This is a genomic window from Curvibacter sp. GW821-FHT09D12 (genome assembly GCF_059416245.1).
Genome location: NZ_JBWKOU010000021.1, coordinates 1 through 55821, shown reverse-complemented (window position 1 = coordinate 55821; position 55821 = coordinate 1). Strand labels below are relative to the sequence as shown.

Annotated in this window: 53 protein-coding genes (1 of these 53 only partly in view); 32 read left to right on the top strand and 21 right to left on the bottom strand. The window is 65.7% G+C overall.

Features of this window, described 5'->3' with window-relative positions:
• Both AC07PT_RS24525 and AC07PT_RS24520 read left to right on the top strand, forming a co-directional pair.
• Positions 1–214, top strand: the 3' end of a protein-coding gene (locus AC07PT_RS24525) for a hypothetical protein (protein WP_494658446.1). The gene continues 455 nt to the left of window position 1, outside the view; only the last 214 of its 669 coding nucleotides appear in the window; its start codon lies beyond the left edge, outside the window; its stop codon occupies positions 212–214.
• Positions 211–420: a hypothetical protein gene (locus tag AC07PT_RS24520; protein ID WP_494658445.1), complete on the top strand. Its 210-nt coding sequence runs from the start codon at positions 211–213 to the stop codon at positions 418–420. Before AC07PT_RS24525 ends, AC07PT_RS24520 begins: the two co-directional genes overlap by 4 nt.
• Before the next feature lie 68 nt (positions 421–488).
• Here the strand turns inward: AC07PT_RS24520 and AC07PT_RS24515 are convergent, their stop codons facing one another.
• The 4 genes from AC07PT_RS24515 to AC07PT_RS24500 all read right to left on the bottom strand — a co-directional run bounded on the left by AC07PT_RS24515 (position 489) and on the right by AC07PT_RS24500 (position 7555).
• On the bottom strand, positions 489–2231 hold the full coding sequence (locus AC07PT_RS24515; protein WP_494658444.1) for a methyl-accepting chemotaxis protein: 1743 nt from the start codon (positions 2229–2231) through the stop codon (positions 489–491).
• Positions 2232–2386: 155 nt separating this feature from the next.
• Positions 2387–4729 (bottom strand): DNA topoisomerase IV subunit A, encoded by a 2343-nt coding sequence (gene parC / locus AC07PT_RS24510; RefSeq protein ID WP_492348693.1) that lies wholly within the window; start codon positions 4727–4729, stop codon positions 2387–2389.
• Positions 4726–5598, bottom strand: coding sequence for a lytic transglycosylase domain-containing protein (locus tag AC07PT_RS24505; protein ID WP_494658443.1), 873 nt, complete (start codon positions 5596–5598; stop codon positions 4726–4728). Before AC07PT_RS24505 ends, parC begins: the two co-directional genes overlap by 4 nt.
• On the bottom strand, positions 5576–7555 hold the full coding sequence (locus AC07PT_RS24500) for a DNA topoisomerase IV subunit B (RefSeq protein WP_494658442.1): 1980 nt from the start codon (positions 7553–7555) through the stop codon (positions 5576–5578). Before AC07PT_RS24500 ends, AC07PT_RS24505 begins: the two co-directional genes overlap by 23 nt.
• Before the next feature lie 121 nt (positions 7556–7676).
• Between AC07PT_RS24500 and AC07PT_RS24495 the strand changes: the two genes are divergently transcribed.
• The 7 genes from AC07PT_RS24495 (at position 7677) to AC07PT_RS24465 (ending at position 13533) form a co-directional block, all read left to right on the top strand.
• Entirely contained in the window at positions 7677–8897 is a 1221-nt protein-coding gene (locus AC07PT_RS24495; protein ID WP_492348690.1) for an MFS transporter, read from the top strand.
• A 10-nt stretch (positions 8898–8907) separates the two neighbouring features.
• On the top strand, positions 8908–9075 hold the full coding sequence (locus AC07PT_RS24490; protein ID WP_494658441.1) for a hypothetical protein: 168 nt from the start codon (positions 8908–8910) through the stop codon (positions 9073–9075).
• Between the two features lie 55 nt (positions 9076–9130).
• Complete coding sequence (locus AC07PT_RS24485; protein WP_492348688.1) at positions 9131–9946, top strand: SDR family oxidoreductase; 816 nt, start codon at positions 9131–9133, stop codon at positions 9944–9946.
• A gap of 3 nt (positions 9947–9949) precedes the next feature.
• A complete protein-coding gene (locus tag AC07PT_RS24480; protein WP_494658440.1) occupies positions 9950–10549 on the top strand; it encodes a class I SAM-dependent methyltransferase in 600 nt (199 codons plus the stop codon).
• Positions 10550–10583: 34 nt separating this feature from the next.
• Positions 10584–11480, top strand: a complete 897-nt coding sequence (gene dapA / locus AC07PT_RS24475) for a 4-hydroxy-tetrahydrodipicolinate synthase (protein WP_492348686.1) — start codon at positions 10584–10586, stop codon at positions 11478–11480.
• A 44-nt stretch (positions 11481–11524) separates the two neighbouring features.
• Positions 11525–12643, top strand: coding sequence for an NlpB/DapX family lipoprotein (gene bamC / locus AC07PT_RS24470; RefSeq protein WP_492348685.1), 1119 nt, complete (start codon positions 11525–11527; stop codon positions 12641–12643).
• 116 nt (positions 12644–12759) lie between these two features.
• Positions 12760–13533 carry an MBL fold metallo-hydrolase gene (locus AC07PT_RS24465; protein WP_494658439.1) on the top strand — a complete coding sequence of 258 codons (774 nt, stop codon included), beginning with the start codon at positions 12760–12762 and terminating at the stop codon, positions 13531–13533.
• An 88-nt stretch (positions 13534–13621) separates the two neighbouring features.
• Here AC07PT_RS24465 and AC07PT_RS24460 read toward each other — a convergent pair whose 3' ends face one another.
• From AC07PT_RS24460 to AC07PT_RS24445, 4 genes are all read right to left on the bottom strand, one after another.
• The gene (locus AC07PT_RS24460; RefSeq protein WP_494658438.1) at positions 13622–13873 is read right to left on the bottom strand and encodes a hypothetical protein; all 252 of its coding nucleotides are present in this window, start codon (positions 13871–13873) and stop codon (positions 13622–13624) included.
• 256 nt (positions 13874–14129) lie between these two features.
• Positions 14130–14642 carry a hypothetical protein gene (locus AC07PT_RS24455; RefSeq protein WP_494658437.1) on the bottom strand — a complete coding sequence of 171 codons (513 nt, stop codon included), beginning with the start codon at positions 14640–14642 and terminating at the stop codon, positions 14130–14132.
• Between the two features lie 5 nt (positions 14643–14647).
• A complete protein-coding gene (locus AC07PT_RS24450; protein ID WP_492348681.1) occupies positions 14648–15781 on the bottom strand; it encodes a JmjC domain-containing protein in 1134 nt (377 codons plus the stop codon).
• A gap of 108 nt (positions 15782–15889) precedes the next feature.
• Entirely contained in the window at positions 15890–17569 is a 1680-nt protein-coding gene (locus AC07PT_RS24445; RefSeq protein WP_494658436.1) for a diguanylate cyclase domain-containing protein, read from the bottom strand.
• A 367-nt stretch (positions 17570–17936) separates the two neighbouring features.
• Between AC07PT_RS24445 and AC07PT_RS24440 the strand changes: the two genes are divergently transcribed.
• The gene (locus AC07PT_RS24440) at positions 17937–18461 is read left to right on the top strand and encodes an FKBP-type peptidyl-prolyl cis-trans isomerase (protein ID WP_492348679.1); all 525 of its coding nucleotides are present in this window, start codon (positions 17937–17939) and stop codon (positions 18459–18461) included.
• Positions 18462–18535: 74 nt separating this feature from the next.
• Here AC07PT_RS24440 and dut read toward each other — a convergent pair whose 3' ends face one another.
• The 3 genes from dut to AC07PT_RS24425 all read right to left on the bottom strand — a co-directional run bounded on the left by dut (position 18536) and on the right by AC07PT_RS24425 (position 21919).
• Positions 18536–18982, bottom strand: coding sequence for a dUTP diphosphatase (dut, locus tag AC07PT_RS24435; RefSeq protein WP_492348678.1), 447 nt, complete (start codon positions 18980–18982; stop codon positions 18536–18538).
• Between the two features lie 29 nt (positions 18983–19011).
• The gene (gene coaBC / locus AC07PT_RS24430; protein ID WP_494658435.1) at positions 19012–20223 is read right to left on the bottom strand and encodes a bifunctional phosphopantothenoylcysteine decarboxylase/phosphopantothenate--cysteine ligase CoaBC; all 1212 of its coding nucleotides are present in this window, start codon (positions 20221–20223) and stop codon (positions 19012–19014) included.
• Positions 20224–20395: 172 nt separating this feature from the next.
• Complete coding sequence (locus AC07PT_RS24425) at positions 20396–21919, bottom strand: CoA-acylating methylmalonate-semialdehyde dehydrogenase (RefSeq protein WP_494658434.1); 1524 nt, start codon at positions 21917–21919, stop codon at positions 20396–20398.
• A 111-nt stretch (positions 21920–22030) separates the two neighbouring features.
• On the opposite strand from AC07PT_RS24425, the gene AC07PT_RS24420 reads away from it, so the two are divergent.
• The 8 genes from AC07PT_RS24420 to AC07PT_RS24385 are packed head-to-tail and all read left to right on the top strand — an operon-like array spanning position 22031 to position 28879.
• Entirely contained in the window at positions 22031–23038 is a 1008-nt protein-coding gene (locus AC07PT_RS24420; RefSeq protein WP_494658433.1) for a LysR family transcriptional regulator, read from the top strand.
• Between the two features lie 45 nt (positions 23039–23083).
• On the top strand, positions 23084–24730 hold the full coding sequence (pyrG, locus tag AC07PT_RS24415; protein ID WP_492348674.1) for a CTP synthase: 1647 nt from the start codon (positions 23084–23086) through the stop codon (positions 24728–24730).
• A gap of 17 nt (positions 24731–24747) precedes the next feature.
• The gene (kdsA, locus tag AC07PT_RS24410; protein ID WP_492348673.1) at positions 24748–25602 is read left to right on the top strand and encodes a 3-deoxy-8-phosphooctulonate synthase; all 855 of its coding nucleotides are present in this window, start codon (positions 24748–24750) and stop codon (positions 25600–25602) included.
• Positions 25599–25886: a DUF1330 domain-containing protein gene (locus tag AC07PT_RS24405; RefSeq protein ID WP_494658432.1), complete on the top strand. Its 288-nt coding sequence runs from the start codon at positions 25599–25601 to the stop codon at positions 25884–25886. Before kdsA ends, AC07PT_RS24405 begins: the two co-directional genes overlap by 4 nt.
• 47 nt (positions 25887–25933) lie before the next feature.
• Complete coding sequence (eno, locus tag AC07PT_RS24400) at positions 25934–27217, top strand: phosphopyruvate hydratase (RefSeq protein ID WP_492348671.1); 1284 nt, start codon at positions 25934–25936, stop codon at positions 27215–27217.
• Positions 27218–27248: 31 nt separating this feature from the next.
• A complete protein-coding gene (gene ftsB / locus AC07PT_RS24395; RefSeq protein ID WP_492348670.1) occupies positions 27249–27524 on the top strand; it encodes a cell division protein FtsB in 276 nt (91 codons plus the stop codon).
• A gap of 34 nt (positions 27525–27558) precedes the next feature.
• Positions 27559–28206, top strand: a complete 648-nt coding sequence (gene pnuC, locus AC07PT_RS24390) for a nicotinamide riboside transporter PnuC (RefSeq protein ID WP_494658431.1) — start codon at positions 27559–27561, stop codon at positions 28204–28206.
• On the top strand, positions 28199–28879 hold the full coding sequence (locus AC07PT_RS24385; RefSeq protein ID WP_494658430.1) for an AAA family ATPase: 681 nt from the start codon (positions 28199–28201) through the stop codon (positions 28877–28879). The genes pnuC and AC07PT_RS24385 overlap by 8 nt, the downstream gene beginning before the upstream one ends.
• 62 nt (positions 28880–28941) lie before the next feature.
• Here the strand turns inward: AC07PT_RS24385 and hslO are convergent, their stop codons facing one another.
• Both hslO and AC07PT_RS24375 read right to left on the bottom strand, forming a co-directional pair.
• Positions 28942–29934 carry an Hsp33 family molecular chaperone HslO gene (hslO, locus tag AC07PT_RS24380; protein WP_492348667.1) on the bottom strand — a complete coding sequence of 331 codons (993 nt, stop codon included), beginning with the start codon at positions 29932–29934 and terminating at the stop codon, positions 28942–28944.
• A 44-nt stretch (positions 29935–29978) separates the two neighbouring features.
• On the bottom strand, positions 29979–30503 hold the full coding sequence (locus AC07PT_RS24375) for a gamma carbonic anhydrase family protein (protein WP_492348666.1): 525 nt from the start codon (positions 30501–30503) through the stop codon (positions 29979–29981).
• Between the two features lie 87 nt (positions 30504–30590).
• Here AC07PT_RS24375 and AC07PT_RS24370 point away from each other — a divergent pair, with 87 nt between their 5' ends.
• The 3 genes from AC07PT_RS24370 (at position 30591) to AC07PT_RS24360 (ending at position 34130) form a co-directional block, all read left to right on the top strand.
• Positions 30591–31409, top strand: a complete 819-nt coding sequence (locus AC07PT_RS24370; protein WP_494658429.1) for a ferritin-like domain-containing protein — start codon at positions 30591–30593, stop codon at positions 31407–31409.
• A gap of 129 nt (positions 31410–31538) precedes the next feature.
• On the top strand, positions 31539–32771 hold the full coding sequence (locus AC07PT_RS24365; protein WP_494658428.1) for an EAL and HDOD domain-containing protein: 1233 nt from the start codon (positions 31539–31541) through the stop codon (positions 32769–32771).
• A 60-nt stretch (positions 32772–32831) separates the two neighbouring features.
• Positions 32832–34130: an EAL and HDOD domain-containing protein gene (locus AC07PT_RS24360; RefSeq protein WP_492348663.1), complete on the top strand. Its 1299-nt coding sequence runs from the start codon at positions 32832–32834 to the stop codon at positions 34128–34130.
• Positions 34131–34182: 52 nt separating this feature from the next.
• Here AC07PT_RS24360 and AC07PT_RS24355 read toward each other — a convergent pair whose 3' ends face one another.
• The 3 genes from AC07PT_RS24355 to AC07PT_RS24345 form a co-directional block, all read right to left on the bottom strand.
• Positions 34183–35175, bottom strand: a complete 993-nt coding sequence (locus AC07PT_RS24355; RefSeq protein WP_494658427.1) for a Bug family tripartite tricarboxylate transporter substrate binding protein — start codon at positions 35173–35175, stop codon at positions 34183–34185.
• 64 nt (positions 35176–35239) lie between these two features.
• On the bottom strand, positions 35240–36169 hold the full coding sequence (gene xerD / locus AC07PT_RS24350; RefSeq protein WP_494658426.1) for a site-specific tyrosine recombinase XerD: 930 nt from the start codon (positions 36167–36169) through the stop codon (positions 35240–35242).
• 128 nt (positions 36170–36297) lie between these two features.
• Positions 36298–37263 (bottom strand): tripartite tricarboxylate transporter substrate binding protein BugE, encoded by a 966-nt coding sequence (locus AC07PT_RS24345; protein WP_494658425.1) that lies wholly within the window; start codon positions 37261–37263, stop codon positions 36298–36300.
• A 124-nt stretch (positions 37264–37387) separates the two neighbouring features.
• Here AC07PT_RS24345 and AC07PT_RS24340 point away from each other — a divergent pair, with 124 nt between their 5' ends.
• On the top strand, positions 37388–38293 hold the full coding sequence (locus AC07PT_RS24340) for an AEC family transporter (RefSeq protein WP_494658424.1): 906 nt from the start codon (positions 37388–37390) through the stop codon (positions 38291–38293).
• Here the strand turns inward: AC07PT_RS24340 and queG are convergent.
• Positions 38232–39362 (bottom strand): tRNA epoxyqueuosine(34) reductase QueG, encoded by a 1131-nt coding sequence (queG, locus tag AC07PT_RS24335; RefSeq protein WP_494658423.1) that lies wholly within the window; start codon positions 39360–39362, stop codon positions 38232–38234. The two genes, AC07PT_RS24340 and queG, sit on opposite strands and share 62 nt — an antisense overlap.
• A 36-nt stretch (positions 39363–39398) precedes the next feature.
• On the opposite strand from queG, the gene tsaE reads away from it, so the two are divergent.
• The 3 genes from tsaE (at position 39399) to AC07PT_RS24320 (ending at position 41957) form a co-directional block, all read left to right on the top strand.
• Positions 39399–39938: a tRNA (adenosine(37)-N6)-threonylcarbamoyltransferase complex ATPase subunit type 1 TsaE gene (tsaE, locus tag AC07PT_RS24330; RefSeq protein WP_494658458.1), complete on the top strand. Its 540-nt coding sequence runs from the start codon at positions 39399–39401 to the stop codon at positions 39936–39938.
• Positions 39935–41482: an N-acetylmuramoyl-L-alanine amidase gene (locus AC07PT_RS24325; RefSeq protein WP_494658422.1), complete on the top strand. Its 1548-nt coding sequence runs from the start codon at positions 39935–39937 to the stop codon at positions 41480–41482. Before tsaE ends, AC07PT_RS24325 begins: the two co-directional genes overlap by 4 nt.
• A 214-nt stretch (positions 41483–41696) precedes the next feature.
• Entirely contained in the window at positions 41697–41957 is a 261-nt protein-coding gene (locus AC07PT_RS24320) for a YMGG-like glycine zipper-containing protein (RefSeq protein ID WP_494658421.1), read from the top strand.
• A gap of 73 nt (positions 41958–42030) precedes the next feature.
• On the opposite strand, the gene AC07PT_RS24315 is transcribed toward AC07PT_RS24320, so the two are convergent.
• The gene (locus AC07PT_RS24315; RefSeq protein ID WP_492348654.1) at positions 42031–42684 is read right to left on the bottom strand and encodes a DedA family protein; all 654 of its coding nucleotides are present in this window, start codon (positions 42682–42684) and stop codon (positions 42031–42033) included.
• A gap of 98 nt (positions 42685–42782) precedes the next feature.
• Here AC07PT_RS24315 and mutL point away from each other — a divergent pair, with 98 nt between their 5' ends.
• Both mutL and gdhA read left to right on the top strand, forming a co-directional pair.
• Positions 42783–44795, top strand: coding sequence for a DNA mismatch repair endonuclease MutL (mutL, locus tag AC07PT_RS24310; RefSeq protein WP_494658420.1), 2013 nt, complete (start codon positions 42783–42785; stop codon positions 44793–44795).
• A gap of 130 nt (positions 44796–44925) precedes the next feature.
• Complete coding sequence (gene gdhA, locus AC07PT_RS24305) at positions 44926–46269, top strand: NADP-specific glutamate dehydrogenase (protein ID WP_492348652.1); 1344 nt, start codon at positions 44926–44928, stop codon at positions 46267–46269.
• A gap of 31 nt (positions 46270–46300) precedes the next feature.
• Here gdhA and fdxA read toward each other — a convergent pair whose 3' ends face one another.
• Both fdxA and AC07PT_RS24295 read right to left on the bottom strand, forming a co-directional pair.
• A complete protein-coding gene (gene fdxA, locus AC07PT_RS24300; protein ID WP_494658419.1) occupies positions 46301–46630 on the bottom strand; it encodes a ferredoxin FdxA in 330 nt (109 codons plus the stop codon).
• A gap of 211 nt (positions 46631–46841) precedes the next feature.
• Positions 46842–48161 (bottom strand): serine hydrolase domain-containing protein, encoded by a 1320-nt coding sequence (locus AC07PT_RS24295; RefSeq protein ID WP_492348650.1) that lies wholly within the window; start codon positions 48159–48161, stop codon positions 46842–46844.
• A gap of 254 nt (positions 48162–48415) precedes the next feature.
• Here AC07PT_RS24295 and AC07PT_RS24290 point away from each other — a divergent pair, with 254 nt between their 5' ends.
• From AC07PT_RS24290 to AC07PT_RS24280, 3 genes are read left to right on the top strand one after another with little or no spacing between them, the layout of a single operon-like run.
• A complete protein-coding gene (locus AC07PT_RS24290) occupies positions 48416–49606 on the top strand; it encodes a multidrug effflux MFS transporter (protein WP_492348649.1) in 1191 nt (396 codons plus the stop codon).
• Positions 49607–49616: 10 nt separating this feature from the next.
• A complete protein-coding gene (gene miaA, locus AC07PT_RS24285; RefSeq protein ID WP_492348648.1) occupies positions 49617–50588 on the top strand; it encodes a tRNA (adenosine(37)-N6)-dimethylallyltransferase MiaA in 972 nt (323 codons plus the stop codon).
• Between the two features lie 13 nt (positions 50589–50601).
• Positions 50602–51288 (top strand): ABC transporter ATP-binding protein, encoded by a 687-nt coding sequence (locus tag AC07PT_RS24280; protein WP_492348647.1) that lies wholly within the window; start codon positions 50602–50604, stop codon positions 51286–51288.
• Positions 51289–51311: 23 nt separating this feature from the next.
• Here the strand turns inward: AC07PT_RS24280 and AC07PT_RS24275 are convergent, their stop codons facing one another.
• A complete protein-coding gene (locus AC07PT_RS24275) occupies positions 51312–51743 on the bottom strand; it encodes an Hsp20/alpha crystallin family protein (protein WP_492348646.1) in 432 nt (143 codons plus the stop codon).
• Positions 51744–51939: 196 nt separating this feature from the next.
• Here AC07PT_RS24275 and AC07PT_RS24270 point away from each other — a divergent pair, with 196 nt between their 5' ends.
• Positions 51940–54525, top strand: a complete 2586-nt coding sequence (locus AC07PT_RS24270) for an FtsX-like permease family protein (protein ID WP_494658418.1) — start codon at positions 51940–51942, stop codon at positions 54523–54525.
• A 12-nt stretch (positions 54526–54537) separates the two neighbouring features.
• A complete protein-coding gene (locus tag AC07PT_RS24265) occupies positions 54538–55662 on the top strand; it encodes a lipocalin-like domain-containing protein (RefSeq protein WP_494658417.1) in 1125 nt (374 codons plus the stop codon).
• The last annotated feature ends 159 nt before the right edge of the window (positions 55663–55821 follow it).

The window sequence follows — 55821 nt, the reverse complement described above, 5'->3', positions numbered from 1 at the left end:
GCTCGGTTTTGATGGCCCCATCCCGGCCCACAAGCTGCAGGCGCTGTATCCCCATCAACGGGTCTCAGAGGTGCTGACAACACCCGGAGGTGCCCAGGCCTGGGCAAGCCATGGGGATTACTGCCAGTTGCAGTTCGACCTGACCGAAGGCGCCAAGTCCTGGATTGTCCTGAACCGGTACCTGCAAGATAATCGCATCGAGGTGACACCATGAACTTTGACGCCGTCCGGGCCTGTTTCCAACCCATGAGCAACAGCCAGTTGGATGCGCTTGAACGCATGGCCCATCAGGCCCAAGCCCCCCTGGCTGTAGGCCTTGATGAAGTTGGCATGACAAGACTGGCTCAGCAGGTTTCAACCGATGCATGTGGGGTTCAGGAAATCCCGCCGAGGTGGCCCGGCCTCACGCAGCAGGACTGATCTCACGCAGCCCCACGCAACAGGCGGCTTCGGCCGCCTTTTTTGCATCGACTGCGCCCCCAGGCAACTCAAAAGCTTTCCCAATCATCCTGAGCACCGGCGGCCGGAGCCGAGGCAATGCGGGGCGCCGCGGGCGCCGGGGCCTTTGCGGTCTTGACCGCCGACAAGGCCGGCGCCGGGGTCGATCGGGCCACGGGCTTGGCGGGCTGAGGCAGGGGCGCCCTGGCTGGCGCGCTTCGCATCGGCGCCAGGCTGGCACCACCGTGTCCAGCCATCTTGAAGGTGCCCACCACCTGGGCCAGTTGCTCGGCCTGCTCACGCAGGCTTTGCGCGGCGGCCGCACTTTGCTCCACCAGGGCGGCATTCTGCTGGGTCATCTGGTCCAGGCTGGCCACCGCCTGGTTCACATGGGCGATGCCGCCGCTTTGCTCGTTGGCCGCGGCCGTGATCTCACCGATCATGTCGGTGACGCGTCGCACCGAGCTCACGATGTCGCCCATGGTCTGGCCCGCATCGGTGACCAACCGGGTACCGTTCTCGACCCGTTCGACCGAGGCACTGATCAGGGTTTTGATCTCACGTGCAGCTTCGGCACTGCGCTGGGCCAGGCTGCGCACCTCGCCAGCCACCACGGCAAAGCCACGGCCCTGCTCCCCGGCACGGGCCGCCTCAACAGCCGCGTTGAGGGCCAGGATATTGGTCTGGAAGGCAATCCCGTCAATCACACCGATGATGTCGGCGATGCGTTTGCTGCTGGTCTGGATCTCATCCATGGTGGAGACCACCTGCTGCACCACGGCACCGCCTTTTTCGGCCACCAGCGAAGCGCTGGCCGCCAGGCTGCTGGCCTGCTGTGCCGATTGGGCGCTGTGCTGCACGGTGTTGGTCAGGTTGTCGAGTGCCGACGCACTTTGCTGCAGATTGCTCGAGGTCTGTTCGGTGCGCACCGACAGATCGTTGTTGCCGGCGGCAATCTCGCTGCTGGCCAGGGCAATGCTGTCGGTGCTCTGGCGCACCCTCGCCACGGTCTGGGCCAGCGATTGGCTCATGGCCACCAGCGAACGCAACAGTTCGCCAAACTCGTCCTGCCGATCGGACTCCAGCGTGGTGCTCAAGTCGCCTTCGGCAATGCGTGCAGCGAGGCGGTTGGCCTGGCTCAAGGGCTTCACGATGCTTCGGATCAAGCCGTAGGCGCCCCACAGAATGGCGATCACGATGAGGGCAATGCACACCGCAGCCACCTTCACGGTCAGCAGGCGGGACTCGGCGATCTTCTGCTGGCTTTCCTGGGCGTGCTGGTGCTGTAGCGTGACAAAACCGTTGAGGTCTTCGAGGTAGGTGGCCAGGGCCGCCTTGAAGCGTCCGTTGGCCAGCTCCGCCACCTCATTGGCCTGCCCTGCAGCCCGCAGCTGCCGCCCCTGCTCACGCAAGCCAAGCATCACCTGGCGACTGGCCGCGATCTTGGCCAGTTGCGCGTTGTCCGAAGGCTCGTCGGCCACGGCTTCAATGGCCTTTTGCAACTCGCCGATCTGGGCCGTCGTGCTGGCAATGGCCTCTTTCAAAGCCACGGCCAGCGCCGGGTCCGAACTCAACAGCACCGAATAGGTGCGCGCCGAGTTGGCCTGGGTCAGGCCGGCCCAGCGCGTGGCCTTGTCGATGCGCGCCGCATAGGCGGCTGACTGGCGATCGCTTTCAGCCTGGACTGCCGCTGAGCGGTACGCCGCAAAGCCGATCACGCCCAACAAGGCAGCAATGATCAAGGCCACCGCGAGCCACAACTTGGTAGCCATCTTCAAATTGGCAATTTTCATGTTCTGCTCCTCAGAGTCCGACGCGCCGACCTCCTGGTGAGCATAGACCCAAGCAACAAACGGATGGCCATGCCAAGGTGCAGATCGGGGTTTACACCTTGTTAACAGCAGTCATTGTAATCATATTTATCGAAATTTATTGATAAATAACAATTTCATTCGATTCTGGTGATCACTTCCGGCTTGAAACCCAGGTCGGCCGCTTTGCCTTTTCGACCTCGCAAGGCCCGCGCGTTGTTGAGCGAGCGGATCTCCAGGGTTTCCTCCCGGGCCTTGCCGCCGCGGCCCGTGCCAGCGATGCGGATGCTGCGGGTGTAGGCCGCGGCACCGGCCAGGGTGTCCTTGGGTTCCAGATCGATCAGCATCAAGCCACGGCCCCCCTTTTCCATGTTCTTGAGTTCGGCCATCTCGAAGCTCAGGATGCGCCCCCCGGTCGACGCGCACACCACATGGGTGGCGGGGGCCAGCGGCTGGGCGCCGCTGCTGTGGGCCACATGGGAGGGCTTGCACACCGTCTCACCCTCGCCCAGCGTGACAAAGGCCTTGCCACTCTTGTTGCGCGAGACCAGGTTCTCCAGCGTGGCCAGGAAGCCATAGCCACCCGAGCTGCTGAGCAGCACCGTGGCCTGGGCCGGCCCGGCGAAATAATGGGCCGGCTGGGTTCCGGCTTCGAGTTCGATCAGGGTGGTGACGGGCTGGCCATCGCCCCGCGCGCCCGGCAAGGTGGACACCGGGACCGAGTACACACGCCCATTGCTGCCCAAGACCACCAACAGATCGACCGTGCGGCACTCGAAGGTGCCGTACAAGCCGTCACCGGCCTTGAAGGCAAAGCTGCCAGGCTCATGCCCGTGGCCATTGCGGGCCCGCACCCAGCCCTTTTCAGACACCACCACGGTGACCGGCTCGTCGATCACCTTGACTTCGGCCACGGCACGCTTTTCGGCCTGGATCAGGGTGCGACGCGGGTCGGCAAACTGCTTGGCATCGGCCTCGATCTCCTTGATCATCAAGCGCTTGAGCGAGCCGGGGTTGGCCAGGATGTCTTCCAGTTTTTGCTGCTCGCCGCGCAACTCCGACAGCTCCTGCTCAATCTTGATGCCCTCCAGTCGAGCCAGTTGGCGCAAGCGGATTTCAAGAATGTCTTCGGCCTGTCGGTCGGACAGATTGAAGCGGGCGATCAACGCGGCCTTGGGCTCGTCGCTGTGCCGGATGATGGCAATGACCTCATCGATGTTGAGCAGCACGATCTGCCGCCCCTCCAGGATGTGGATGCGGTCCAGCACCTTGTCGAGGCGATGCTGCGAACGACGCTTGATGGTGCCCTGGCGGAACTCGATCCACTCCTCGAACATCTGGCGCAGCGATTTCTGCACCGGACGGCCATCAAGGCCGATCATGGTCAGGTTGATCGGTGCAGTGGTCTCCAGGCTGGTGTGGGCCAGCAGGCTGGTGATCAGTTCGGGCTGGCTGATCTTGCTGGTCTTGGGCTCGAACACCAGGCGCACCGGCGCGTCCTTGCTGGATTCGTCGCGCACCGCGTCCAGCACGGCCAGCACCGTGGCCTTGAGCTGGGTCTGCTCCTGGGTGAGGGCCTTCTTGCCAGCCTTGACCTTGGGGTTGGTCAGCTCTTCGATTTCTTCGAGCACGCGCTGGCTGCTGACACCGGGGGGCAGCTCGTTCACCACCAGTTGCCATTGGCCGCGGGCCAGCTCTTCGATCTTCCAGCGCGCGCGCACCTTGAGCGAACCGCGCCCGCCGCGGTAGGCGTCGGCAATGTCCGTGCTGCTGCTGATGATCTGGCCGCCGCCCGGGTAGTCGGGGCCTGGCACCAGGGTGAACAGCTCGGCTTCGCTCAGCTGGGGGTTGCGGATCAGGGCCACGCAGGCGTCGGCCACTTCGCGCAGGTTGTGGCTGGGGATCTCGGTGGCCAGGCCGACGGCAATGCCGCTGGCACCATTGAGCAGAGCAAACGGCAGACGCGCCGGCAGGTGGGTGGGCTCCTGGGTCGACCCATCGTAGTTGGGGACGAAATCCACCGTGCCTTCGTCGATCTCATCGAGCAGCAGGCTGGTGATCTTGGACAGGCGCGCCTCGGTGTAACGCATGGCGGCGGCACCATCGCCGTCGCGGCTGCCGAAGTTGCCCTGCCCGTCGATCAAGGGGTAGCGCTGGTTGAAATCCTGCGCCATGCGCACCAGGGCGTCGTAGGCGGCCTGGTCGCCGTGGGGGTGGAAGCGGCCCAGCACATCGCCGACCACGCGAGCGCACTTGACCGGCTTGGCCGCCGTGTTGCCGCTGAAGCCCAGGCCCATGCGGTCCATGGAATACAGAATGCGGCGCTGCACGGGCTTTTGCCCATCGCACACATCGGGCAGGGCGCGGCCTTTGACCACACTGAGGGCGTACTCCAGGTAGGCGCGCTGGGCGTAGTTGGCCAAGCTCAGGCCGTCATCGCTTTCGCCGGTGGATAAATCTAGGGTCGGTTGATCACTCATGGGGTCTCGATGGCAGACGGTTGCGAGGGCGCGAACGACAACTCGTTCAGGCCCGGGGAAAGGCGGGGTTCGATCATGTTGGCGCGGCCGATGGCGCCGCCGGGCACCGGCAGCCACTCCAGGCGAGGCCGGGCCTGGCTGCGGCGTTGCTCTGCCACCTGAGGCGGCGGCTTGAGCAGCGCATACAACTGGGTCACGGTGCGCACGTAGTTCTGGGTTTCACGGATGTTGGGCACCTGCTGGCCGGCGCGCTGCACCGCGCTGACGCCTGCGTTGTAGGCGGCCAGGGCCAGGTCGAGCCGGTTGTCGAACAGGTCCAGCAGATGACGCAGGTAGCGGGTGCCGGCCTGCAGGTTGATGCGTGGGTCGGTCAGTCGCTTCTCGATCGGTTGGCGAGGGTCACCCACCACACCGTATTGCTCGGCGGTCGGAGGCATCACCTGCATCAGGCCCACAGCCCCGCGCGGCGACACCACATTGGCGTCAAAGCCCGACTCGGTGGCGATCAAGGCCTGCAGCAACTCGAAATCGACCCGGTGCAACTGGGCCGCCTCGCGCATTTGCAGCTTGACGCGCTTGTAGCCCGGCGACACCTCGAAAAAAGCCAGCAGGCGGGGCTGCAGCGTGGGCACGGCCACCGCGCGCGGCGTGTCGGCCCGGGCCGGCTCGCCCTCCTGGGCGGCATTGCCGCGGTAGAAAAGCGCGTAGCGATCATCCAGGCGCTCGGCCGCAAAATGGGGCGTGCCGTGGGGGTCCACATAGCCCCACACCTCCGCGCGGGCGGGTGCCAGCCAGGAGGCGGCCAGCCCCCCAGCGATCAGCAGCAGCCGGGCCAGACGGCGCGGCTCAGATGTCGATCTCGACCGCATCGCCATGCAGTTCCATGAGCTCGCGACGCGCCGCGGCCTCGCCCTTGCCCATGAGCTTGGTGATCAGGCCCTCGGTGTCGGCAAAGCTCTGGTCGCCCAACTGCACCGGCAGCAGGCGGCGCGTGTCGGGGTTGAGCGTGGTGTCCCACAACTGCTCGGCGTTCATCTCGCCCAGGCCCTTGAAGCGGCTGATGGTCCAGCTGCCCTCACGCACGCCTTCCTTGCGCAGCTTGTCCAGAATCGAGGCCAGCTCGCCCTCGTCCAGCGCATACACCTTGGAGGCCGGCTTTTTGCCACGCGCCGGGGCATCGACCCGGAACAGCGGCGGGCGCGCCACATACACGTGGCCGGCGTCGATGAGCTTGGGGAAATGGCGAAAGAACAGCGTCAGCAGCAGCACCTGGATGTGCGAGCCGTCCACGTCGGCGTCCGACAGGATGCACACCTTGCCGTAGCGCAGGCCCGACAGATCGGGGCTGTCGTTGGGCCCGTGCGGGTCGACCCCGATGGCCACCGCGATGTCGTGGATTTCGGTGTTGGCAAACAGGCGATCGCGCTCGACCTCCCAGGTGTTGAGCACCTTGCCACGCAAGGGCAGGATGGCCTGGCATTCTTTGTCACGGCCCATCTTGGCGCTGCCGCCGGCCGAGTCACCCTCGACCAGAAACACCTCGTTGTGACCAAGGTCGCGGCTCTCGCAGTCGGTCAGCTTGCCGGGCAGCACCGCCACGCCAGACCCCTTGCGCTTTTCAACCTTCTGACCGGCACGCTGACGGGTCTGGGCCGCCTTGATGGCCAGTTCGGCCAGCTTCTTGCCGTATTCGACGTGCTGGTTCAGCCACAGCTCCAGCGCGGGGCGCACAAAGCTCGACACCAGGCGCACGGCATCGCGCGAGTTCAGGCGCTCCTTGATCTGGCCCTGGAACTGCGGGTCCAGCACCTTGGCACTGAGCACATAGCTGGCCCGCGCAAACACATCTTCGGGCAGCAGCTTGACGCCCTTGGGCAGCAGCGAATGCAGTTCGATGAAGCTTTTGACGGCATTGAACAGGCCATCGCGCAGGCCGCTGTCGTGGGTGCCGCCATTGCTGGTGGGGATCAGGTTGACGTAGCTCTCGCGCACCGGCTGGCCTTCTTCGGTGAAGGCCACGGCCCAGGCCGCCCCCTCACCATCGGCAAAGCTATCGTTGCTGCCATCGGCAAAGCCCTCGCCTTCAAACAAGGGGATCACCGGGTCGGTGTTCAGCGTCTGCATCAGGTAGTCGCGCAGGCCGCCCTTGTAGAGCCAGTTCTGGCTTTCCTTGGTCTTTTCATTCACCAGCGTGACGGACACGCCGGGCATCAGCACCGCCTTGCTGCGCAGCAGGTGCGTCAACTCGCCCATCGGCAGATTGGGCGATTCGAAGTACTTGGCATCGGGCCAGACCCGCACCGTGGTGCCTTGCTTGCGGTCACCTTCAGCAGCACCGCCGCCCGCGCGGGTGACCAGGGGCTCGATCACATCGCCGGCCGCAAATACCAGCTTGGCCACCTTGCCTTCACGGTATGAGGTGGCCTCCAGACGCACTGCCAGGGCATTGGTGACGCTCACCCCCACGCCGTGCAGGCCGCCAGAGAAGCTGTAGGCCCCTCCCTTGCCCTTGTCGAACTTGCCGCCCGCATGCAGGCGGGTGAAGACCAGTTCAATGACAGGGGCGTTTTCCTCGGGGTGCAGGCCGAAAGGAATGCCGCGGCCATCGTCTTCCACACTGACCGAGCCATCGGCATGCAGCGTGACCTTGATCTTCTTGCCATGCCCTGCCAGGGCCTCGTCGGCGGCGTTGTCCAGCACCTCCTGGATGATGTGCAAGGGGTTGTCGGTGCGGGTGTACATGCCCGGCCGCTGCTTGACGGGTTCAAGCCCCTTCAGGACGCGGATTGAGCCTTCGGAATATTCGGTCGTAGGTTTGACTGCCATGGCGCGGATTGTAGTGTGCAGAGTCGACCAAACTGGATGTGCATACAGGCACCCAGGCCGAGGTTTGTCACGGTCACCCGCGTGATCTGCAAGCAAACGTTGAATTCGCTACATTTCTGGCATGAGTTCACAACCCAAAAATCTTTCGATGGCCCAGGTGCTGATCTGTGGAGCGGCCATCGTCACCCTGTCGATGGGCATCCGCCATGGCTTTGGCCTGTGGCTGCAACCCATCACCCAGGACCAGGGCTGGCCGCGCCAGACCTTTGCGCTGGCGATTGCCATCCAGAACCTGTCCTGGGGCTTGTGCGGGATCTTTGCCGGCATGGCCGCAGACCGTCTGGGCGCCTTCAAGGTGTTGCTGGGCGGCGCCCTGCTGTACGCACTGGGGCTGGCAGGCATGGCGCTGTCAACCAGCACCCTGACCTTTGCACTGACCACCGGCGTCTTGATTGGTGCGGCCCAGGCCGGCACCACCTATGCCGTGATTTATGGCGTTCTGGGTCGGCAGATATCGGCCGAAAAGCGGTCGTGGGCCATGGGCGTGGCCGCGGCTGCTGGTTCGTTCGGGCAGTTCCTGATGGTGCCCGTGGAAGGGCAGCTGATTGCCCAGCTGGGTTGGAAGGAGGCCTTGCTGGCCCTGAGCCTGCTGGTGTTGATGATCGTGCCGCTGGCCTTCGGCCTGCGTGAGCCGGGCTTTCAGGGTGGCGCCCCCGCCAAGCGCCAGCAGACGGTGGTTCAGGCCCTGGCCGAAGCCTTCAAGTACCCCAGCTTCCAGCTGCTGATGGCGGGCTATTTCGTCTGTGGCTTCCAGGTGGTGTTCATCGGCGTGCACATGCCGAGCTATCTGAAGGACAAGGGCCTGTCGCCTCAGGTGGCCAGCTATGCACTGGCCCTGATCGGCCTGTTCAATGTGTTCGGCACCTACATTGCCGGCACCCTGGGCCAGCGCATGGCCAAGAAGAACATCCTGTCCTTCATCTATTTCGCGCGCGCCGTGGTGATCACCATTTTCCTGCTGGTGCCGCTGTCACCCGTCAGCGTGTATGTGTTTGCGGCCGTGATGGGCACCCTGTGGTTGTCCACCGTGCCGCCCACCAACGCCACGATTGCCCAGATCTTTGGCGTGCAGCACCTCTCCATGCTGGGGGGCTTTGTCTTCTTCAGCCACCAGATCGGGTCGTTCATGGGGGTCTGGCTGGGCGGCTACCTGTATGACCGTACCGGCAGCTACGACATCGTCTGGTACCTGGCCATCGCCTTGGGCGTGTTCGCCGGCCTGGTCAACCTGCCGGTGCGCGAAGCCCCCATCCACCGCCCCCACCGCCCGGCGGTGGCCTGAGCCTGCCGCCATGGAAGCCACTTCCCCCCACACTGCCACCAGAACCCCCTGGTTGACCCGGGCCGCCCATGCACTGGCCTGGGTGTTGATGGCCGCCGTGCTGGCAGCGGTGTTTGCCCTCTATGCTCAAGGTGATTTCTTATTGACACTCGCCAACCAGCTCTGGGCCTGTTTCTGAGTGCATCCGGTGGGTGCCGGGCCCGGACCGCTTCAATGATTCAGAGGGGAATGGGATGAAGACCATGGTTGTGACCGGTGCTTCCGATGGCATCGGGGCCGAAGTGGCAAGACAGCTGGCACGCCAGCATGGCCGGGGCCTGGCCTTGGTGTTGGCCGCCCGCAGCGCGGCCAAGCTCAACGAGGTGGCCCTGCAGTGCGCCAGCCATGGTTGCGACACCCTGGTGGTCCGCACCGATGTGTCGGACGAAGAAGCCTGCCGGCACCTGATCGAAGCCACGGTGGCACGCTTTGGACGCCTGGATGTGTTGATCAACAACGCCGGCATGTCGGCCCACGCCTTGTTCGAGGATGTGGCCGACAACGATCTGCATTGGTATGAAGACCTGATGCGCATCAACCTCTGGGGCAGCGTGTGGTGCACACACGCTGCCCTGCCCCACCTGAAAGCCACCCAGGGCAGCATCGTGGCTGTGTCGTCGCTGGCCGGACTGATCGGCGTGCCTGGACGAACCGCCTACAGCGCCAGCAAATTCGCCATGACCGGTTTCTTTGAAGCCTTGCGGGCCGAACTCAGGCACAGCGGCGTGAGCGTCACCACCGCCTACCCCGGCGTGGTGGCCACCGACATCCGAGTCCGCGGCTACAACGCGCAGGGCAAGGCTGCCGGGCGCAGCGGCCTCAAGGAAGACAAGGCCATGTCGGTCGAGGAATGTGCCCGCCTGATCCTGCGTGGGCTGGCCCGCCGTGATCGCGAGGTCGTCATGAGCCTGCAGGGCAAGGTGGGGCGCTGGCTGCGCCTGCTGGCCCCAGGCCTGGTCGAAAAGATGGCCCTCAAGGCTTTGCACAACGACGTGCGACCGGGGCATTGAGCCATGGCGCCTTCACCCCATGCCCTGCTGCCGGCCTCTGCCTGGGTGCAACGCTGGAGCCACCTGGTGCCCCTCGGTGGCCGTGTGCTGGACGTGGCCTGCGGCCACGGGCGCCACGCGCACTGGTTTGCCGGGCGCGGCCATCCGGTCACCATGGTCGACCGCCATGCCGAGGCCATTGCCGCCCTCGAAGGCCTGGGCGAAGCCGTGTGCGCCGACATCGAAGCAGGGCCCTGGCCCTTTGCGGGTCGGGTGTTTGAAGCCGTGGTGGTGACCCACTACCTGTGGCGACCCTTGATGCCCACCCTGCTGGCCAGCCTGGCCCCGGGCGGGCTGTTGATTTACGAAACCTTTGCCCAGGGCAACGAGACCGTGGGCAGGCCTTCGCGGCCCGACTTTCTGCTGCAACACGGCGAACTGCTGCGCCATTGCGCCGGGCTGCGGGTGGTGGCCTACGAGGACGGATTCCTCCCCGAGCCGGCGCGCTTCGTGCAACGCATCACCGCCATTCGCGAGACCGGACAACCCGATGGGGGGCTGGTGCGTTATGCGCTGACCGACCTGCCCTGCCCCCCGAGCGCGCCCGGGGGCCCGGCAGCCTAGTTAGAATGCTCTTTTACCGTTTGAGACTGCGGACATGACCTCCCCAACCGGCCCTATTACAGGCAGCATCGTCGCCCTGGTGACTCCGATGCACGAAGACGGCAGCGTGGACTACCCCACCCTGCGCAAATTGATTGACTGGCACATTGCCGAAGGCACCGATTGCATCGGTGTGGTGGGCACCACGGGTGAATCGCCGACGGTCAACGTCGAAGAGCACTGCGAGATCATTCGCGTGTCGGTCGAACAAGCCGCCAAGCGCGTGCCCATCATGGCCGGCTGCGGCGCCAACTCGACGGCCGAGGCCATCGAACTGGCCAGGTTCGCCAAGGGCGTGGGCGCCGACTGCCAGTTGCAGGTCGTGCCCTACTACAACAAGCCCACCCAGGAAGGCCAGTACCGCCACTTCAAGGCCATTGCCGAAGCCGTGGGCGACCTGCCCACCGTGCTCTACAACGTGCCCGGCCGCAGCGTGGCCGACATGGCCCACGACACGGTGCTGCGCCTGGCCCAGGTGCCTGGCATCGTCGGCATCAAGGAGGCCACAGGCAACATCGAACGCGCCCAGTGGCTGATCCGCGAAGTGCCCAAGGGCTTTGCCGTCTACTCGGGCGATGACCCGACCGCCGTGGCCCTGATGCTGTGTGGCGGCCAAGGCAACATCAGCGTGACCGCCAACGTGGCGCCCCGCCTGATGCATGAACTCTGCGTGGCCGCGATCGCTGGCGATGTGAAGCGCGCCATGGAGATCCAGTTCAAGCTGATGCCCGTGCACAAGCACCTGTTCGTCGAAGCCAACCCCATCCCCGTCAAGTGGGCCATGAAGCGCATGGGCCTGTGCGGTGGCGCGATGCGCCTGCCCATGACCGAGCTGACACCGGCCAACGAGCCGGTGGTGGAAGCCGCCCTGCGCGCCGCCGGCCTGATCTGACCGCCGTCGAACGACACCCTATTCCTGCCTTGGAAGGACTTCCCGTGACCCCAACCACACGACTGGGCCCTTGCAGCCTGCTCAGCCTGCTCAGCCTGTCTGTCGCCCTCAGCGCCTGCTCGTCGCTGGAGAGTGACAAGATCAACTACAAAAGCGCCACCAAGGCGCCCACGCTGGAAGTCCCCCCTGACCTGACCCAGCTGAGCGGTGACACCCGCTACGCCCTGGGCGGCGGCAGCAGCGTATCGGCCACCGGGTTCCAGGCCGCCATGGGCAAGCAGCCTGTATCGGCCATCCAGACCGCGGCCAGCAACCTGGGTGATGTGCGCGTGGAACGCTCGGGCAACCAGCGCTGGCTGGTGGTCAAGCGCTCGGCCGACCAGCTCTGGACCCCGGTGCATGATTTCTGGGTGGAAAACGGCTTCAGCCTGGTGACCGAGGACTCCCGCCTGGGCATCATGGAAACCGACTGGGCCGAAAACCGCGCCAAGCTGCCCCAGGACTGGATCCGCAACACCCTCGGCAAAGTAATCGATTCGCTGTACGACACCGGCGAGCGTGACCGCTTCCGCACCCGCCTGGAGCGGGCCGCCGACGGCAGCACCGAGATCTACATCAGCCATCGCGGCATGGTGGAAACCTACACCACCAACAACAAAGACACCGCCCAGACCGCCTGGCAACCCCGGCCCGCCGACCCTGAGCTGGAAGCCGAATTCCTGCGCCGACTCATGGTCAAACTGGGTGGCGGCACGGCTGAACAAGCCCGCGCCCAGACCGCGGCCGCAGCGCCAGCCCCCATGGCTCGTGCCGCCCAGGTCAACAACCTGCCGGTGGTGCAGATGGACGAAGGCTTCGAGCGCGCCTGGCGCCGCGTCGGGTTGACCCTGGACCGCACCGGTTTCACGGTGGAAGACCGCGACCGCGCCAAGGGCCTGTACTTTGTGCGCTATGTCGCCCCCAACCCCGACAAGAAGGAACCCGGCTTCATCAGCAAGCTGTTCAGCAGTTCGGATGCCAACACCGCCCCGGTGAAGTACCAGATCGCCGTGCGCAGCGAAGGCAATGCCACCACCGTCTCGGTGCTGGATGCCAACGGCGCACCGGAAACCTCCGGCACGGCACAGCGCATCGTCAAGGTGCTGGTCGACGACCTGAAATAAGACCCGCCGGCCCTCAGGTCGGGACGACAGCAGGGCAGGTCCGATGACCTGCCCTTTCTTTTGTCTGCACCCGTGGTCCGCGCCCACTCACCGACTCCGAACCTCCTGTTTTTTCGATGCGATTCAAGAATCTGGCCAGCGGCAGCACAGGCAACGCCACGGTGGTCGAAGCTGGCGAAGGCAGCCACTGTCGCAGGCTGTTGGTGGACTGCGGGCTGGGCATCAGGCAGTTGGAAACCCGGCTGACTCAGGCAGGCCTGAGCAGCAGCGAACTGCATGGCATTTTCATCACCCACGAGCATTCGGACCACATCGGTTGCGCCCTCGGCCTGTCAGCGCGCCACCATTTGCCGGTCTGGATGAGCGAGGGCACCTGGCTGGCCCTGGGCCAGCCTGATCTCGGGGATTGCCTGCGGCTGGCGCGCGATCAGCAGGTGATCGATTTCGGCAGCATGAGCCTGCACCCCTTCACCGTGCCCCATGATGCCCGCGAGCCCCTGCAGCTGCGTTGCGAAGACGGACAGTCGCGGCTCGGCTTGCTGACCGACCTGGGCCACATCACACCCCACGTGCTGGCCCAGCTGGCCCAATGCCAGGCCCTGTACCTGGAGGCCAACCACGATGCCGACATGCTGAGCCGATCGCGCTACCCGGCCTTTCTCAAGCGGCGCATCAGTGGCCCCTGGGGCCACCTGGAAAACCAGGCCAGCGCGCAGGCCCTGGCTCAACTCAAGCACCCGGCACTGCGCCACGTGGTGGCCGCCCACCTGAGCGAGCAGAACAACCAGGCCGCCCTGGTGCGGCACACGCTGGCCCAAGCCCTGGACTGGCCCGAAGACGCCATTGGCATCGCCAGCCCGACCCTGGGATCGGATTGGTACAGCCTTTGAGGCTCAACGGGACGCCACAAGGCAGCCCTCACCGAAACCAGACGAAAAAAAGCCACCCGAAGGTGGCTTTTTGAGAAGCAAGGAGAGCTTACTTCTTGGCAGCAGCGTCTTCAGCGGCCTTCTTGGCAGCGTCAGCAGCGGCGTCGGCAGCCGGAGCGGCCGGGGCAGCAGCAGCCGGAGCGTCAGCAGCCGGAGCGGCCGGAGCAGCAGCAGGTGCTTCAGCCGGAGCGGGAGCAGCAGCGGGAGCCGGTGCCGGAGCAGCAGCCGGTTCTTCCTTCTTGCCACAAGCGGCGAGGGCGGCAGCAGCGATCAGGGTCGCCAAAACGAGCGATTTCTTCATTTCAAGTTTCCTTGTTGGACAGAGAGAATTCCGTTGCGTCAGACCATCCCTACGAACGGCTCTGACTGAGCGTGCGCTGCTTTAGCCGCGCTTTTTCACTCAACTGCAAATTATAGAAGGGAAACGTCAATCCCAACAAATACTGACAAGGGCAATTCAGTGGCCGGATGTATCCGTTACGTAAAGTTCAGGAACCATTCCTGAGCACCCATGAGTGCCGGCGTCACCCATCCTCAGATTCGAATCACTTCCAGCTTCACAATCCCAGGGTAGAGGCCGGAAACGCCGGTGATCCTCGGCGCCAGCATTCGTCAAGCATCTCGCGCAGCGCCACCCGACGCTCAGGCGCCTGGCTGCAGACCCCCGTGCTGCGTTGCAGATCCAGGCGATGCAGGGCCCAGGCGGATGTCCAGAAGGCACTGGGCCATTCGGTGACTGATCGACCTCGGCAGACACGCGCCTCAATCAGGTGGTCCCAGGTCTGGCGCCAGTGCACAAAGCGGTGATGACGCCGCTTGAGCTCTTCATAAGAGGCGGCCAGCAGCAGCATCCGACGGCCACTGCGCGACCAGGCCGACAGCGACTCGATCACGCTGCGCTCCCCCAGCGGCCAGTCCTCAAAGCTTTCGTCGCACAGAAACAGTTCGCGCCAGCCCTCGCGGGCTGCGGCAGCCAGGGCCTGGCGAATGCGCTCAGCAAAGGCCTCGCGCCCCTCGAAACGCCCTTCGAAGGGCCACGTGGTGGAACCGGAGGCCTGATCGCCCGTCATGGGGTTCAGAGCTCGGTGGGCAGCGGGTGCAGCCAGCCGGCCTCACACCATTCGATCAACAGATCCCGGGCGCCAGCACTCAAGCGACCCACATCGCGTCCACCCAGCACGCGCAGGCTGGCCAGTTGGCGCATCAACGTGGCGTCGCGCCCGGCGGCGCGAAAGCCCTCGCCGTTGATGAAAATGTGGCGCTCGTCGTGCATCATGCGGGTACGGCGATCCAGTCGGACCCCGGCCGACACATCGACCTCGGTGCTGCTGGCCTCGAACCAGACCTGAGGCTTGGGGTCGGTGAGCGCTTCACCAATCACCCGGGCCAGGGCGTCAGGGTCGTTGAGCACGCTCTGCAGCGCATCGGCCGCGAATTCATGCAGGCCGCCCGGGATGGCCGCCGGGTCGGCCACCGCTGGCTGATGGGCGTCACGGTACAGGCCCTCGCCGGCCAGGTCGTCCGCGTCCTCGGCCAGCCGTTGCAAGACCTCGCGAGCCAGTTCACCCCGCTTGGGCGAGCGAAAGCCGATCGAGTAGGTCATGCACTCGCCTTCGGCAATGCCGTCATGGGCATAGCGCGGAGGCAGGTAGAGCATGTCGCCGGGCTCCAGTACGTACTCTTCCTCGGGCTCGAAATTCGCCAGCACCTTGAGCGGCGTGTCCTCACGCAGACTCAGGTCGGTCTGGCGCCCGATGCGCCAGCGGCGCTTGCCGTGGGCCTGCAGCAGAAACACATCGTAGCTGTCGAAGTGGGGCCCCACGCCGCCGCCGTTGCTGGCGTAGCTGATCATCAGATCGTCCAGCCGGGCGTCGGGCACAAAGCGAAACCCCTGCATCAGGTGGTGCACCGCTTCATCGTGCAGGTCGACGCCCTGCACCAGCAGGGTCCAGTCGGGCTGATTCAGTGCCGGCAGGCTGCGCCGGGCAAAGGGGCCAGAGCGCACGTCCCAGCCCGGGTGGGTCTGGCGCACCAGGCGCGACTCCACTTCCTCGCGCGACGCCAGCTCGAACAGCTCGGCGCGGTCCAGCAAAGGCTGGAAGCCCGGCACCGCCTGGCGCACCAGCAAGGGCTTGCGTTGCCAGTGGCGCTTCATGAATTGCTGCGGGCTGAGGCCGCCCAGCAGCGTGAGAGGTTGGGTGATGTCCATGAGAAAAAAGGCTCCGGTCGGGCCGGATGGTTGCTCCAAGTGGCGCGATTTTCCTACGGAACCGACATCGCGGTCCGTGACGCGCCGCAAGGAAGGGCGATTGCCGCGTCAGTGGACAGCAAAGGCGTAGCCGCTGCCCAGGCGCTTGGCCTGGTACATGGCCCGGTCGGCCGCCAGCATCAGCTCCTTCAGAGCCCGCCCGTCACCAGGCGGCAGGGCCACCCCCACACTGGCCCCCACTTGCACATGGGCCTCGCCCAGCACCATGGGCCGCGAGACGGCCTGCACCAGACGCCGCGCCAAGGCCTCCAGTTGAGCCAGGTCCAACACCTGGGCCAGCAGCAGAACAAACTCGTCGCCGCCAAGCCGGGCCACCACATCCGACTCACGCACAGCGGTGCGCAGGCGCGCGGCCACCTCGACCAACACCTGGTCGCCGACCTCATGACCCAGGGTGTCGTTGATGGGCTTGAAACGATCCAGATCGATCATCAGCACCGCCTGCTGCCCCGGCCGATCCAGCAGGCCAGCGGCGGCCTGCTCCAGACCGTGGCGGTTGGCCAGGCCAGTCAGGGGGTCGGTGGCGGCCACCAGGGCCATCTGTTCGGCGTGGATGCGCAACTCGGCCCGCTGCAGTTGCAGCTCACGCACCCGGGCACTCAGGGCAAGGGCAAACACCACCGTCTCGGCGCAGACCCCCATTTGCATGCCATTGGCCAACCAGAATGGCAAATTGAACCAGCCCCGGCTGATGGCCACCGTCAGCAGCACTGAGGCAAACAGCGTCAGACGGCCGGCCAGGTACCAGAAGGCTGGCTGAAAGCCACGCCGCCATCGCACAAAGGCCAGGCCCGTGAGCAGGACCACCCCCACCACAGCCGAGGCCTCAAGGAGGTTCTGCGCGGTCTCCATCCAGCCCGCCACGCCACTGGCCAGGATGGCCACGGCACATGCCACCAGCCCTGATTTGAGTGCCACCCACCCCGTCCGGCGGGCCGGCGCGCCCTCCTCCAGGAAAGCGGCCCCGAACAAAGCACTGAAACCCACCCAAAGGGCCGGCGCCAACACATAGCTGCGCTCGATCCACCAAGGTGAATCGGGCCAGAAATAGTGGGCCGTGTGGCCGTTGTAGGTGGCCAGGGTCAGAAAGGCGGCCACACCGGTCAGCACGTAGTAAACCGTGCTGCGGTCACGCCAGCCTCGAACCAGGGCCAGGTTGTAGAGCACCAGCGCCAGCAAAACGCCATAGCAAAGGCCATCGAACAGCAGCTTCTGCGGTCGGGTTGCCAGGTAGCTGGCCGTGTCCCAGATCCGCAGATTCAAGGTCTTGGCGGTGTTGGTCTGCACCCGAAGGTAGACGGTGTAGACCCCGGGTGCCGGCAGCCTGAGGCGCTGCGCATAGCGTTCGCTGGCCAGCGGCCGGGTGCCGTAGGGCAGACTCAGGCCCGTGTAGACCGGTTCAGCCAGGGCCTCGCCGGCCTGATTGAAAGGCCCATGGAAGGTCAAGGCATGCATGGCCGTGCTGGGAAACAGCAGCAGCCAGTCACCCTGAGCCTCTTTCTGCTGCACCTGCAAGCGCAGCCAGAGCACCTGATGATCGCCGGGAGTGCGCAGCACCTGAGCGGGTTGAGCGAAATCCTGAGAAGCCTGCACCGCCGGCAGATCAGCCTGGCCGGTCGGATCGATCAGCACCTGCACCTGCCCCGTCAGGGATTGCCCGTCTGCCAAGTTCTGCAGCAACAGGGGTGCCGCCTGGGTTTGCCAGGGGGCGGTGATCAGACACAGCATGGCCAACGCCCACCGGCCGCGCTGGGCCAGCAAGACACCTAGCCCAGACAGAAAAGAAAAAACCTTGAACATGCACAAATCGGTGGATAGGTGGACAACCTAGCGATAAAAGGCCACGGCTAAGGCATGAAAAGCACGTTGCACCCAGCACCCACCATGGTAGCCCCGACTCATGGCAGGTGCGAGAAAACCCGGCGCCGGGCCTGCTGTGCCTGCCGCAGGCGGGCCCGTCGCATACACTCGGGCCCTCGACGCCGGTCACGCCCCCTGCCCTGCAGCACCTGCAGGGCCCCGGCGCCCCCGGCCCCGGGCCGCCCGCAACGAGCCCGCCCGCCCCCCAATCACTGCATCTATCAAGGCAGACGCCATGGAAATCACTGAACAATGCGTGGTCGCACTGACCTGGACCCTCACTGACACCCTGAATGAAGAACTCGACGTGCTCGACGAGCCGGTTGACTTTCTGGTGGGTGGCGACGACCTGCTGAAGAAGATTGAAGAGGTGCTGCAAGGCCATGAGCCCGGCGCCAGCGTCAAGCTGCAGATCGAACCCGAAGAAGGCTTTGGCGAGTACAACGAGAACCTGATCTTCCTGGAGCCTCGCACCCTGTTCCCGAAAGAGCTGGAAGAAGGCATGACCTTCGACGGCACGGCCCTGCCCACAGGCTGCAACCCGGACGCCCCCCGTGATGCGCTCTACACCGTGACCGAGATCTACCCCGAACATGTGGTGCTGGATGGCAACCACCCCTTGGCCGGCATCGCGATCCGCCTGCACCTGAAGGTGCACGCCGTGCGCGAAGCCACCGAAGAGGAGATCGGCAGCGGCACGGCGGGCACCGGCTTCTTCCGGGTACAGCCCCTGGCCCCCGGCAATCAGCAGTTGCACTGACCTGAGCGATCAAAAACAAAGCCCGTGTGCCTGCCAGGGCCACGGGCTTTGTCATGCCTGCCAGGCAGGCCGGATCAGCCCTTGCCGGTCGAACCGTAGCCGCCCTCGCCGCGCTGGGTGGGCGGGAACTCGGTCACCACGTTGAAGCTGGCCTGCAGCACCGGCACGATCACCAGTTGCGCGATGCGCTCCATGGGCTCGATGGTGAAGGCCACGTCGCTGCGGTTCCAGGCGCTGACCATCAACTGGCCCTGGTAGTCGCTGTCGATCAAGCCCACCAGGTTGCCCAGCACGATGCCGTGCTTGTGCCCCAGGCCCGAACGCGGCAGGATCATGGCGGCATAACCGGGGTCTTTGAGCCAGATGGCGATGCCCGTGGGCACCAGTTGCCAGGCGTTGGGTGCCAGGGTGAGCGGCTCGGCCAGGCAGGCACGCAGGTCCAGGCCGGCACTGCCCGGGGTGGCGTAAGCAGGAAGTTGGTCCGCCATGCGCGGATCGATGATCTTGACGTCGATGTTCATTGGGTAAATTCAACAGGCCTCAACAGGCATCAGCAGGCCTTGCGGCGGGAAATCTCGGCCACCAACTGGCGCGCCAGCGCCAGCTTGGAAGCCCGGGGCAGCTCCTGGACGCCTTGCGCATCCACCAGCAACAGCTGATTGTCGTCTTGCCCGAAAGCCGTGGGCCCGATGTTGCCCACCAGCAGCGGCACGCCCTTGCGCGCACGCTTGGCCTGGGCATGGGCCACCAGGTCGTGACTCTCGGCCGCAAAACCGACACAGTAAAGTGCCCCGCTGCGGGCACGATCGCCCTGGGCGACGGTGTGCAGGATGTCGGGGTTTTCGACAAAGCTCAGTTGGGGCGTCTGGCCCGAACCGTCTTTCTTGATCTTCTGGTCGCTGGCGCTGGCCGGCCGCCAATCGGCCACGGCGGCCGTGGCAATGAACACATCAGCCTGCTCGCTGGCCGGCACGGTGGCGGCCAGCATGTCGCATGCCGACACCACGTTGAGGCGGCGCACCCCGCGCGGGGTGGGCAGGTGAACCGGGCCGGCAATCAGCGTCACTTCGGCCCCGGCCTCGCGGGCAGCACGCGCAATGGCAAAGCCCATCTTGCCCGAGGAATGGTTGGTGATGCCGCGCACCGGGTCGATGGACTCAAACGTGGGGCCCGCGGTGACCAGCACCCGCTGGCCGCGCAGCGTCTTGGACTGGAAGAAGGCAATCACCTCTTCGGTGATCTCCAACGCTTCAAGCATGCGACCGTCGCCGGTTTCGCCGCAGGCCTGGTCGCCCCGCGCCACCCCCAGCAGAACGGCGCCATCCGCCTGCAGCTGGGCGAGATTGCGCTGGGTGGCCGGGTGAGCCCACATCTCGCGGTTCATGGCGGGGGCCACCAGCAGCGGCACGCGCTCGATGGGGCGGGCCAGGCACAGCAGGCTCAGCAACTCGTCGGCACGTCCCTGCACCAGGCGCGCCATGAAGTCGGCACTGCACGGGGCCAGCACGATGGCATCCGCCTCGCGGCTGAGGTTGATGTGGGGCATGTTGTTGGCCTCGCGGCCATCCCACTGCGAGGTGTAGACCGGCCGGCCCGACAGGGCCTGCATCGTGACGGGGGTGATGAACTGGCAGGCGGCCTCGGTCATCACCACCTGCACCGTGGCGCCCTGGCGGATCAGTTCGCGGCACAGTTCGGCCGATTTGAAACAGGCCACCCCGCCGGTGAGGCCGAGCACAATGTGTTTTCCCTGGAGGTCCATGGTGACAAGGGCCCGGCTGAGCGGGCCCGGTTGGCAAAGAATGCGGCAATGTAGCAGACCCGCAACGCCCTTCGGGTCACGCGGGTGGCCATGAAAAAAGGCTACCCGAAGGTGGTCACGAAAAAAAGGCCACCCGAAGGTGGCCTGGGCCGTCAGAGCGGGTGTCTGCCGCTTACTTGGCCGTGGGCATCACGAACTCGGCGCCCTTGCCGATGCTTTCGGGCCAGCGCTGCATCACGCTCTTTTGCTTGGTGTAGAAGCGCACGCCCTCTTCGCCATAGGCGTGCATGTCGCCGAACAGGCTCTTCTTCCAGCCGCCAAAACCATGCCAGGCCATGGGCACCGGGATCGGCACGTTGATGCCGACCATGCCCACCTGGATGCGGCGGCTGAACTCGCGCGCCACGTTGCCGTCGCGGGTGAAGCAGCTCACACCGTTGCCAAACTCGTGGTCGTTGATCAGCTTCACGGCTTCGGCAAAGTCCTTGGTCCGCACACACGACAGCACCGGGCCGAAGATTTCTTCCTTGTAGATCTTCATCTCGGGGGTGACATGGTCAAACAGGGTGCCGCCCAGCCAGAAGCCCTTGTCGCAGCCGGGGCCAGCGCTCTTGCCGTCGAAGTTGCGGCCGTCCAGCAGCAACTGGGCCCCCTCCTTCACGCCGGCATCGATGTAGCCGCTGATGCGGGCATGGGCCGCGCCCGTGACGATGGGGCCCATTTCGGCGTCCAGATTCATGCCGTCGAGCACCTTGAGGCTCTTGGCACGCTCCAGCAGCTTGGGGATGACCTTGTCGGCCACGTCACCCACCAGCACGGCCACCGAGATCGCCATGCAGCGCTCGCCCGCCGAGCCATAGCCGGCGCCGATCAGGGCGTCGACCACCTGGTCGATGTCGGCGTCAGGCATCACCACCATGTGGTTCTTGGCGCCGCCCAGGGCCTGCACGCGCTTGCCGTGGTGGGCACCGGTTTCGTAGATGTAGTTGGCAATCGGGGTGGAGCCGACAAAGGAGACCGCCTTGACATCAGGGTGCTCCAGCAGCGCATCCACGGCTTCCTTGTCGCCCTGCACCACGTTGAAAACCCCGTCTGGCAGGCCGGCCTGCTTGAGCAGATCGGCCATGAACAGGCTGGCGCTGGGGTCGGTCGGGCTGGGCTTGAGCACGAAGGTGTTGCCGGCGGCGATGGCCACCGGGAACATCCACATCGGCACCATCACCGGGAAGTTGAAGGGGGTGATGCCGGCCACCACGCCCAGAGGCTGGCGCATCGTCCAGTTGTCGATGCCGGTGGACACCTGCTCGGTGTAGTCACCCTTCAGCAACTGAGGAATGCCACAGGCGAACTCGATGATGTCGATGCCACGGCTGACCTCGCCCTGGGCGTCGGTGAACACCTTGCCGTGCTCCAGCGTGATCATGCGGGCCAGGGTGTCCTTGTGCTGGTTGACCAACTCAAGGAACTTGAACATCACGCGACCACGGCGGATCGGCGGCATGTCGGACCAGGCCGGGAAGGCGGCCTGGGCGGCAGCCACGGCGGCATTCACGTCGGCCGCACTGCCCAGCAGCACCTGGCGAGCCACTTCACCGGTGGCGGGGTTGTAGACCGGCTGGCGGCGGGTGCTGACGCCTGCCGTGGCGGTGCCACCGATGTAATGACCGACGTCGGCGGAAGAAAGGGTCTGGCTCATGGTGCCTCGCTGTTGAAAGAATGAATGCAGGACTGCAGTCTAGGCAGCGCCCCCGCCCCTGCCTAGCACTCGCCGCTGAACTCATTATTCAAATTGATGAACAATATGAACATGGACGACCAAATAATCCACACCCTCTGGGGCCACCTGCATTGGCTGGGGGTGCTGGCCCAGCAAGGCAGCTACACCGCCGCCGCCACCCGACTGGGGGTGAGCAAGGCCGCCATGAGCCAGCGCATCTCGGAGCTTGAAAAGCTGGCCGGCGTGCCCCTGGTGCAGCGCACCACCCGCAGCGTGCGCCTGACCGAGGCCGGCCAGCGCCTGGTCGACGATACCCGTGCACCCTTCGATGCCATTGCCCACAGCTTTGCCAGCGTGCGCGACCTGGCCGGCACCCCGCGCGGCCTGCTGCGCCTGACCGCACCGGTGGCGCTGGCGCGCCAGCAACTGGTGCCCCGCCTGGCGACCTTCTTGCAGCAGTACCCTGAAGTGCGGCTGGAGCTGGACATGTCGGACCGCATGGCCTCACTGGCCATGGAGGGGCTGGACCTGGCCATCCGCCACAGCGACCAGGTGCCGGAAACCCATGTGGCCTGGAACCTGTGCCCGACCCGCTCGGTGCTGGTGGCCAGCCCCGCCTACCTGGCCCGGCGCGGAACGCCGGGCCACCCCGAAGACCTGCGCCAGCACGATTGCCTGCATTACCCGCGCCGTGGCGGCACCCCCACCTGGACCTTCGAGTCCCCGGCCACCGAAGCCCCGCCCGGCCAGCCAGGGGAGCGGGTCACGGTCCCGGTGGCCGGCCCCCTGGCCGCCAACAACAGCGAGGCCCTGCGCGATGCCGCCCTGGCTGGCATCGGCATCGCCCTGCTGCCCGACTTCAGTGCCCAGGCCGGCCTGCGCGACGGGCAACTGGTTCAGGTGCTGGCCCACTGGGCCAATGCCGGCCCATTTGCCCGGCAGCTGTATGCGATACGCCCCTATTCGGCCCATGTGCCACGAGCGGTCAGCGCACTGGTGCAGCACCTGCGACAATCTCTGGCTGGCGGGTTTGCGCTGCAGGCCCCATCCAAGTCACCCCTGCTGCATGAAGGTGTCGCACCGGCGGCACCTTTATAATCTCCGTTTACCACCTCCCGGGACAACTGCTCCCGACCCCCCGACATGACCAAATTTGTCTTCGTCACCGGCGGTGTGGTGTCTTCCCTGGGCAAGGGAATCGCCTCAGCCTCCCTCGCCGCGATCCTCGAATCGCGAGGCCTCAAAGTCACTCTCATCAAGCTCGATCCGTACATCAACGTCGATCCGGGCACGATGTCGCCGTTCCAGCACGGCGAGGTGTTCGTGACCGATGACGGCGCAGAGACCGACCTCGACCTGGGCCACTACGAGCGTTTCATCGAAACGCGCATGAACAAGACCAACAATTTCACCACCGGCCGGATCTACCAGTCGGTGCTGGAAAAAGAACGCCGCGGTGACTACCTGGGCAAGACCGTTCAGGTGATCCCGCACATCACCAACGAGATCCAGGAATACGTCAAGCGCGGCGCCGGCATCGGCACCCCGGATGAGGTGGACGTGGCCATCGTCGAGATCGGCGGCACCGTCGGCGACATCGAATCGCTGCCCTTCCTGGAAGCCGCACGCCAGATGAGCCTGCGCATGGGCCCGAACAACGCGGCCTTCGTGCACCTGACCTACGTGCCCTGGATCGCTGCGGCCGGCGAACTCAAGACCAAGCCCACCCAGCACACCGTGCAGAAACTGCGCGAAATCGGCATCCAGGCCGATGCGCTGCTGTGCCGTGCCGACCGCCGCATCCCGGAAGACGAACGCGCCAAGATCTCGCTGTTCACCAACGTGCCCGAATGGGGCGTGATCTCCATGTGGGACGTGAACACCATCTACAAAGTGCCCCGCATGCTGCACGAGCAGGGCCTGGACGGCCTGATCTGCGACAAGCTGCGCCTGAACACGCCGCCGACCAAGCTCAAGCGCTGGGACGATCTGGTGTTCGAGACCGAGAACCCCAAGGGCGAGGTCAAGATCGCCATGGTGGGCAAGTACGTCGACCTGTCCGACAGCTACAAATCGCTCAACGAAGCGCTGCGCCATGCCGGCATGAAGAACCATGTCGCGGTCAAGATCGACTACGTCGACTCTGAAACCATCACCCCGCAGGACGTGAAGCGCCTGGGCCAATACGACGCCATCCTGGTGCCGGGCGGCTTTGGCAAGCGCGGCGTCGAAGGCAAGATCTGTGCGGCCCAGTACGCTCGCGAGCACAAGCTGCCTTACCTGGGCATCTGCCTGGGCATGCAGGTGGCCACCATTGAATACGCACGCCACGTGGCCGGCCTGACCGATGCCAACAGCACCGAATTCGAACCCGACTCGCCCCACCCCGTGATCGCCCTGATCACCGAGTGGAAAGACGCCGACGGCACCATCAAGAAGCGCGACGAGAACTCCGACCTGGGCGGCACCATGCGCCTGGGCGCCCAGAGCTCCGACGTGACCCCCGGCACCCTGGCCCACAAGATCTACGGCGACGTGGTGACCGAACGCCATCGCCACCGCTACGAAGCCAACGTGAACTACCTGGACCAGCTGCGCGAAGCGGGCCTGGTGATCTCGGCCCTGACGCAGCGTGAGCACCTGACCGAAATCGTCGAGCTGCCGCAAAGCGTGCACCCGTGGTTCATGGGCGTGCAGTTCCACCCTGAGTTCAAATCCACCCCCTGGGACGGCCACCCGCTGTTCAACGCCTTCATCAAGGCGGCACTGGACCACAAGACTGCGGCCTGAAAGGCCTGGGAAACACCATGAAACTCTGCGGCTTCGACATCGGCCTTGACCAACGCTTCTTCCTGATCGCCGGGCCCTGTGTGGTCGAGTCCGAGCAATTGCAGATGGACACCGCCGGCACGCTGAAGGAAATCACCTCGGCACTCGGCATCCCGTTCATCTTCAAGAGCAGCTACGACAAGGCCAACCGTTCCTCGGGCACCACTTTCCGGGGGCCGGGCATGGAGCGCGGCCTGGAGATCCTGGCCAAGGTCAAGAAAGAGCTGAACGTGCCCATCCTCACCGATGTGCACAGCGAGGCCGAGATCCCGGCCGTGGCCGCCGTGGTCGATGTGCTGCAGACACCGGCCTTCCTGTGCCGGCAAACCGATTTCATTCGCGCCGTGGCCCAGTCCGGCAAGCCGGTGAACATCAAGAAGGGGCAGTTCCTCGCGCCCCACGACATGAAGAACGTCATCGACAAGGCCCGTGCCGCCGCCCGCGACGCCGGCCTGCCCGAGGACAGCTTCATGGCCTGCGAACGCGGCGCCAGCTTCGGCTACAACAACCTCGTCAGCGACATGCGCAGCCTGGCCATCATGCGTGAAACCGGCGCCCCGGTGGTGTTCGATGCCACCCACAGCGTTCAGCTGCCCGGTGGCCAGGGCACCAGCTCAGGCGGCCAGCGTGAAATGGTGCCAGTGCTGGCCCGTGCCGCCGTGGCGGTGGGTGTGGCCGGCCTGTTCATGGAAACCCATCCCAACCCCAGCGAAGCCCTGAGCGACGGCCCGAATGCCGTGCCGCTCAAGCGCATGAAGGCCTTGCTGGAGACCTTGCTCGCGTTGGATTTGGTCACCAAAAAGACACCCTTCCTGGAGAGCGATTTCCAGTGAGTGCGTACATCATTGCGAACGTCACGGTCACCAACCCTGCGCAGTACGACGAGTACCGCCAATGGTCCACCGCCGCCATCCAGGCCCACCAGGCCGAGGTGTGCGTGCGTGGGGGCCAGGTCGAGGTGTTGGAGGGTGACTGGGCACCAGAACGCCTGGTCATCCTGAAGTTTGCAAGTGTGGCCGCCGCCCGGGTCTTTTATGATTCGCCCGAATACGGGCAAGCCCGTGCGGCCCGTGAGGGCGCGGCCATCATGCGCATGATCGTGGTTGAAGGGGTCTGAGCACCCCGACTGCAGACCGTTTTTGTTTTGTTTTGAAAGAAGACAACATGAGTGCAATCGTAGACATCGTCGGCCGTGAAGTCCTGGACAGCCGCGGCAATCCCACCGTCGAATGCGACGTTCTGCTCGAATCGGGCGTCATGGGCCGCGCCGCCGTGCCCTCGGGCGCCTCCACCGGCAGCCGTGAAGCCATCGAACTGCGTGACGGCGACAAGTCGCGCTACCTGGGCAAGGGCGTGCTCAAGGCCGTCGAACACATCAACACCGAGATCTCCGAGGCCGTGCTGGGCCTGGACGCCTCCGAGCAGGCTTTCCTGGACAAGACCCTGATCGATCTGGACGGCACCGACAACAAGAGCCGCCTGGGCGCCAATGCCATGCTGGCCGTGTCCATGGCCGTGGCCCGCGCTGCGGCCGAAGAATCGGGCCTGCCCCTGTACCGCTACTTTGGCGGCATGGGTGGCATGCAACTGCCGGTGCCGATGATGAACGTCATCAACGGTGGCGCGCACGCCAACAACAACCTCGACCTGCAAGAGCTGATGATCATCCCGGTGGGCGCCCCCACCTTCCGTGAAGCCGTGCGTTACGGCGCCGAAGTGTTCCACGCCCTCAAGAAGATCATCCACGACAAGGGCATGAGCACCGCCGTGGGCGACGAAGGCGGCTTTGCCCCCAGCGTGGCCAGCCATGAGGCCGCCATCCAGCTGATCCTGGAAGCCATCGACAAGGCCGGATTCGTGGCCGGCGAGCAGATCGCCCTGGGCCTGGACTGCGCTGCCAGCGAGTTCTACAAGGATGGCAAGTACCACCTCGAAGGCGAAGGTTTGGTGCTGTCGGCCGAAGAATGGACCAACATCCTGGCCACCTGGTGCGACAAGTACCCCATCATCAGCATCGAAGACGGCATGGCCGAAGGCGACTGGGACGGTTGGAAGCACCTGACTGAACGCCTGGGCCAGAAGGTTCAGATCGTGGGTGACGACCTGTTCGTGACCAACACCAAGATCCTGAAAGAAGGCATCGACAAGGGCATCGCCAACTCGATCCTGATCAAGATCAACCAGATCGGCACCCTGACCGAAACCTTCCAGGCCATCGAAATGGCCAAGGTCGCCGGCTACACCGCCGTGATTTCGCACCGCTCGGGCGAAACCGAAGACTCCACCATTGCTGACATCGCCGTGGGCACCAACGCCGGCCAGATCAAGACCGGTTCGATGAGCCGCAGCGACCGCATGGCCAAGTACAACCAGCTGCTTCGCATCGAAGAAGACCTGGGCGACGTGGCCGTCTACCCGGGCCGTGCTGCGTTCTACAACCTGCGCTGAGCCGCCACGGCGCTGATGGGCTGAGACCGCCATGGGCCTTCGACTGCTTCCGCTGATCCTGCTGGCCATGCTGGGCCTGCTGCATGCCCAGCTCTGGCTGGGTCGCGGCAGCATTCCCAACGTCGCCAGCCTGCAGCAGAAAATCGACGAGCAGCAGGCCCGCAACGCGGCGGCGCAGCGCATCAACGACCAGCTCGCCTCCGAGGTCAACGACCTCAAGGAAGGGCTGGCCATGGTCGAAGAACGTGCCCGCATCGAGCTGGGCATGGTCAGGCCCAACGAGATCTTCGTCCAGATCACCAAATAAGCGCCCGGCCTGATGGCTGCGGCGCCTCCTCTTCATGGATGCCCTGTTCACCACCGCGTTTGAACTCTGGGGCGCCCCCACCAGCTGGCTTGAGGTCGTGGCATTTGCCCTCGCCCTGGCCATGGTGGCCTGCAACATCCGTGAAATTCATTGGGGCTGGCCGCTGGCGATACTGAGCTCGGCCCTCTACCTGCTGCTGTTCTGGCGCAACCGCCTGTATGGCGATGCCTTGCTGCAGGCTTTTTTTGTGGCGCTGGCGCTGTGGGGCTGGTCGCAATGGCTGCAAGGCCGCCAAACCCCAGACGGCACACCGCGCCAGGCGCTGCGCATCAGCTCCATGGGCACGCGCGGACGCCTGGGCGTGGTGGTGGCCTGTGTGGCCCTGTGGCCGCTGACCGGGTGGTTCCTGCAGCGCTACACCGACTCCGACGTGCCTTGGTGGGATGCCTTCCCGACCGCCGCCAGCCTGGTGGGGCAAGTGCTGCTGGGGCTCAAGCTGACCGAAAACTGGTTGGTGTGGCTGATCGTCAACCTGGTCTGCATCGGCCTGTTTGCCTACAAGGGCCTGTGGCTGACCACCGTGCTGTACGCCTTGTTCAGCGCCCTGAGCGTGGTGGGCTGGCGGGCCTGGCGGCAACAGCAAGGGCAGCATCACCAGACCGTGGCTCAAGTCCATGGCTGAAACCGGGCTGCGCGTGGCCCTGCTGGGAGCAGAAAGCACCGGCAAGACGGCCCTGAGCCTGGCCCTGGGCCAGGCCCTGAACGACTGTGGCATCGCCTGCACCGTGGTGCCGGAATACCTGCGCGAATGGTGTGAGCACGAGGCCCGCCCCCCCCGTCCCGACGAACAAGCCGCCATTGCCCGAGAACAAGCCCGGCGCATCGTGGAGGCCGCCCGCCACACTGCGCTGGTGCTGGCCGACACCACCCCCCTGATGACCGCGGTGTACAGCGACCTGTTGTTCCAGGACATCCGCCTGTACGCCGACGCGGCGCGCCATCAGCAGGGCTATGCACTCACTCTGCTGACCGGCCTGGACCTGCCCTGGGTGGCCGATGGCCTGCAGCGGGACGGCCCTCAGGTGCGTGAACCGGTGGATGCCCGGCTGCGCCTGGCTCTGAGCAGCCACAGCCTGCCCTACCAGGTGGTGTATGGCACGGGGGAGCGCCGCCTGCAGAACGCGCTGCTGACACTGACCCGATTGCCCAGCCTGCCCCAGCGCAACCGCCTGCTCGAACGCATCGCCAGCCTGCGCGACGAAAAGGTGCTGAACCGCCCCTGGCGCTGCGAGCATTGCAGCGACGGTGCCTGTGAGCACAAGCTCTTCTCGGGCTTGCAGGCACGCGGGTCCTGAAACAAAAACGCCCCATCAAGGGGCGTTTTGGCAGCCTGAGGCACCCATCTGGTGCTTTCTTTTCATTGCACGGTCTTGGTGCCAGGCGCCAGGTGATGCTCGGTGCGGGTGAACAGCGTGGCCGCGTCCACCGCATCGAAATGGTATTGCTGGCCGCAGAACTCGCAGCCCACCTCGATCTGCCCTTGCTCCGCCAGGATGCTTTCGACCTCTTCCGTGCCCAGGCCACGGATCATCTGGCCCACGCGCTCGCGGCTGCAGCTGCAGGCAAAGCGCGGTGCGGTGTCCCCCTTCAGGGGTTCAAAGCGAACCACTTTTTCTTCCCAGAACAGACGACGCAGGATGGTGTCCACATCCAGCGTCAGCAGTTCCTCGCGCTTGAGGCTGCCGGCCAGCAGGGCGATGCGGTTGTAGTGCTCATTCAGGCCGATCTCGTCCTCATTGGCTGCAGAGCGCAGGCTGCCGGCCAAGTTGCCCTCGCCTTCGAGCGGCAGCCGCTGGATCAGCAGGCCCGCAGCCACCTTGTCGTCGGCCGCCAGCACCAGGCAGGTGTCGAGCTGTTCGCTTTGCAGCATGTAGTGCTCCAGCACCGAGCTGAGCTTTTCCAGCTTGTGGCCATGGTCATCGAACAGGGGCACCACCCCCTGGTAGGGCTGTTGGCCCGGGAACTTGTCCTTGGGGTCCAAGGTGATGGCGCAGCGCCCCTTGTTGTGGACATTGACCATCTCGCTCAGGCGCGCCTGCTCGGGCACTTCGCCGACCAGGGTGGCCGTGACACGAAGGCTCAGGTCGGGCTGGGCTTCCGCCACGGCCACACGCACGGGTCCGTCGCCGAACACCTGCAGCACCAAGGCCCCATTGAACTTGATGTTGGACTGCATCAGCACGCTGGCCGCGGCCATCTCACCCAACAGCTCGCGCACCGGCACCGGGTAGGCCCCGGTGGCCGAGTTGGCGGCACGCCGGGCCAGGACCTCGGTCCAGGCATCGGTCAGGCGCACGATCATGCCGCGCACCGGCAGGCCATCAAAAAGAAATTTATGAAGTTCAGACACGCAAAAAAATCCTGAAAATCGCCACCTCGAACAAGCCCGGGAGCTCAGTCGACGCGACGCAAACCCACCTTGAAACGGCGGGCGTTGTCGATGTAATGCTTCGCACTCTGGCGAAGCCCTTCAATCTGCTCGGGGCTGAGCTGGCGGATCGCCTTGGCCGGACTGCCGATGATCATCGAACCGTCCGGGAACTCCTTGCCCTCCGTGACCAGCGAGCCGGCCCCCACCAGGCAGTTCTTGCCGATGCGGGCCCCGTTGAGCACCACCGCACCGATGCCGATCAGCGATTCGTCGCCAATGGTGCACCCGTGCAACATGACCTGATGCCCCACGGTCACATGGCGCCCCACCACCAGCGGCTTGCCGATGTCGGCGTGCAAGACACTGGCGTCCTGGATGTTGGAGCCTTCACCGATGGTGATGGATTCGGTGTCCCCACGCACCACCGTGCCAAACCAGACGCTGGCGTCCTGCCCCAGGCTGACCCGGCCCATCACCTGTGCGCTGTCTGCAATCCAGGCCGATTCGGCCACTTCCGGGGCCACCCCGTCGAGTTCATACACTGCCATTCATTGTCTCCAGTGGGTTCATTTGGGGCCGCTTTGTCAGCCATCAAGTGCCGGGCAGGCCCGGCGGCGCAGCCTAGAATTGTAGAGATGGAGCTACGTCAACGTGCATTGGAGGTCTTGTGCCTCACCGATCCCGCCCAAAAAGTGGCGGCCACCGTGGCCTTGCACGAGCAGGCTGGTGCGTTGGCCCTGGCCGTGAACACCCGGCTGCAAGCCCCCGCTGGCGCCCTGCTGCCCGGCCACCCCGACCGCCCACCCTTGGTCAAGCACACCGAAGTGGTCAAACGGTCGCCCAGCACGGTGGAAGGGCGGGCCGCTTTGCTGCACTCGATCGCACACATCGAATTCAACGCCATCAACCTGGCCCTTGATGCGGTCTGGCGTTTTGCGGGCATGCCCGAGGCCTTCTACACCGATTGGCTGCGGGTGGCCCGTGAGGAGGCCTACCACTTCGAACTGCTGCGTGCACAATTGCAACGCATGCCCCACAACGGGCACCCCTGGGACTACGGCGACTTTCCGGCCCACCAGGGCCTGTGGTCCATGTGCGAGCGGACTGCGGACGACATCGTGGCCCGCATGGCCCTGGTGCCTCGCACCATGGAGGCTCGGGGCCTGGATGCCACTCCGCTGATCCAGACCAAGCTGCGGCGCATTGGCACACCCGACGCGCTCGAGGCCGTCAGCGTGCTGGACATCATCCTGCGCGACGAAGTCGGTCACGTGGCCATCGGCAACCACTGGTACCGCTGGCTGTGCGAGCGTCAGGGCCTGGACCCGGTGGCGCTCTACCCCGAGCTGACGCGCCGCCACGAGGCCCCGCGCATGCGCCCCCCCTTCAACGACCAGGCCCGGCGTGCGGCAGGTTTCACGGAAATCGAGATGGAATGGCTGCAAAACGGGTAAAGCACCGCTTGGGAGTCCGTCAAGAGCGTCTTGAGCCCCGTTCATCTCTAAAATAGCGGCCGTGAAAGGCCTCCCCACATGACTGCTGTACGTCCGAACAACGCCCCTCCTGCCGGCGGGGCTCCATCAATGGCCAACGGACAAACCCAGGCGCCCATGATTGCCCGCCAAGCCATCGTCGATGCCTCCCACAATGTCGTGGGCTACGAACTGTTCGACCGCAGCCAGGCCAGCGGCGACCACACGGCGGCTTCGGACGTGTCCCTGGTGTTCAATGCCCTCTCGCACGTCGGTGAAGAGGACCTGTTCGGCAAGCTGTTCCTGTTTGTCAACTGCACCCATGACAGTCTGGCGGGCGGTCACCTGGATCTGGTCAACCCCGAGCGCCTGGTGCTGGAAATCCCGCCCCTGGACGACCCGGCCCCCCAGAACGTGGAGCACCGCCTGCCCATCCTGGCCCAGTTGCGTCAGCGGGGCTTTCGGCTTGCCTTCGGGCAGTTTGTGCTCGAACCGGCCTATGCGCTGTGGCGCCCGCTGGCCACGTTCGTGAAGCTGGATCTGGCACTGATTGCCAACAATGACCTGAAAGAGGTGGTCAAGAACGCCCGCCGCAGCACCGATGCCGCCCTGATTGCCGAGAAGGTCGAAACGGCCGAGCAATATGACCGCGTGTCCAGCCTGGGCGTGCAGTTGTTCCAGGGGTACTGGTTCGCGCGCCCGACGCTGGTCAAGACCCGCATGGTGTCGCCGTCACAGGCGCACATCCTGCAATTGCTCAAGCTGGTGCGCAACCAGGCCAGCACCGATGAGATCGAGGAAGTGCTGAAAAAGGACGCGGGCCTGGCCTTCAACCTGCTGCGCCTGATCAACTCGGCAGGCTTTGGCTACGCCCGCGAAGTCACCTCCTTCCGTCAGGCCGTCATGCTCTTGGGCCTCAAGAAGCTGTTCCGCTGGGCGGCCCTGCTGCTCACAGCCACCCGCGCCGACAACTCGCCGGCCACCATCGGCAACATGGCCGTGGTGCGCGGGCGCCTGATGGAACTGCTGGCCGAACAGGTGATGAGCCCCGAGGATGCCGACAACGCCTTCGTGGTGGGCATCTTCTCGCTGCTCGACGTGATGTTGGGCGTACCGCTGGACCAGGCCCTGGAAACCCTGACCCTGCCCCACACCGTGACAGACGTGCTGCTGAACAAGGAAGGCCCCTACGCCCCGTTGCTGGAGCTGGCAGAAGCCTGCGAGCTGGGTGATGAAGTGCGCTTCAACCAGGCCTGTCAAACCCTCAAGCTGAGCGGCCAGCAAGCCAACTGGGCCCATTTGCAGGCCTTGGCCTGGGCCGACCAGATGGTCAATGAGGCCTGAGCGGACCAGCTTGGCGCCGTCGGCCCGACACAGATCAAAGCAATGCAGGAAGGACACCCCATGAGTTCCAACGAAGCCCCGCCGGGCGACAGCGCCCTGTCGCCACTGGACAGAATCGCCGACAACGCGGCGGGCAACCCGGCCGAAGACGAAAACGCCTCGGTGATCGCGCGCCAGGCCATCGTGGACGAACACCGTGCCGTCTACGGCTACGAGCTTTTTGACCGCTCCACCCGCGGTGCCAGCCACACCGCCGCCAGCGACGCGGCCTTGCTGTTCAATGCCTTGTCCTATGCCGGCACCGAAGCCCTGGTGGGCAAGAAGACGGTGTTCATCAACTGCACCCATGACAGCCTGGCCGGGGGACACCTGGAGTTGATCAGCCCCGAAAAAGTGGTGCTGGAAGTGCCGCCCATGCCCACCGATGACGTGGAGCTGATCGAGCAGCGGGCCTTGATTCTGAAAGACCTGCGCGAGCGTGGTTTCCGGCTGGCGTTTCCGCACATGATGCTGCGCCGGGCCTATGCCTCGTGGCTGCCGCTGGCCTCGTTCATCAAGATCGAGATGAACATCCTGAAGCCTGAGCTGGCCGAGCCCCTGGTCAAGTTCGCCCGAGCCAACACCAAGGCCGAGATGATCGCCGAGAAGGTGGAGACCGCCGAACAGTTCGAGCGCATGGCCAAGCTGGGCGTGAAGCTTTTCCAGGGCTTCTGGTTCGCCAAGCCCTCGCTGGTTCAGGCCAAGACCATCCGCCCTTCGCAGGCCACCATCATCCAGTTGATCAACCTGGTGCGCAAACAGGCCGACGCGGGCGACATCGAGGAACTGCTCAAGAAAGACCCCACCCTGTCTTTCAACCTGCTGCGCTTCATCAATTCGGCCGGCTTCGGCCTGCAGGTCGAGGTCACTTCGTTCCGCCATGCCGTGATGATGCTCGGCATGAAAAAGCTGTTCCGCTGGGCCGCCCTGCTGCTCACCACGTCGAAGGATGGTGCACCGCCCGCGGTGGGCACCACCGCCGTGGTGCGTGGGCGCCTGATGGAGTTGCTGGCCGCCGAACTGCTGCCCGCCGAGGAATGCGACAACGCCTTCATCGTGGGGGTGTTCTCGCTGCTCGACACCATGCTGGGCATCTCGCTGGACAAGGCGCTCAACACGGTCTCGCTGCCGCAGAACGTGGTCGATGCCCTGCTGAACAAGACCGGTGTGTTCTGGCCCTTCCTGGAGCTGACCATCGCTTGCGAATCAGGGGATGACGCGGTGTTTGCCCGTGTGGCTACCGAACTGCACCTGTCCAACCGCCAGGTCAACTGGGCCCACCTTCAAGCCCTGGATTGGGCCGAGTCGCTCAACGACTGAGGCTCTCAGCCCCACCCACCGCAGCGGCGGGTGGATGGGCGGGCCCTGGGCCTCAATCTGCCTTGATGCCAGCCTGCCGGATGATGCGGGCGTTGGCCTCGGACTCCTGGGCAATCAAGCGGGCGAAATCACTGGCCTTGCCCCCTGCAGGCAGGTTTTCGCTGGCCAGCAGCCGGCTGCGCACATCGGGCTGGGCCAGCACCCGGTTCACCTCGGCATTGATGCGCTCCACCACGGCCACCGGCGTGCGGGCCGGTGCCAGCAACCCGAACTGCGACGCCAGGTTGGCTGCGGGGTAGCCCAACTCGGCCAGTGTGGGCACCTTGGGCAAGGCCTCCAGGCGGCTGGCGGCACCCACCGCCAAAGGCTGCAGGCGCCCGCTCTTCACCTGCTGCAGCACGGCGGCGCTGGCATTGGTCGACAAGACCTCAAACTGGCCGCTCAAGGCGTCCGTCATCTGTTGCCCGCCGCCCTTGTACGGCACGTGCGTGATGTCCACCTGGGCCGCAGCCCGCAGTTGCTCCAGCATGATGTGGCCCAGTGAGGCCTGACCGGCCGTGGCCCAACGCACCTGCCCCGGCTGCTTGCGCGCCTGCGCCAGCAGCCCGGCAAAATCGTTCAAACCCGACCCTGGCGTGGCCAACAGCAGCACCGGCGAAGCCATCACGTTCACCACCGGCACGAGGTCATGGGCCGGGTCATAGGGCAGCTTGCCCAGGTGGGGGCTCAGGGTCAGCGGGCTGATGGCACTGAAGCCCAAGGTGTAGCCATCGGGGGCGGCCTTGGCCACCGCGTCCATGGCAATCGCCCCACTGGCACCGGCCTTGTTCTCGATCACCACAGGCTGCCCTAACGGGCCTTGCAGGCGCTCGGCCAGCAGGCGGGCCACCACATCGCTCACGCCGCCGGGGGGATAGGCCACCAGCAGGCGCACCGGGCGCGTGGGCCAGGCCGGCGTGGCCTGCGCCCAGGCCCCTCGGGCGACAGGCAACAGGCCCAGGGCAGAGGACCGGGCCAGAAATTGGCGGCGTGAGTTCAGGAACATGAAAACTCCAAAGCGAGAGGTGGGGAGCAGGCTGGAGGGCGCGGCATCAGACCATGTGCCGCCCTCAGCCTCGCGGGTGATGTTGGGCATGCAGCTGGCGCAGGCGCTCCCGGGCCACATGGGTGTAGATGGTGGTGGTCGAGATGTCGGCATGGCCGAGCAGCATCTGCACGGCGCGCAAATCGGCCCCGTGGTTGAGCAGGTGAGTGGCAAACGCGTGGCGCAACGTGTGCGGCGACAGCGGTGACCGGATGCCGGCCTGCTCGGCATTTTTTCGAACGATGACCCAGAACATGGCCCGGGTCATGCCCTGCCCGCGCTGGGTGACAAACAGGTCGTCACTGAGCTGCCCCCCCAGGATGACCGGCCGGGCCTGCGCCAGGTAGGCCTGCAGCCAGTCGCGCGCCACTTCGCCGAAAGGCACCAGCCGCTCCTTGCCGCCCTTGCCCTGGGCCTTGAGAACCCCCTCAGACAGGCCCACCTCATGCAGGCGCAAGCCCACCAGCTCGGAGACCCGCAGGCCACTGGCATAGACCAGCTCCAGCATGGCCCGGTCGCGCAAACCCAGCGGGGTGCTGGTATCAGGGGCCGCCAGCAAGGCCTCGACCTGGGCCTCGCTGAGGGTCTTGGGCACGCGCAGCGGCTGACGCGCCGCCTGCAGGCGCAGCGTGGGGTCCACCGAGATGTGCCGCTCGCGCAGGGCCCAATGGAAATACCGGCGCAGCACGGTCAGCCGCCGGTTGGAAGTGGTGATGCGGCTCTGCGCATGGCGTTGGGCAAAGTACTGCTGAATGTGTTCCTCGCCAGCGCCATCGAGCGACAGCCCCTGCTGCGCCAGCGCGCCGGCAAACAGGCTCAGGTCACGCCGGTAGGCCGCCAGGGTGTTCTGTGACAGGCCGTCTTCCAGCCACAGGGCATCGATGAAGCTGTCGATCAGGCCCTGGCTGCGTGGCGTGGGGACAGGCGTCGATGTGGGCTGGGTCAGCGTGGACATGGATGAGGGCAGGCAGAGCCCGAACTATGCCATGCCCCAGACGCAAAAAAGGCCGGTTGCTGTGGCAAGCAACCGGCCTGTGGCATCAGGGCCCGAACAGGCCTCGCCGAGCCCGAAGGTTCACAAGCTCAATCCAGGGTGAGCTTTTGCTGTTGCACCACGCGCTTGTAGACCTCGAACTCCGACTTGATCTGGTCGGCGAACTGCTCGGGGGTGTTGCCCACGATGATCGAACCGGTGTCTTCGATGCGCTTGCGCACGGCCGGATCTTCCAGGGCCTTGCGCACGCCGGCGTTGATCTTGTCCACCACCTCCTTGGGCAGGCCCTTGGGGCCATAGATGCCGTAGTAGGCCATGCGGTTCACCGGCTCCAGCCCGACCTCCTTGAAGGTGGGCACATTGGGCAAGGCCGCCAAACGCGTGGGGGCGGCCACCACGATGGGGATCAGCCGGTTTTCACGCACAAAGGGCATGGCCGAGGGCATGTTGTCGAAAATCATCGGCACCTGACCCGCCACCGTGTCGTTCAAGGCCGGCCCCGCACCCCGGTAAGGGATGTGGGTGACGAACACGCCCGCCAGGTTCTTGTAGAGCTCCATCTGCAGGTGGCCAATGCCCCCGGTGCCCGACGACGAGTACGAGTACTTGCCGGGCGACTTCTTCACCTCGGCCAGAAAGCTCTTGTAGTCCTTGCCCGGGAAGCTCGGGTGCACCGCGATCACGTTCGGCGTGGCCGCCACGTTGACGATGGGGCTGAAGTCGGTCAGCGGGTTGTACGGGATCTTGGGGTTGATGGCGGGGTTGGCGGCCGTGGTCGAGACCGTGGCCACGCCCAGGCTGTAGCCATCGGGCACCGCACGCGCCGTTTCGGTGGCCCCCACCACGCCGCCGCCGCCCGCCTTGTTGATCACCACCACGGGTTGCCCCAGCACCTTGCCCAGCGGGTCGGCGATGGTGCGGGCGATGATGTCGGTCGTGCCCCCTGGCGCAAACGGAACGACCAACTGAATGGCCTTGGTCGGGTAAGACTGCGCCCACACGGCACCGGTCAATGTGCTCAGGGCGAGTGCAGCAATCCAGGTACGACGATGCATTTGAATTCTCCTAGTCAACGCGTTCTTGAATGAGTGCGAGATCGTAACGGCTAGCCCGACCTCTGCCCCTGTGGAAAGCAGCTAGTGACAAACCCTGTGGGCCCCTGACTGTTATTCTCGACCGGTGAACTACGCCCAACTGCTCTTCCCCGATTTTTCGCTGATTCTCTGCGGCTTTCTGTTGTGCCGATACACCGCGCTGAACCGCACCGTGTGGCAACAGGTCGAGAGCCTGGTGTATTTCTTTCTGTTTCCGGTGCTGCTGTTCCACTCCATCGTGAAAAGCCCGCTGAACCTGGGCGAAGCGTCCTCGCTGCTCACAGCCGGGGTGTTGATGGGGGTGTCGGGCATTGGGCTGTCGTATGCGCTGCCTCACCTGCCGATCGTGGGCCGCTTCATGCGCGGGCGCGAGCACCCGGCCAGCGTGCAGGTGGCGTTCCGCTTCAATTCATTCATTGCCCTGGCCATCACCGACCGGCTCGCCGGGCCCCAGGGCATGTTGCTGATCGCGGTGTTGATCGGCGTTTGCGTGCCGATTTTCAATGTGGCGGCGGTCTGGCCCATGGCACGCCACGCCAAGCGCGGCTTCGTGGGCGAGATTCTGCGCAACCCCTTGGTGCTGGCCACGGCCAGCGGGCTGCTGGCCAACCTGGCGGGCTTCACCATGCCGGTCTGGCTGGACCCGACGGTCAGCCGCATCGGCGCGGCTTCGCTGGCACTGGGCTTGATGTCGGCCGGCGCAGGCATGGAGATCGGGCAACTGGCCAAGGCCCGCACCCTGGCCGTGGCCGTTCTGTCCATCCGACACCTGATGCTGCCACTGCTGGCCTGGGGCCTGGCCCGCGCCTTCGGGCTGGACACCGTGCAGACCACGGTGCTGCTGGCGTTTTCAGCCCTGCCCACCGCCTCGACCTGCTATGTGCTGGCCGCCCGCATGGGCTACAACGGCCCCTATGTGGCTGGCCTGGTCACCCTGTCGACCCTGCTGGGCATGGCGAGCCTGCCCTTTGCCCTGGGGGTGCTGCGCTAAGCGCCCAGGCCAGGTGCTCGGCCAACACCGCGTCGGCACCGGCCTGATGTGCCGCCAGGGCCTGGCGCAGCACCACGGCCTCGTCACCCGCCAGGCCACCCTGCAGGGCATTGCCGGCCGCCACGCTCAGATTGCGCACCCAGCGCCAATGGCCGATGCGACGGATCGCACTGCCCTCGGTGCGGCGCAGAAACTCGCCCTCGGACCAGCCCAGCAAATGCGCCAGCGTCTGGCCTGACAGGCCGGCGCGCTCGTCGAAATCGGGCAAGGGCGAGCGTTGCGCAAACTTGTTCCAGGGGCACACCAGTTGGCAATCATCGCAGCCGTAGATGCGGTTGCCCAACAGCGGACGCAGGGCCAGGTCGATCGGGCCATCGTGCTCGATGGTGAGGTAAGAGACACAGCGGCGCGCATCCACCCGGTGGGGCGCCACGATGGCCTGCGTAGGGCAGGCCTGTACACAGGCGCTGCACTGGCCGCAGTGCGCCGTGACCGGTTCAGTGGGCGGCAAGGCGATGTCCAGGTAGATCTCACCGAGGAAGAACATCGAACCCCCGTCGCGGTTCAGCACCAGGGTGTGCTTGCCGCGCCAGCCCTGGCCACTGCGGGCGGCCAGTTCGGCCTCCAGCACCGGGGCCGAATCGGTGAACACCCGGTGCCCCAGAGGCCCCAACTCGGCGGCCATGCGCTCGGCCAGTTTTTGCAATCGGCTGCGCAACACCTTGTGGTAGTCACGGCCCCGCGCATACAAGGACACCACCGCCTCGCCGGGACGCTGCAATCGCGCCAGTTCATGCCCGGTCCAGTCGACTGGGGTGCTGGCGGGCAGATAATCCATGCGCGCGGTCAGCACGCTGACCGTGCCCGGCACCAGTTCGGCTGGCCGGGCCCGCTTCAGCCCGTGCGCCGCCATGTAATTCATGCTGCCGTGGAACCCGGCAGCCAGCCAGGCCTCCAAGCCTGGCTCGGCACTCGCCAGATCGATGCCGGCGACGCCGATTTGAGAAAATCCCAGCGCCCGGGCCCAGCCCTGGATGTCGGATACAAGTTGATGGCCATTGATTTGCACCCCGGAATTGTAGGAACCCTGTTGTCCATGTCGCCCATGTCGCCCCACCTGTCTTCTGCCACGCTGATCTGGAGCCACGAAACCGATACCCAGGCCTTCGCCCGCCGTCTGGCCGCCTTGCCTGGTGTGCGCCATGCCTTCATCGAGTTGCAGGGGGATCTGGGCGCCGGCAAGACCACTTTTGTGCGCCACCTGCTGCGCGAGTTGGGCGTGCAGGGACGGATCAAAAGCCCCACCTACGCTGTGGTTGAGCCCCATGAAGCCCGCCAGGGTGAGCAGGTGCTGCGCATCTGGCACTTTGATTTCTACCGCTTCAACGACCCCCGTGAATGGGAGGAGGCCGGCTTTCGGGACCTGTTTGCCAGCCCGGGCCTGAAGCTGGCCGAATGGCCCGACAAGGCCCAAGGCATGCTGCCCGTGCCCGACCTGGTGCTGCAGTTGACGGTGCTGGGATCGGACGAGACGCCGGATGATGACAGCGCCGACACGGCCGAGGCCCCCGCGGCCGCCCGTCAAGTCGTGCTGCAAGCCGCCACCCCGCTGGGCCAGTCTCTGCTGAAGGCCTTGTGCCCATGAGCCGCCACACCGACCTGAGCCCTGCCAACGAAGCCCCGCGTGTGCCCGCGCTGCTGCGCCGACGCCAGGCCCTGCAAGCCGGCGGCGTGGTGCTGCTGATGGGGCTGACCGAGTTGGCCTGGGGTGCCAGCATCGTGGCCGTGCGGGTGTGGCCCGCGCCAGACTACACCCGGGTGACCATCGAATCCGATGGCGCACTGGCCGCGCGGCAGACTTTTGTGGCCAACCCGCCACGACTGGCCGTGGACATCGACGGCATCGAGATGAACCCGGCCCTTCGGGAGTTGGTGGCCAAGGTGAAGGCCGACGACCCCTTCATCAGCGGGATACGGGTCGGCCAGTACGCCCCAGGGGTGGTCCGGCTGGTGATTGACCTCAAACAGGCAGCCTTGCCCCAGGTCTTCACCCTGCCCCCGGTGGCCGCCTACCAGCACCGGCTGGTCTTCGACCTGTACCCCACGGTGACAGTCGACCCACTGGAAGCCCTGATCGCAGAACGCCTTCAGGACAGCCGACAAGCGGTGCATGCGCCGGCCACCGCCGTCACCACCGCCCCCCCCAGCGGCAGCGCAGGCAAGCCCGCGCCACTGCCCGACCCCCTGGGAGAATTGATTGCGCAGCGCAACCCCCATGCAACCGCGCCCTCCGCAAGCTCCGCCCCCGTGAGCCCCCCAGGCCGCCCGGAGCTCAAGCCCAGCCCCAGCCTCAGCGGCCCCGGCACGAGCCCAACAACCCAGGCTTCAGCCAACGCCAGCCCCCCTGGCCCCGCGCCGCGCCCTGCCAGGCCCCCGGCCAACGACAACGCCGAGACCCAGGCCACCGACCGCCTCATCATCATCGCGCTGGACCCGGGCCACGGCGGCGAAGACCCAGGCGCCACGGGCCCTTCGGGCACGCGCGAGAAGGACGTGGTGCTCAGCATCGCCCACCTGCTGCGTGAACGCATCAACGCCACCACGGTCAAGGGCAACCCGATGCGGGCCTTCATGACCCGCGATGCCGACTTCTTCGTGCCCTTGCATGTGCGGGTGGACAAGGCCCGGCGCGTGCAGGCCGACCTGTTCGTGAGCATCCATGCCGACGCCTTCATCACCCCGGCGGCCCGCGGAGCCAGTGTGTTCGCGCTCAGCCAGAGTGGCGCCTCCAGTGCGGCGGCCCGTTGGATGGCCGACAAGGAGAACCGGGCTGATCAGGTGGGCGGCCTGAACGTGAAGGTGCAGGACGCCACCGTGCAACGCGCCCTGCTCGACATGAGCACCACGGCGCAGATCAACGACAGCCTGAAGCTGGGCACCGCCCTGCTGGGTGAGATCAGCGCCGTCGGACGACTGCACAAGCCCAAGGTCGAGCAGGCCGGCTTTGCCGTGCTCAAGGCGCCCGACATCCCCAGTGTGCTGGTCGAGACGGCCTTCATCAGCAACCCCGAAGAAGAAGCCCGCCTGCGCAGCCCTGAGTACCAGAATCAGTTGGCCGATGCCGTCATGCGGGGCATCGAGCGCTATTTCTCGCGCAACCCGCCACTGGCACGCAACCGCAGTGCCTGAAGCGCCCGCCATGGGGCGCGGTGAGTCGATCAAATTGCCGGCAATTCGTCATTAATGACCGAATAGGCCTATTTTTGAAACATCTGGACTTATCTGAAACCTTGGCAACACATCAATGCCGAGTTTCAAACAGATGGTGGTGGCTCATGTTTGTAAAGTTCCGAACAGAGTCTTGGCGGATCCACCGCCCTCCCGACCTGTTCAAAGGAATCCCATGAAAAACCGCACCCTTCGGATCGCCCCCAGCCTGGCGCGCCCTTCTTCCCGTCGGCTGACCCTGCTCACCGTGCTGGCACTGAGCCTGTCCCTGGGCGCCTGCGCCTCCCGCCCCACCCACCAGCAAGTGGGTACGGTGGCTGGCGCGGTGGTAGGTGGCGCCACCGGCAGCGTGCTGTTCGGCAGCACCCTGGGCGTGGTGGCCGGCGCGGCAGCAGGCGCCTTGGCAGGCAACGAACTCAGCAAGAGCCGTCGCTGACGCTGAGCGCCGTTCACGCACACAGCCGGCGAGCCTGTGTGGTGCAACGGCCCCTTGGAACGAACCGACGTTCTCAGGCCTGGGCCGCCCCACCGGAGCGGCGGCCCTTCCAGGCGCCCCACAGGGCCAGCAGGCCCGGCAGCAGGATCATCGCCCAGATGATTTTCTCGAAATGCTGCTTCACCCAAGGCAGGTTGCCGAAAAGGTAGCCGATGGCGCAGACCCCCACCACCCAGATCACCGCCCCCGCCACGTTATAAGCCGTGAAACGGCGACGGGTCATGGCCGCCACGCCCGCCACAAAGGGGGCAAAGGTGCGAATGAAGGGCATGAAGCGCGCCAGGATCACCGTGATGCCTCCGTAACGCTCATAAAAGGCGTGGGCCTGGTTGAACGCATCCCGGTTGAAAAAGCGCGAGTTCTCCCACTGGAACACCCGGGGGCCGAAAAACCGGCCGATCTGGTAATTGCACTGGTCGCCCAGAATGGCGGCCACCACCAACACCACGGCAGCCAAGGGCAGGTTCAGCAAACCCGCCCCGCCCATGGCCCCGACAATGAAAAGCAGCGAGTCGCCCGGCAAGAAGGGCATGACCACCAGGCCGGTCTCGACGAACACGATGGCAAACAGCAGCGCATAGACCCACAGGCCGTAGTTCTGCACGAAGAACTCGAGGTATTTGTCGACGTGAATGATGAAGTCGATCAATGAGGCAATGATTTCCATGGGCATCCTTTGGCGGCAGATTATGAAGCCGCCAACCGCCAACGTCGTGACAAGCCCCGCTGAGGACCCATGAGCTGCCGGGCCTCTAGAATCCCGGGGTGAACACCGAGCCCTTCCCCCCATCCTCCCCATCTGCCACTTCCGCGCGCCGCCCCATCCGCGAGCTGCCCGATGAACTCATCAGCCAGATCGCCGCAGGTGAAGTGGTCGAACGCCCCGCCTCGGTGGTGCGCGAACTGGTGGACAACGCGCTGGACGCAGGCGCCAGCCAGATCACCGTGCGTCTGCTGGCCGGTGGCGTGCGGCTGATCTCGGTCGAGGACAACGGCATGGGCATCCCCCCCGAAGAGTTGCCCGTGGCCCTGAAGCGCCATGCCACCAGCAAGATCAGCAACCTGCACGACCTGGAATCAGTGGGCACCATGGGGTTTCGCGGCGAGGCCCTGGCCGCCATCGCCTCGGTCTCTGAAATGGCCTTGCTGTCTCGCACCGAAGGGCAACCCAATGCCTTCCTGCTGGATGCACGCACCGGCGAACTGAAGCCGGCCGCCCGGGCCACCGGCACCACGGTGGAGGTCAAAGAGCTCTTCTTCTCAACGCCCGCACGGCGCAAGTTTCTGAAGACCGACGCCACCGAGTTGGCGCATTGCGTGGAATCGGTGCGCCGCCACGCCCTGGCCCGCCCCGAAGTCGGCTTTGCGATCTGGCACGAAGGCAAGCTGGTGGAGCAGTGGCGCGCCTGCCACGGTCCCGAAGCCCATGACCGCCGCCTGGCCGATGTGCTGGGCGAAGAGTTCCTGACCCAATCGGTGGCCGTGTACTTCAATGTGGGGCCGATCCGGGTAACGGGCCGGGCCGGGGTGCCGGATGCGTCGCGCTCGCGTGCCGACCACCAGTTCTGCTATGTGAACGGACGTTACGTCCGCGACAAAGTTCTCACCCATGCAGCCCGCAGTGCCTACGAAGACGTGCTGCATGGCCAACGCCAGCCCGTCTATGCCTTGTCGCTGGAGATTGACCCGACCCGCGTCGACGTGAACGTGCACCCGACCAAGATCGAAGTGCGCTTCCGGGAGAGCCGTGAGGTCCATCAGGCGGTGCGCCATGCGGTCGAAAATGCCCTGGCTGCCCCGCGCGCTGCGCTGGCGGCGGCCGCGGCCGCCGCCGCCCAGCCCCCGGAGTTGACGGGCCTCCAGCCCGACCCGGATCAGGCGCCAGGCCTGGCCGGGACTCACGCCACCGCGCCAGCGCCCTTCAGCGCCCATTGGACCCAGGCCGGCATGGGTTTTCGCCCCGATCCGGTGGGTCACCGCGTGAACGACCTGGCCGCGCTGTGGCAACCTGGCGCCGCCACCGCCAACGGGACCACCCCGCCCTTGTGGGCCGACACGGTGGGGCGCCCGGCCCTCGCTCAGCCCCCCGTTGGCAACCCCAGCGTCCATCCGGCGCTGGGGGCCCCCTCGCCCTACAATCAGGCCAGCCTGGCTGCCCAGCCGGCGCCCACGGCCCTGCCCGACACCGCCGACGACTGGCCGCTCGGGCGTGCGATTGCGCAACTGCAAGGGGTGTACATCCTGGCGGAAAACGCCCATGGCCTGGTGATTGTGGACATGCACGCCGCCCATGAACGCATCGTGTACGAGCGCCTCAAGACCCAGATTGACGAGGCCCCGCTGGCCAGTCAGCCCTTGCTGATCCCGGCCACCTTCGCCGCCACGCCCCAAGAGGTGGCCACGGCCGAGGAATGTGCCGACACCCTGGCCACGCTGGGCCTGGAGATCGTGCCCTTCTCACCCAAGACGCTGGCCGTGCGGGCGGTGCCCAGCACCTTGGCCCAGGGCGACGCGGTGGAGCTGGCCCGCAGCGTGCTGGCCGAACTGGGCCAGCACGATGCCAGCACGGTGGTGCAGCGGGCTCGCAACGAACTGCTGGCCACCATGGCCTGCCACGGTGCGGTGCGCGCCAACCGCCGCCTGACCTTGGACGAGATGAACGGGCTGCTGCGCCAGATGGAAGAGACTGAGCGATCCGACCAATGCAACCATGGACGCCCCACCTGGCGGCAACTGCCCATGCGCGAACTGGACGCCCTGTTCCTGCGCGGGCGCTGAGGGCAGCAAGCCGTCCAGCACCGCCGCCAGGGGGCGGGCACAGGGGCTACATTTGGTGACGAACGCTGGGCGGCCTGCCCGCAAGATCATCCCCCCTGCCGGTTTGTGCGGCAGGCGAAGGGACCCTTGAATGAAGCATCTCGATGCCGCCAGCTTTGTGCAACGGCTGAACCGCCAAAACCCCCACCAACCCGAGTACCTGCAAGCCGTCACGGAAGTGATGGAATGTCTGTGGCCGTTTCTGCAACGCCACCCCCATTACGCGGAACACGCCCTGCTGGAGCGCCTGGTCGAGCCCGAGCGCATCGTGATGTTCAGGATCAGCTGGGTGGACGACCAGGGCCAGGTCCGGGTCAATCGCGGCTACCGCATCCAGCACAGCATGGCGCTGGGGCCCTACAAGGGCGGCCTGCGCTTTCACCCCTCAGTGAACCTGTCGGTGCTGAAGTTCCTGGCCTTCGAGCAGACCTTCAAGAACGCCCTCACCACCTTGCCCATGGGCGGTGCCAAAGGGGGCTCCGACTTCGATCCCAAGGGGCGCAGCCCCGGCGAGGTGATGCGCTTCTGCCAGGCCTTCGTCCAAGAGCTTTACCGCCACATTGGCGCGGACACCGACGTGCCCGCCGGTGACATCGGTGTGGGCGGGCGCGAGGTGGGCTTCATGGCCGGCATGATGAAAAAGCTCAGCAACCGGGCTGACTGCGTGTTCACCGGCAAGGGGCTGAGCTTTGGCGGCTCGCTGATGCGCCCTGAGGCCACGGGCTATGGCACGGTGTATTTTGCCGAAGAGATGCTTCACTCCCGAGGACGCTCGTTCGAGGGCCTGCGGGTCAGCGTGTCGGGTTCGGGGAATGTGGCTCAGTACGCCATCGAGAAGGCCATGACGCTGGGCGCCCTGGTACTGACCGCGTCGGACTCGGGCGGTACGGTGATCGACGAGCAAGGCTTCACCCCTGAGAAGCTCGCGCTGCTCATGGAGATCAAGAACCACCACCGCGGGCGCGTGAGCGACTACGCCGAGCGCATCGGGGCCCGCTTCGAGCCCGATGCCAGGCCCTGGAAAGTGCCGGTGGATGTGGCCCTGCCTTGCGCCACACAAAACGAACTGGACGCCCTGGATGCGGCGGCCCTGATCGCCAACGGGGTGCTGTGCGTGGCCGAAGGCGCCAACATGCCCAGCACCATCGAAGCCGCCAAGGCCTTCGAGGCGGCTGGGGTGCTGTATGCCCCAGGCAAGGCCAGCAATGCGGGCGGTGTGGCCACCTCAGGCCTGGAGATGAGCCAGAACGCCGCCCGCCTGAGCTGGCCACGCGAGGAGGTGGACCTGCGCCTGCGCCAGATCATGAGCGGCATCCACCGGGCCTGCGTGGACCATGGGCGAGATGCGACAGGCCGTGTCAGCTACCTGACCGGCGCCAACGTGGCGGGCTTTGTGAAGGTGGCCGACGCGATGCGGGCCCAGGGCGTGGTCTGACCCGCCCGAGCCGCCCCAAAAGAGGCCAAGCTCAGGCCGGCAGCAGGTGGCGCTTGTCCGCCACCTGGGCCCAGTGCGCATGCTCTGGCAAGGGCGCCTGTCGCTGGCGGATCGGCGTCCAGCCCTCTGACTTGGCGAGGTGAGCGTTGAGGGCCACATAGGGGGCCTGCTCTGGCGTGACCTCGGCGGCGTTCACAATGGCCTGCACCGGGCACTGGGGCACACACACCGAGCAGTCGATGCAGCCATCGGGGTCGATCACCAGAAAATTGGGGCCGGCCACAAAGCAGTCCATGGGGCACACCTCGACACAGTCGGTGTAACGGCACTGGATGCAGGGCTCAGTGACTACGAAAGGCATGGGGCCTCCGCAGCACAGGCGCCAGGCCGCTTGAAAAAATCAGCGTCAGACAAAACAATGGCCCCGCACCCGGGTGCAGGGCCAACAGAAAATCGGGGCGCCACGGCGCAGCCTTTCACGAGTCACGAAAAGCCACCGCAAAGCCTGCGGGAGCGCGCCGATTGTCAGCGAAAGCGGGCCTGTGGCGCGCCACCGCGGCCCATGCCCGGGCTCAGCGCACGGCTTTGGCCAGCGCGGCCCAGGCCTTGAGCGTGGTCGGGTGGGTGAAAGCGGCGCCCGCCACGGGGTGCGACGACAGCTTGACCACCACCATTTCGGCGGCCGGGTTGATGTGGATGAACTGCCCGTGCACCCCGGCGGCCTCGTAGGCCCCATCGGCGTTGTGCAGCACCCACCATTGGTTGCGGTAGCTGTAGCCCGGTCGGGCCGCCTGCAGGCCCTGGAACTTGAACTTTTCGCGGTCACCGCCTCGGGCCGTGTCCTCGATGACGGCCTTGTCGAGGATCTTCTGGCCATTGAAGGTGCCGCCCAGGCGCAACATCTCACCCACCCGGGCCAGGTCGCGGGCGGTGGCGTTCAGGCCAGCCCCCTGTAAGGGCGTGCCCACGCTGTCGACCATCACATAGGCGTCTTCTTCCATGCCCAGTTTCTGCCAGATGCGCTGGCTCATGAGTTCGGCCCAATGCTGGCCTGTGACACGCGACACGATCCAGCCCAGCACCTCGGAGTGCACCGTGCGGTAGACAAAGCCCTCACCATGCTCGCCCTCTTTCTTGAGGGTTTTCAGGAAGTCGTACACCGTGGTGGGGCCCTGGTAACCCGGAGGCCTGGGCAGCAGGCCACTGGCCCAGCTGTAGCCAAAGATCTCGGTGCTGGGGTCGGTGTAGACCTCACGAAAGCGCACCGCACCCGTCATGTCCATGACTTGACGCACCGTCATGTCGCCCCAGGCCGAGCCGGCCAGTTCGGGCACATAGGTGGTCACCAGGGCGGCCGGGTCAAGCTTGCCCTCCTGGGCCAGTTGGGCGGCCAGCAGACCGGTGAACGATTTGGTGACCGAGAACAGCAGATGCGGCGAATGCGGCGTCATCTGGTTGTCGTAGCGCTCGTACACCACCCGCCCCTTGTGCAGGACCACCAAGGCGTCGGTGTAGGTGCTGCGTGCCCACTCATCGATGGTGAGCGACTGGCCCTTGGCATCTTCAAAGCTCACTGGTCCCAGGGGTCGAGGATCGGCCGGCAAGCTGGAGGCCGGGCCCGTGCCACGCCGGATGTTGTGCGTGGGTTGCAGTTCGCGCACATGCTGCACCACCCAACGCAGCTGCGGATACTGGTAGCTGTTGGCCAAGGTGACGCGCTGGGCGGGCTCGGGCGGGAAGGTGCTCATGTAGCCGAGGCGGTCCAGGTTCACGCTGTCGGGAGGGGGCAGTGGCGGGGTCTGGGCCGTCGCCAGCAACGGGGCACACAGCACCGCCAGCAGGCCCATGCGAAAGGTGCTCAGGGAACATCGAAGAGCGGGAAATGCGGTCATGACTAGCCTCCAGGCGTGCCGATCCAGGGATCGCTGAGTGAACGGGGTTAACCAGCCACCTTAGCAAAGGCGGAGGCGCCCCAGGACGGTGCTGCGGGTATGTCCTGTCAGGGATACACCGGCCCGATTCCGTCACCCAGGCGACTGACCGGAGTGCCCTCGCCCTGGCAGGGCCCGGGGTGCTTTCTGATACGCTCGCCCGGATGCCTGCCTCTCGTTCTGCCGCCTCTGCGGCCCTTCCCCAGACCCCCGCCATGAGCCCCGGGCTGGTGGTCCTGATCCTGTCTCTGTTGCTGGGTCTGCAGCCGGTGACCACCGACCTCTACCTGCCCGCCCTGCCGGCCATGAAAGAGGGCTTTGGCGCCACGATGACGCAAGCCCAACTGACGTTGTCGGCGCTTCTGCTGGCTTTCGGCTGCTCGCAACTGGCCTGGGGCCCGCTGTCGGACCGGATCGGACGCCGCCCCGTGCTGTTGATCGGCATGGTGGCCTACACCGTGTCGGCCCTGGGCTGTGCCCTGGCCACCTCGATGGAGATGCTGATCCTGGGCCGCATGGTGCAGGGGGCGGCCATGGGGGCTGGCGTGATGTGCGCCCGGGCCATCGTGCGTGACCTGTACAAGCCACTGGAAGGCGCACGGGTCATGTCCAAGGGCTTGTCCGGCCTGGGTGTGATCGCCTGCCTGAGCGCTCCCCTGGGGGGCCTGCTGTCCGACTGGATGGGCTGGCGGGCCGCCATGCTGGCCCTGGCCGTGTTCGGCGCCGCCACCCTGGGGCTGCTGGGCTGGCGCTTCAGCGAGAGCCTGGCCCAGCGCAACCCGCGTGCCACCCAGCCTTCAGTGGTGTTGCGCACCTGGGGGCAGATCCTGCGCCACCCGACCTTCATCACCTTCTCGGTGCTGACCGCGGCCTCGTATGGCGGGCTGTTCACCTTTCTGGCCTCGTCGTCCTTCGTCTTCATCAAAGTCCTGGGGCTGAGCAAGACCGCCTATGGCCTGTTGATGTGTTCGATGTCTTTTGCCTACTTTCTGGGCACGTTCATGTGCCGCTGGATGCTGCCGCGCCTGGGTCTGCGACGCAGCGTGGCCGTGGCCGGCGGGATGACCCTGCTGGGCGGCACGCTGATGGGCACACTGGCCCTGGCGGGCGTGCACCAGGGCTGGGCCATCATGCTGCCCTATTACATCTTCATGCTGGCTCACGGGGTGCACCAGCCTTGCGGGCAAAGCGGTGCCGTGGGCCCCTTCCCCCAGGCCGCCGGCGCAGCCTCGGCGCTCAATGGCTTCGGCATGATGGTGGTGGCCTTTGGGATCGGGGCTTGGCTGGGGCAGCACATGGACGGCACGATCTACCCTCTGACCCTGGGCGTCTGGTTCTGGAGCGCCTGCATCGCCCTGACCGCCTGGACACTGGTCCCCAAATACGGTGAACCGGCCGCCACCTGAGACCCCTTGCATGACGACTTCGACCCTTCCCTGCCTGGCCCTGGCAGGCCCGACCGCCTCCGGCAAGACGGCTGCCGCACTGGCTTTGGCTGCGCACCTCGCGCCCCATCATCGGATGGAGATCATCAGCGTGGATTCGGCACTGGTGTACCGGGGCATGGACATCGGCACGGCCAAGCCCAGCGCGGCCGAGCTGGCGCAGGTGCCCCATCACCTGATCGACATCCGCGACCCTTTGCAAGCCTACAGCGCCGCCGAGTTTGCCCAAGACGCGGCTGGGCTGATCCAGGCCATCCGCGCCCGCGGCGCCCTGCCGCTGCTGGTCGGCGGGACGATGTTGTACTTCAAGGCCTTGGTGGATGGACTGGACCCGATGCCCCCCGCCAACCCCGAGGTGCGTGCCGCGCTGGAGGCTGAGGCAGCCGAGCGCGGCTGGCCTGGCCTGCACGCCGAACTGGCGCGTGTGGACCCCGCCACGGCTCAGCGCCTGGCCCCGAACGATGCCCAGCGCATCCAGCGTGCGCTGGAGGTGTTCCGGGTATCGGGGCAGACGCTGTCGAGCTTTCATGCCGCACAGCACGGCGACACGACCCGGGGCCTGCCCATCGAACTGATCGCGCTGGAACCCAAGGACCGCAAATGGCTGCACCACCGCATCGAACAACGCTTTGACGCCATGCTGCAACAGGGTTTCATCGACGAGGTCTGCCGATTGCGGGCCCGCGGCGATCTGCACCCGGACCTGCCATCGATGCGCTGCGTGGGTTACCGCCAGGCCTGGGAGGCCTTGTCAGGCCAAGAACCGATGAACGAGTTGCGCGATCGCGGCATCTTTGCCACACGCCAGCTCGCCAAGCGGCAGCTGACCTGGCTGCGCAGCATGCCTCGACGCCACACCGTGGCCTGCGATGCACCCGATGCCCTGCCGCAGGTGCTGGCCCTGGCTGAGGCCCTGCTGCGCAAGAGCGGACAGCTGGGCTGAGGACACGAACACCATGAACGCCCCTGGCCCATTCATGACCAAGCCCGCCATCTGCGTTCAGGGCCTGGGCAAACGCTATGCCGGCGCCCCGGTGTTCGAGCACGTGAGCCTGACTGTCAGTGCCGGGGAGTTTGTCGCCATCATCGGTGAGTCTGGCGTGGGCAAGTCGACCTTGCTGAACTGCCTGGCGGCCCTGGACCACTGGGACGAAGGCCGAATCGATGTGCAAGGCACCGATCTGGCCGGGCTGGACGAAACGTCGCGCGCCCTGTGGCGACGCCAGCATGTGGGCTTTGTGTTTCAGGCCTTTCATGTGCTGCCCCACCTGGACGTGCGACAAAACGTGGCCTTGCCTTTGATGCTGTTGGGCCAAAGCGGTACGGCTGCCCAGGCCCGGGTCTCGGAGATGCTGGCAGCCGTAGGGCTGGCGGGGCTGGGCGAGCGCCTGCCACAGCAACTGAGCGGCGGCCAGTTGCAGCGCGTGGCCATTGCCCGCGCCCTGGTGCACCGGCCCGGTCTGCTGCTGGCCGATGAACCGACCGGCAACCTGGACCCGCAAACCGCCAGCCAAGTGATGGCCCTGCTGTTGCAGCAGACGCGTGAACAAGGGGCCGCGCTGGTGCTGGTCACCCACTCGGAAGCCGCTGCGGCCCAGGCCGACCGGGTGCTGCGGCTGACGGCTCAGGGCATCGCGGCCTAGCCCACGCCCCGGCGGGTGCCGCTTCACTCGATCTTGAGCCGCTGGGCGCTGCCGGCCTGACGCTTTGGAAGGGTCAGGGTGAGAACCCCGTCTTCGTACCGGGCGCGGGCCTGGCTGACGTCCACCTCGGTGGGCAGTTGGATGCTGCGAGCCACCTGACCAAAGTAGCGCTCGCTGCGCAACACCTTGCCATCGCGGGTGGCCTGGTCCTGCTGCCGCACCTCGGCACTGAGGCTCAAAACCTGGCCCTCAAGGGTCACATGCAGGTCTTCTTTGGCGACACCGGGCACCTCGGCGTGCACGGTGAAGGCGGCGTCGCTTTCGGTCACGTCGACCTTGATCTGGGCCGGCGTGGGCAGCCTGTCCCCGTGCAAGGGGCGGATGTAGAAACCGGGGGCGGCATCGCGGAAAAACTCATCGAGCAGCAGGCCCCCGCGTGGGATCAGTGAATTCATGTCGAAACTCCTTCTGGTTGATGACGGGACAGGCCCATGCGGGCCCCCCGTTCAGAAAATAGGGGGTCTGCGCGGCGCATCAAGAGCGGCTTTGGGGTTCAAGACAGACCCTCGCATCCCTGTTTGATCTGGCGCAAAAAGTCGCGATGACGGGTGATGCGAAGGGTCTTGAAAGAGCTGTGCACAATGGCGGCTGATGCCACCGCCACCCCGTCACCGATCGCCCCTCTGGGCCTTGCTTTGCACTTTTTCGTGGCAAGAGTTGCGCCGTCACCCCTGGCGATCACTGGCCGCGATCGTGGCCGTGCTGCTGGGCGTGGCCCTGGCCTTTTCGGTGCATCTGATCAATGCCTCGGCGCTGGACGAGTTCTCGCAGGCCGTGCGCTCGGTCAATGGGCAGGCCGATCTGGAACTGCGCGCCGTGCGGGGAACCTTCGATGAAGCGCTGTACCCCCGGGTGGCCCAACACCCCGAAACGGCCGAGGCCTCACCCGTGCTGGAGCTCAACACCTTGCTGCTCACCACACAGGCCCCGGGCGGTGTGCCCTTGCGACTGCTGGGTGTGGATGCGTTCCGCCTGGCTGGCGTGGCACCCGACCTGATCCCACGCCCCCTGGCTGGCGCAGACCGCCTGGACATCTTGCGACCTGGACGTGTTTTTCTGAATGCGGCGGCCCAGGCTCAAGTCTCCGGCGCTACCCAGGTCCAGGTACAGACCGAGGCGGGCCCGGTGGCGCTTCAGGTCGCGGGCACGCTGGCTGTGACGGGACCAGCCACCGCCGTGATGGACATGGCCGCAGCGCAGGACTTGTTTGACCGTGTCGGTCAGTTGAGTCGCATCGACGTGCGGCTGCAGGCCGGGGTGGACCACGTTCGCTACCTGACGGACCTGAACCTGCCCGCCAATGTGCTGGCCCATGAGCCGGCCGACGCGGGTCAACAGATTGACCAGTTGTCGCGGGCCTACCGGGTCAACCTGACGGTGCTGGCCCTGGTGGCGCTGTTCACCGGGGCTTTTCTGGTGTTTTCGGTGTTGTCGCTGAGCGTGGCACGGCGCACACGGCAGTTTGCGCTGCTGGGCGTGCTGGGCCTGCAACCCAGGGAGCGGGCCCGGTTGGTGCTGCTTGAATCCCTGCTGCTGGGCGGCGTGGGCAGTGGGCTCGGCCTGCTGGCGGGCACCGTCCTGGCGGCCCTGGCCCTGCGCTGGTTGGGCGGTGATCTGGGTGGCGGGTATTTCACCGGTGTGGCACCCAGCCTGCGCTGGAGCCCGGCCGCGGCGCTGCTGTATGGCAGCCTGGGCGTGGCCGCGGCGTTGGCAGGGGGCTGGTGGCCGGCGCGCGCCGCCGCCGCGCTGCCCCCGGCTCAATCGCTGAAAGGGCTGGGAGATGCACCCTCTGCAGCCCATGGGCGCATGGCGGGCCTGATGTTGATGGCACTGGCCGGCGTGCTGGCCTTGTCCCCTCCCTGGTGGGGCATCCCGGTGGCGGCGTATGTGTCGGTGGGTGCACTTCTGGTGGGGGGCATCGTGCTCTTGCCCAGCCTGATGGCCATCATCGATGGTCCACTGGCTGGGGCCCTGCAGCAACACCTGCTGCCCTTGCTGGCGGTGGAGCGCGCTCGCCGAATGCGCGGCATGGCCAGCTCGGCCATCAGTGGGGTGGTGGCCAGCCTGAGTCTGGCCGTGGCCTTGACCGTGATGGTCAGCAGTTTCAGGGTCTCAGTGATCGACTGGCTGGACCTGGTGCTGCCAGCCCCGTTGTATGTACACCTGCAAGGCAGCCAGCAAGCGAGCGAAGTACTGACCTTGCCAGAAGACTGGCTGAACCAGGCGGTGGCACTGCCCTCGGTACAAGCCAGCAGTCGATTGCGGGTGCGCGCGCTGCAGCTGATGCCTGGGCGGCCCAAAGTCACCCTGATCGCCAAGGACCGGCTGGATGACTCCAAAAGCCTGCCATTGCAAGGAAAGATTCTGGACACACCGACCGGCGCGATTGGGCTTTACGTGAGCGAGGCCATGGTCGACTTGTACCAGGCACGCCCTGGCGAAGACTTCGACTTGCTGGCCAAGGCTTTCCCGCATCGGGATCCGGCACCCACATCGCCGGCGACCCGCTTCTTTGTGAAAGGCATCTGGCGAGATTACGCCCGCCAGTCCGGTACGTTGGTGATGGACCGGGCCGACTACCAGGCCTTGAGCGGGGACTCGCAAGTGAACGATCTGGCCCTTTGGCCACGCCCTGGCGTGGCTGAATCGGTCGTGCAAGCTGAGCTGCTGGCCCTGCCTTCCAGCCAAGGCGGCAGCAGCAGGCCGCTGGCGCTGGAGATCGCCTCCTCGGCAGAGATCCGTGAGCGCTCCTTGAAGATTTTCGATCGCAGCTTTGCCGTGACCTACTGGCTGCAGGCCGTGGCCATTGGCATCGGCTTGTTTGGCGTGGCGGCCAGCTTCAGCGCCCAGGTGTTGGCACGCCGCAAAGAGTTCGGCTTGTTGACCCACCTGGGGCTCACCCGCCGGCAAATTCTGGCCGTGGTCGCCGGTGAGGGGCTGGTCTGGACCAGCATCGGTGCCGCGGCCGGACTGCTGCTGGGGCTGGCGGTGGCCGTGCTGCTGGTCAAAGTGGTGAATCCCCAGAGTTTTCACTGGAGCATGGAGTTGCATGCCCCCTGGAGCCGATTGCTGGCCCTGTGCCTGGCCACGGTCGCAGCCGGCACGGTGACGGCCTGGCTGGCGGGGCGGGCGGCGGTCAGCCGCGATGCGGTGAGCGCCGTGCGAGAAGATTGGTAAACCTTGTCACCCATGAACCCTTTGTCCAAACCGCAGATGCTGAAACGGCGTCAATTCAATGCCCTGGCCTGGAGTCTGGTGGGTGCGGGTGCCCCCATGGGGGCCCTGGCCAAGGGGCCGCTGCTGTCCAGACCACCGCTGCAATTTCCAAGAGACTTTGGCAGTCATCCTGAGCAGGGCATTGAGTGGTGGTACGTGACGGGCAGCGCTCAATCCGGTTCGCGGATGTTTGGCTACCAGATCACGTTCTTCAGATCCCGCGTGCAGGGTGTGCCCAAAGGACGTTCGGCCTTCTCCCCCCAGCAACTGGTGTTCGCCCATGCTGCGCTGACCGATGTGCAGGGCAAACAGCTTTGGCATGACCAACGCAGTGCACGCGCAGGCATGGGCTTGGCCGAAGCTGGCACCCAAGACACTGAGGTGCACTTGCATCCCTGGTCGTTTCGGCGTGTCAGCCACACCCAAGAGGGCAGCCAGTACGAAGCCCGGATTCAGAGTGACGCCTTCGAGCTGCACCTTGACTTCAAACCCAGGCAGCCACTGCTCCTGCAAGGCCTGGAGGGCTATTCTCAAAAAGGGCCTCAGGCCACGCAATTCAGTCGCTACTACAGCGAGCCTCAGATGAGTGTGCAGGGGCACATCCAGTTGCAGGGTCAGCGCTTTGTTCTGGATGCAGGGACCGAGCACCGAGCCTGGCTGGACCACGAATGGAGCGATGAACTGATGGCCCCCGAAGCCCAGGGATGGGACTGGATGGGCCTCAATTTCCTGGATGGTTCAGCCCTCATGGCGTTCCGGATGCGGGACCGTGCCGGTGACGCGATGTGGGATGCCAGCACTTTTCGGGATGCCCAAGGCAAGCAAACCGTCACGGCGCCAGGCCAGGTGCAATTGATACCGGGCAAGCGCTGGAAAAGCCCCAAGACCCAGGTGGAGTATCCCGTTGAATGGAAGTTGGTGCTGCCAGGGCAAGCGCTCGTCGTCAAAGCCGTCATCGAGGCCCAGGAGCTGGACAGCCGCGCATCAACAGGTGCGATCTACTGGGAGGGCTTGAGCGAGGTGTTCGACGTTCAGGGCCGATTGCTGGGCCGAGGCTATGTGGAGCTGACGGGGTACGCGCAGGCGCTGAGGCTGTGATCGGAGAGGGCAGCGGCAAGCGTTGGCCCTGAAGCTGCAGTGGCGTACTCTGGAGCCCCAAAGACAAAACCCCCGCCAGTTGCCTGGAGGGGGTTTTGAGGGCTGTAAGAGCCTGACGATGACCTACTTTCACACGGGAACCCGCACTATCATCGGCGC

What these genes read in the sequence shown, in the direction of transcription:
- AC07PT_RS24520 (WP_494658445.1), top strand. Translation starts at nt 211, where the DNA reads ATGAACTTTGACGCCGTCCGGGCCTGTTTCCAACCCATGAGCAACAGC.
- AC07PT_RS24515 (WP_494658444.1), bottom strand. Translation starts at nt 2,231, where the DNA reads ATGAAAATTGCCAATTTGAAGATGGCTACCAAGTTGTGGCTCGCGGTG.
- parC (WP_492348693.1), bottom strand. Translation starts at nt 4,729, where the DNA reads ATGAGTGATCAACCGACCCTAGATTTATCCACCGGCGAAAGCGATGAC.
- AC07PT_RS24505 (WP_494658443.1), bottom strand. Translation starts at nt 5,598, where the DNA reads ATGCGGTCGAGATCGACATCTGAGCCGCGCCGTCTGGCCCGGCTGCTG.
- AC07PT_RS24500 (WP_494658442.1), bottom strand. Translation starts at nt 7,555, where the DNA reads ATGGCAGTCAAACCTACGACCGAATATTCCGAAGGCTCAATCCGCGTC.
- AC07PT_RS24495 (WP_492348690.1), top strand. Translation starts at nt 7,677, where the DNA reads ATGAGTTCACAACCCAAAAATCTTTCGATGGCCCAGGTGCTGATCTGT.
- AC07PT_RS24490 (WP_494658441.1), top strand. Translation starts at nt 8,908, where the DNA reads ATGGAAGCCACTTCCCCCCACACTGCCACCAGAACCCCCTGGTTGACC.
- AC07PT_RS24485 (WP_492348688.1), top strand. Translation starts at nt 9,131, where the DNA reads ATGAAGACCATGGTTGTGACCGGTGCTTCCGATGGCATCGGGGCCGAA.
- AC07PT_RS24480 (WP_494658440.1), top strand. Translation starts at nt 9,950, where the DNA reads ATGGCGCCTTCACCCCATGCCCTGCTGCCGGCCTCTGCCTGGGTGCAA.
- dapA (WP_492348686.1), top strand. Translation starts at nt 10,584, where the DNA reads ATGACCTCCCCAACCGGCCCTATTACAGGCAGCATCGTCGCCCTGGTG.
- AC07PT_RS24465 (WP_494658439.1), top strand. Translation starts at nt 12,760, where the DNA reads ATGCGATTCAAGAATCTGGCCAGCGGCAGCACAGGCAACGCCACGGTG.
- AC07PT_RS24460 (WP_494658438.1), bottom strand. Translation starts at nt 13,873, where the DNA reads ATGAAGAAATCGCTCGTTTTGGCGACCCTGATCGCTGCTGCCGCCCTC.
- AC07PT_RS24455 (WP_494658437.1), bottom strand. Translation starts at nt 14,642, where the DNA reads ATGACGGGCGATCAGGCCTCCGGTTCCACCACGTGGCCCTTCGAAGGG.
- AC07PT_RS24450 (WP_492348681.1), bottom strand. Translation starts at nt 15,781, where the DNA reads ATGGACATCACCCAACCTCTCACGCTGCTGGGCGGCCTCAGCCCGCAG.
- AC07PT_RS24445 (WP_494658436.1), bottom strand. Translation starts at nt 17,569, where the DNA reads ATGCTGTGTCTGATCACCGCCCCCTGGCAAACCCAGGCGGCACCCCTG.
- AC07PT_RS24440 (WP_492348679.1), top strand. Translation starts at nt 17,937, where the DNA reads ATGGAAATCACTGAACAATGCGTGGTCGCACTGACCTGGACCCTCACT.
- dut (WP_492348678.1), bottom strand. Translation starts at nt 18,982, where the DNA reads ATGAACATCGACGTCAAGATCATCGATCCGCGCATGGCGGACCAACTT.
- coaBC (WP_494658435.1), bottom strand. Translation starts at nt 20,223, where the DNA reads ATGGACCTCCAGGGAAAACACATTGTGCTCGGCCTCACCGGCGGGGTG.
- AC07PT_RS24425 (WP_494658434.1), bottom strand. Translation starts at nt 21,919, where the DNA reads ATGAGCCAGACCCTTTCTTCCGCCGACGTCGGTCATTACATCGGTGGC.
- AC07PT_RS24420 (WP_494658433.1), top strand. Translation starts at nt 22,031, where the DNA reads ATGGACGACCAAATAATCCACACCCTCTGGGGCCACCTGCATTGGCTG.
- pyrG (WP_492348674.1), top strand. Translation starts at nt 23,084, where the DNA reads ATGACCAAATTTGTCTTCGTCACCGGCGGTGTGGTGTCTTCCCTGGGC.
- kdsA (WP_492348673.1), top strand. Translation starts at nt 24,748, where the DNA reads ATGAAACTCTGCGGCTTCGACATCGGCCTTGACCAACGCTTCTTCCTG.
- eno (WP_492348671.1), top strand. Translation starts at nt 25,934, where the DNA reads ATGAGTGCAATCGTAGACATCGTCGGCCGTGAAGTCCTGGACAGCCGC.
- ftsB (WP_492348670.1), top strand. Translation starts at nt 27,249, where the DNA reads ATGGGCCTTCGACTGCTTCCGCTGATCCTGCTGGCCATGCTGGGCCTG.
- pnuC (WP_494658431.1), top strand. Translation starts at nt 27,559, where the DNA reads ATGGATGCCCTGTTCACCACCGCGTTTGAACTCTGGGGCGCCCCCACC.
- AC07PT_RS24385 (WP_494658430.1), top strand. Translation starts at nt 28,199, where the DNA reads ATGGCTGAAACCGGGCTGCGCGTGGCCCTGCTGGGAGCAGAAAGCACC.
- AC07PT_RS24375 (WP_492348666.1), bottom strand. Translation starts at nt 30,503, where the DNA reads ATGGCAGTGTATGAACTCGACGGGGTGGCCCCGGAAGTGGCCGAATCG.
- AC07PT_RS24370 (WP_494658429.1), top strand. Translation starts at nt 30,591, where the DNA reads ATGGAGCTACGTCAACGTGCATTGGAGGTCTTGTGCCTCACCGATCCC.
- AC07PT_RS24365 (WP_494658428.1), top strand. Translation starts at nt 31,539, where the DNA reads ATGGCCAACGGACAAACCCAGGCGCCCATGATTGCCCGCCAAGCCATC.
- AC07PT_RS24360 (WP_492348663.1), top strand. Translation starts at nt 32,832, where the DNA reads ATGAGTTCCAACGAAGCCCCGCCGGGCGACAGCGCCCTGTCGCCACTG.
- AC07PT_RS24355 (WP_494658427.1), bottom strand. Translation starts at nt 35,175, where the DNA reads ATGTTCCTGAACTCACGCCGCCAATTTCTGGCCCGGTCCTCTGCCCTG.
- xerD (WP_494658426.1), bottom strand. Translation starts at nt 36,169, where the DNA reads ATGTCCACGCTGACCCAGCCCACATCGACGCCTGTCCCCACGCCACGC.
- AC07PT_RS24345 (WP_494658425.1), bottom strand. Translation starts at nt 37,263, where the DNA reads ATGCATCGTCGTACCTGGATTGCTGCACTCGCCCTGAGCACATTGACC.
- tsaE (WP_494658458.1), top strand. Translation starts at nt 39,399, where the DNA reads ATGTCGCCCCACCTGTCTTCTGCCACGCTGATCTGGAGCCACGAAACC.
- AC07PT_RS24325 (WP_494658422.1), top strand. Translation starts at nt 39,935, where the DNA reads ATGAGCCGCCACACCGACCTGAGCCCTGCCAACGAAGCCCCGCGTGTG.
- AC07PT_RS24320 (WP_494658421.1), top strand. Translation starts at nt 41,697, where the DNA reads ATGAAAAACCGCACCCTTCGGATCGCCCCCAGCCTGGCGCGCCCTTCT.
- AC07PT_RS24315 (WP_492348654.1), bottom strand. Translation starts at nt 42,684, where the DNA reads ATGGAAATCATTGCCTCATTGATCGACTTCATCATTCACGTCGACAAA.
- gdhA (WP_492348652.1), top strand. Translation starts at nt 44,926, where the DNA reads ATGAAGCATCTCGATGCCGCCAGCTTTGTGCAACGGCTGAACCGCCAA.
- fdxA (WP_494658419.1), bottom strand. Translation starts at nt 46,630, where the DNA reads ATGCCTTTCGTAGTCACTGAGCCCTGCATCCAGTGCCGTTACACCGAC.
- AC07PT_RS24295 (WP_492348650.1), bottom strand. Translation starts at nt 48,161, where the DNA reads ATGACCGCATTTCCCGCTCTTCGATGTTCCCTGAGCACCTTTCGCATG.
- AC07PT_RS24290 (WP_492348649.1), top strand. Translation starts at nt 48,416, where the DNA reads ATGAGCCCCGGGCTGGTGGTCCTGATCCTGTCTCTGTTGCTGGGTCTG.
- miaA (WP_492348648.1), top strand. Translation starts at nt 49,617, where the DNA reads ATGACGACTTCGACCCTTCCCTGCCTGGCCCTGGCAGGCCCGACCGCC.
- AC07PT_RS24280 (WP_492348647.1), top strand. Translation starts at nt 50,602, where the DNA reads ATGAACGCCCCTGGCCCATTCATGACCAAGCCCGCCATCTGCGTTCAG.
- AC07PT_RS24275 (WP_492348646.1), bottom strand. Translation starts at nt 51,743, where the DNA reads ATGAATTCACTGATCCCACGCGGGGGCCTGCTGCTCGATGAGTTTTTC.
- AC07PT_RS24270 (WP_494658418.1), top strand. Translation starts at nt 51,940, where the DNA reads ATGCCACCGCCACCCCGTCACCGATCGCCCCTCTGGGCCTTGCTTTGC.
- AC07PT_RS24265 (WP_494658417.1), top strand. Translation starts at nt 54,538, where the DNA reads ATGAACCCTTTGTCCAAACCGCAGATGCTGAAACGGCGTCAATTCAAT.